49 protein-coding genes, 3 tRNA genes and 1 pseudogene (1 of these 53 cut by a window edge) are annotated in these 57,671 nt (G+C 40.5%); 37 read left to right on the top strand and 16 right to left on the bottom strand.

What is annotated here, in order from left to right:
• Positions 1-930, top strand: the 3' portion of a protein-coding gene (gene ilvD / locus BP861_RS11645; protein WP_292375707.1) for a dihydroxy-acid dehydratase. Its footprint begins 732 nt before the window's first position; the window shows 930 of its 1,662 coding nt (coding positions 733-1,662); its start codon lies off the left edge, out of view; it ends in the stop codon at positions 928-930.
• Positions 931-1,122: 192 nt separating this feature from the next.
• Positions 1,123-1,302 (top strand): hypothetical protein, encoded by a 180-nt coding sequence (locus BP861_RS11640; RefSeq protein WP_292375705.1) that lies wholly within the window; start codon positions 1,123-1,125, stop codon positions 1,300-1,302.
• Positions 1,303-1,362: 60 nt separating this feature from the next.
• Here BP861_RS11640 and mtrH read toward each other — a convergent pair whose 3' ends face one another.
• The 3 genes from mtrH to mtxX form a co-directional block, all read right to left on the bottom strand.
• Positions 1,363-2,295 carry a tetrahydromethanopterin S-methyltransferase subunit H gene (mtrH, locus tag BP861_RS11635; protein ID WP_292375703.1) on the bottom strand — a complete coding sequence of 311 codons (933 nt, stop codon included), beginning with the start codon at positions 2,293-2,295 and terminating at the stop codon, positions 1,363-1,365.
• An 83-nt stretch (positions 2,296-2,378) separates the two neighbouring features.
• A complete protein-coding gene (locus BP861_RS11630) occupies positions 2,379-2,972 on the bottom strand; it encodes a tetrahydromethanopterin S-methyltransferase subunit A (protein WP_292375701.1) in 594 nt (197 codons plus the stop codon).
• A complete protein-coding gene (mtxX, locus tag BP861_RS11625; RefSeq protein WP_292375700.1) occupies positions 2,969-3,826 on the bottom strand; it encodes a methanogenesis marker protein Mmp4/MtxX in 858 nt (285 codons plus the stop codon). Before mtxX ends, BP861_RS11630 begins: the two co-directional genes overlap by 4 nt.
• Positions 3,827-4,355: 529 nt before the next feature.
• On the opposite strand from mtxX, the gene BP861_RS11620 reads away from it, so the two are divergent.
• The 9 genes from BP861_RS11620 (at position 4,356) to BP861_RS11580 (ending at position 16,555) form a co-directional block, all read left to right on the top strand.
• Positions 4,356-6,332: a replication factor C large subunit gene (locus BP861_RS11620; protein WP_292375698.1), complete on the top strand. Its 1,977-nt coding sequence runs from the start codon at positions 4,356-4,358 to the stop codon at positions 6,330-6,332.
• A gap of 1,062 nt (positions 6,333-7,394) precedes the next feature.
• Positions 7,395-7,468, top strand: a tRNA-Val gene (locus tag BP861_RS11615).
• Positions 7,469-8,730: 1,262 nt separating this feature from the next.
• The gene (locus tag BP861_RS11610; RefSeq protein WP_230627482.1) at positions 8,731-8,907 is read left to right on the top strand and encodes a winged helix-turn-helix domain-containing protein; all 177 of its coding nucleotides are present in this window, start codon (positions 8,731-8,733) and stop codon (positions 8,905-8,907) included.
• A gap of 818 nt (positions 8,908-9,725) precedes the next feature.
• Complete coding sequence (locus BP861_RS11605) at positions 9,726-12,023, top strand: CDC48 family AAA ATPase (RefSeq protein WP_292375690.1); 2,298 nt, start codon at positions 9,726-9,728, stop codon at positions 12,021-12,023.
• Positions 12,024-12,295: 272 nt separating this feature from the next.
• Positions 12,296-12,856: a CBS domain-containing protein gene (locus tag BP861_RS11600; RefSeq protein ID WP_292375688.1), complete on the top strand. Its 561-nt coding sequence runs from the start codon at positions 12,296-12,298 to the stop codon at positions 12,854-12,856.
• Positions 12,857-13,202: 346 nt separating this feature from the next.
• Complete coding sequence (locus tag BP861_RS11595) at positions 13,203-14,354, top strand: pyridoxal-phosphate-dependent aminotransferase family protein (protein ID WP_292375685.1); 1,152 nt, start codon at positions 13,203-13,205, stop codon at positions 14,352-14,354.
• 100 nt (positions 14,355-14,454) lie between these two features.
• Positions 14,455-14,919 carry a riboflavin synthase gene (gene ribC / locus BP861_RS11590; RefSeq protein ID WP_292375683.1) on the top strand — a complete coding sequence of 155 codons (465 nt, stop codon included), beginning with the start codon at positions 14,455-14,457 and terminating at the stop codon, positions 14,917-14,919.
• A gap of 39 nt (positions 14,920-14,958) precedes the next feature.
• On the top strand, positions 14,959-15,363 hold the full coding sequence (gene ribH, locus BP861_RS11585; RefSeq protein WP_048108716.1) for a 6,7-dimethyl-8-ribityllumazine synthase: 405 nt from the start codon (positions 14,959-14,961) through the stop codon (positions 15,361-15,363).
• 49 nt (positions 15,364-15,412) lie between these two features.
• The gene (locus BP861_RS11580; protein WP_292375678.1) at positions 15,413-16,555 is read left to right on the top strand and encodes a pyridoxal phosphate-dependent aminotransferase; all 1,143 of its coding nucleotides are present in this window, start codon (positions 15,413-15,415) and stop codon (positions 16,553-16,555) included.
• Positions 16,556-16,639: 84 nt separating this feature from the next.
• Here BP861_RS11580 and BP861_RS11575 read toward each other — a convergent pair whose 3' ends face one another.
• Entirely contained in the window at positions 16,640-17,083 is a 444-nt protein-coding gene (locus BP861_RS11575; RefSeq protein WP_292376061.1) for an FAD synthase, read from the bottom strand.
• A 346-nt stretch (positions 17,084-17,429) separates the two neighbouring features.
• Here BP861_RS11575 and BP861_RS11570 point away from each other — a divergent pair, with 346 nt between their 5' ends.
• Complete coding sequence (locus BP861_RS11570) at positions 17,430-18,932, top strand: L-aspartate semialdehyde sulfurtransferase (RefSeq protein ID WP_292375676.1); 1,503 nt, start codon at positions 17,430-17,432, stop codon at positions 18,930-18,932.
• A 2-nt stretch (positions 18,933-18,934) separates the two neighbouring features.
• Complete coding sequence (locus BP861_RS11565; protein ID WP_292375674.1) at positions 18,935-19,321, top strand: 4Fe-4S binding protein; 387 nt, start codon at positions 18,935-18,937, stop codon at positions 19,319-19,321.
• Between the two features lie 365 nt (positions 19,322-19,686).
• Here the strand turns inward: BP861_RS11565 and BP861_RS11560 are convergent, their stop codons facing one another.
• A complete protein-coding gene (locus BP861_RS11560; protein ID WP_292375672.1) occupies positions 19,687-20,271 on the bottom strand; it encodes a hypothetical protein in 585 nt (194 codons plus the stop codon).
• A gap of 842 nt (positions 20,272-21,113) precedes the next feature.
• Here BP861_RS11560 and BP861_RS11555 point away from each other — a divergent pair.
• Entirely contained in the window at positions 21,114-21,920 is an 807-nt protein-coding gene (locus BP861_RS11555) for a DUF166 domain-containing protein (RefSeq protein WP_292375670.1), read from the top strand.
• 342 nt (positions 21,921-22,262) lie between these two features.
• Here BP861_RS11555 and BP861_RS11550 read toward each other — a convergent pair whose 3' ends face one another.
• Complete coding sequence (locus tag BP861_RS11550) at positions 22,263-22,670, bottom strand: Ig-like domain-containing protein (RefSeq protein ID WP_292375668.1); 408 nt, start codon at positions 22,668-22,670, stop codon at positions 22,263-22,265.
• Between the two features lie 823 nt (positions 22,671-23,493).
• Here BP861_RS11550 and BP861_RS11545 point away from each other — a divergent pair.
• Positions 23,494-23,856: an Mth938-like domain-containing protein gene (locus BP861_RS11545; protein WP_292375666.1), complete on the top strand. Its 363-nt coding sequence runs from the start codon at positions 23,494-23,496 to the stop codon at positions 23,854-23,856.
• A gap of 62 nt (positions 23,857-23,918) precedes the next feature.
• On the opposite strand, the gene BP861_RS11540 is transcribed toward BP861_RS11545, so the two are convergent.
• A complete protein-coding gene (locus BP861_RS11540; protein WP_292375664.1) occupies positions 23,919-24,830 on the bottom strand; it encodes a mechanosensitive ion channel family protein in 912 nt (303 codons plus the stop codon).
• Positions 24,831-25,146: 316 nt separating this feature from the next.
• On the opposite strand from BP861_RS11540, the gene BP861_RS11535 reads away from it, so the two are divergent.
• A complete protein-coding gene (locus tag BP861_RS11535; protein ID WP_292375662.1) occupies positions 25,147-26,445 on the top strand; it encodes a cell surface protein in 1,299 nt (432 codons plus the stop codon).
• A gap of 495 nt (positions 26,446-26,940) precedes the next feature.
• On the opposite strand, the gene BP861_RS11530 is transcribed toward BP861_RS11535, so the two are convergent.
• Positions 26,941-27,633 carry an AIM24 family protein gene (locus BP861_RS11530; protein ID WP_292375660.1) on the bottom strand — a complete coding sequence of 231 codons (693 nt, stop codon included), beginning with the start codon at positions 27,631-27,633 and terminating at the stop codon, positions 26,941-26,943.
• A gap of 302 nt (positions 27,634-27,935) precedes the next feature.
• Between BP861_RS11530 and alaXM the strand changes: the two genes are divergently transcribed.
• The 8 genes and pseudogenes from alaXM (at position 27,936) to BP861_RS11490 (ending at position 34,537) form a co-directional block, all read left to right on the top strand.
• Positions 27,936-28,667 carry an alanyl-tRNA editing protein AlaXM gene (gene alaXM, locus BP861_RS11525; RefSeq protein WP_292375658.1) on the top strand — a complete coding sequence of 244 codons (732 nt, stop codon included), beginning with the start codon at positions 27,936-27,938 and terminating at the stop codon, positions 28,665-28,667.
• A gap of 192 nt (positions 28,668-28,859) precedes the next feature.
• A pseudogene (locus BP861_RS11520) lies at positions 28,860-29,870 on the top strand (TIGR03557 family F420-dependent LLM class oxidoreductase).
• 208 nt (positions 29,871-30,078) lie between these two features.
• Positions 30,079-30,480, top strand: coding sequence for a VOC family protein (locus BP861_RS11515; RefSeq protein WP_292375657.1), 402 nt, complete (start codon positions 30,079-30,081; stop codon positions 30,478-30,480).
• 399 nt (positions 30,481-30,879) lie between these two features.
• Complete coding sequence (locus tag BP861_RS11510) at positions 30,880-31,557, top strand: diacylglycerol/polyprenol kinase family protein (RefSeq protein WP_292375655.1); 678 nt, start codon at positions 30,880-30,882, stop codon at positions 31,555-31,557.
• 1,220 nt (positions 31,558-32,777) lie between these two features.
• Entirely contained in the window at positions 32,778-32,966 is a 189-nt protein-coding gene (locus BP861_RS11505; protein WP_292375653.1) for a DUF2795 domain-containing protein, read from the top strand.
• A 54-nt stretch (positions 32,967-33,020) separates the two neighbouring features.
• On the top strand, positions 33,021-33,230 hold the full coding sequence (locus BP861_RS11500) for a DUF2795 domain-containing protein (RefSeq protein WP_292375652.1): 210 nt from the start codon (positions 33,021-33,023) through the stop codon (positions 33,228-33,230).
• 113 nt (positions 33,231-33,343) lie between these two features.
• The gene (locus tag BP861_RS11495; protein ID WP_292375650.1) at positions 33,344-33,490 is read left to right on the top strand and encodes a DUF2795 domain-containing protein; all 147 of its coding nucleotides are present in this window, start codon (positions 33,344-33,346) and stop codon (positions 33,488-33,490) included.
• A gap of 852 nt (positions 33,491-34,342) precedes the next feature.
• Positions 34,343-34,537 carry a CxxC-x17-CxxC domain-containing protein gene (locus BP861_RS11490; protein ID WP_292375648.1) on the top strand — a complete coding sequence of 65 codons (195 nt, stop codon included), beginning with the start codon at positions 34,343-34,345 and terminating at the stop codon, positions 34,535-34,537.
• A 123-nt stretch (positions 34,538-34,660) separates the two neighbouring features.
• Here the strand turns inward: BP861_RS11490 and BP861_RS11485 are convergent, their stop codons facing one another.
• The 4 genes from BP861_RS11485 to BP861_RS11470 all read right to left on the bottom strand — a co-directional run bounded on the left by BP861_RS11485 (position 34,661) and on the right by BP861_RS11470 (position 36,282).
• On the bottom strand, positions 34,661-35,014 hold the full coding sequence (locus BP861_RS11485) for a hypothetical protein (protein WP_292375647.1): 354 nt from the start codon (positions 35,012-35,014) through the stop codon (positions 34,661-34,663).
• A gap of 45 nt (positions 35,015-35,059) precedes the next feature.
• Entirely contained in the window at positions 35,060-35,620 is a 561-nt protein-coding gene (locus BP861_RS11480; protein ID WP_292375645.1) for a TIR domain-containing protein, read from the bottom strand.
• A 22-nt stretch (positions 35,621-35,642) separates the two neighbouring features.
• Positions 35,643-35,783: a hypothetical protein gene (locus BP861_RS11475; protein ID WP_292375643.1), complete on the bottom strand. Its 141-nt coding sequence runs from the start codon at positions 35,781-35,783 to the stop codon at positions 35,643-35,645.
• A 289-nt stretch (positions 35,784-36,072) separates the two neighbouring features.
• Complete coding sequence (locus BP861_RS11470) at positions 36,073-36,282, bottom strand: TOBE domain-containing protein (RefSeq protein ID WP_292375641.1); 210 nt, start codon at positions 36,280-36,282, stop codon at positions 36,073-36,075.
• A gap of 181 nt (positions 36,283-36,463) precedes the next feature.
• Here BP861_RS11470 and BP861_RS11465 point away from each other — a divergent pair, with 181 nt between their 5' ends.
• The 6 genes from BP861_RS11465 (at position 36,464) to BP861_RS11440 (ending at position 40,863) form a co-directional block, all read left to right on the top strand.
• Positions 36,464-36,691: a hypothetical protein gene (locus BP861_RS11465; protein WP_349681019.1), complete on the top strand. Its 228-nt coding sequence runs from the start codon at positions 36,464-36,466 to the stop codon at positions 36,689-36,691.
• A 134-nt stretch (positions 36,692-36,825) separates the two neighbouring features.
• Complete coding sequence (locus tag BP861_RS11460) at positions 36,826-37,083, top strand: hypothetical protein (protein WP_292375639.1); 258 nt, start codon at positions 36,826-36,828, stop codon at positions 37,081-37,083.
• 225 nt (positions 37,084-37,308) lie between these two features.
• Entirely contained in the window at positions 37,309-38,091 is a 783-nt protein-coding gene (locus BP861_RS11455; protein WP_292375637.1) for a sulfide-dependent adenosine diphosphate thiazole synthase, read from the top strand.
• A gap of 164 nt (positions 38,092-38,255) precedes the next feature.
• Positions 38,256-38,328, top strand: a tRNA-His gene (locus tag BP861_RS11450).
• A 340-nt stretch (positions 38,329-38,668) separates the two neighbouring features.
• Entirely contained in the window at positions 38,669-40,396 is a 1,728-nt protein-coding gene (locus tag BP861_RS11445) for a radical SAM protein (protein WP_292375635.1), read from the top strand.
• 266 nt (positions 40,397-40,662) lie between these two features.
• On the top strand, positions 40,663-40,863 hold the full coding sequence (locus BP861_RS11440) for a hypothetical protein (protein WP_292375633.1): 201 nt from the start codon (positions 40,663-40,665) through the stop codon (positions 40,861-40,863).
• A 65-nt stretch (positions 40,864-40,928) separates the two neighbouring features.
• Here the strand turns inward: BP861_RS11440 and mgtA are convergent, their stop codons facing one another.
• Positions 40,929-43,457 carry a magnesium-translocating P-type ATPase gene (mgtA, locus tag BP861_RS11435; protein WP_292375631.1) on the bottom strand — a complete coding sequence of 843 codons (2,529 nt, stop codon included), beginning with the start codon at positions 43,455-43,457 and terminating at the stop codon, positions 40,929-40,931.
• A 35-nt stretch (positions 43,458-43,492) separates the two neighbouring features.
• Positions 43,493-44,566 carry a hypothetical protein gene (locus BP861_RS11430; RefSeq protein ID WP_292375629.1) on the bottom strand — a complete coding sequence of 358 codons (1,074 nt, stop codon included), beginning with the start codon at positions 44,564-44,566 and terminating at the stop codon, positions 43,493-43,495.
• Positions 44,567-45,572: 1,006 nt separating this feature from the next.
• On the opposite strand from BP861_RS11430, the gene BP861_RS11425 reads away from it, so the two are divergent.
• From BP861_RS11425 to BP861_RS11410, 4 genes are all read left to right on the top strand, one after another.
• Positions 45,573-48,401, top strand: coding sequence for a hypothetical protein (locus BP861_RS11425; protein WP_292375627.1), 2,829 nt, complete (start codon positions 45,573-45,575; stop codon positions 48,399-48,401).
• 84 nt (positions 48,402-48,485) lie between these two features.
• Positions 48,486-49,253 carry a hypothetical protein gene (locus tag BP861_RS11420; RefSeq protein WP_292375625.1) on the top strand — a complete coding sequence of 256 codons (768 nt, stop codon included), beginning with the start codon at positions 48,486-48,488 and terminating at the stop codon, positions 49,251-49,253.
• Positions 49,254-49,368: 115 nt separating this feature from the next.
• Positions 49,369-50,136 carry a hypothetical protein gene (locus BP861_RS11415; RefSeq protein ID WP_292375622.1) on the top strand — a complete coding sequence of 256 codons (768 nt, stop codon included), beginning with the start codon at positions 49,369-49,371 and terminating at the stop codon, positions 50,134-50,136.
• A complete protein-coding gene (locus BP861_RS11410; RefSeq protein ID WP_292375621.1) occupies positions 50,133-51,260 on the top strand; it encodes a PGF-pre-PGF domain-containing protein in 1,128 nt (375 codons plus the stop codon). Before BP861_RS11415 ends, BP861_RS11410 begins: the two co-directional genes overlap by 4 nt.
• Positions 51,261-51,556: 296 nt before the next feature.
• On the opposite strand, the gene BP861_RS11405 is transcribed toward BP861_RS11410, so the two are convergent.
• Positions 51,557-51,628: transfer RNA gene (locus BP861_RS11405), tRNA-Gly, on the bottom strand.
• A 714-nt stretch (positions 51,629-52,342) separates the two neighbouring features.
• Here BP861_RS11405 and BP861_RS11400 point away from each other — a divergent pair.
• The 3 genes from BP861_RS11400 to BP861_RS11390 all read left to right on the top strand — a co-directional run bounded on the left by BP861_RS11400 (position 52,343) and on the right by BP861_RS11390 (position 54,788).
• The gene (locus BP861_RS11400) at positions 52,343-52,780 is read left to right on the top strand and encodes a hypothetical protein (RefSeq protein WP_292375619.1); all 438 of its coding nucleotides are present in this window, start codon (positions 52,343-52,345) and stop codon (positions 52,778-52,780) included.
• Positions 52,781-53,160: 380 nt separating this feature from the next.
• The gene (locus BP861_RS11395; protein WP_292375617.1) at positions 53,161-54,492 is read left to right on the top strand and encodes a single-stranded-DNA-specific exonuclease RecJ; all 1,332 of its coding nucleotides are present in this window, start codon (positions 53,161-53,163) and stop codon (positions 54,490-54,492) included.
• A gap of 41 nt (positions 54,493-54,533) precedes the next feature.
• Positions 54,534-54,788: a KEOPS complex subunit Pcc1 gene (locus BP861_RS11390; RefSeq protein ID WP_292375616.1), complete on the top strand. Its 255-nt coding sequence runs from the start codon at positions 54,534-54,536 to the stop codon at positions 54,786-54,788.
• 198 nt (positions 54,789-54,986) lie between these two features.
• Here the strand turns inward: BP861_RS11390 and BP861_RS11385 are convergent, their stop codons facing one another.
• A complete protein-coding gene (locus tag BP861_RS11385; RefSeq protein WP_292375614.1) occupies positions 54,987-57,167 on the bottom strand; it encodes a lectin like domain-containing protein in 2,181 nt (726 codons plus the stop codon).
• Positions 57,168-57,671 lie beyond the last annotated feature (504 nt).

Here is a 57,671-nt window from a genome sequence, read left to right as displayed (position 1 = left end):
CCGAGAAAGATTGTCAGTCTCAAATCCTTTGAAAATGCCATAATGGTAGATATGGCAATTGGGGGCAGTACAAACACAACTCTGCATCTTCCTGCCCTTGCCCACGAATTCGGGCTGAATCTCCCCCTTGAGAAATTTGACGAATTGAGCAGGACAACACCCCATCTGATTTCCCTGCGCCCTAGCGGCCCTAATTTCATGCTGCATTTTGATAGGGCAGGCGGAGTTCAGGCAATTATGCAGAGGCTGTCCTCCAAACTTCACTTGGATCAGCTTACAGTGAACGGCAAAACTATTGGGGAAAATCTCAAAGAATTTGATATTGTTAACCCGAAGCTCAATAAAGAGATTATTGCAACTCTCGAAGAGCCTATCCATACCGAAGGTGGAATTGCAGTCCTTAAAGGTAACCTTGCCCCTGATGGCTCGGTTGTGAAACAGGCAGCCGTTGATCCAAAAATGCGTGTTTATACAGGCCCTGCAAAAGTTTATGACTGTGAAGAGGACGCTATGGAAAGTATCCTTGCAGGCAATGTAAAACCTGGAGATATTGTAGTTATCCGCTATGAGGGCCCGAAAGGCGGCCCTGGTATGAGGGAAATGCTTGCAGCTACAGCCGCAATCGGAGGTATGGGCCTTCTAGAATCTGTTGCTCTGATAACTGACGGGCGCTTTTCCGGAGGCACCCGCGGGCCGTGTATAGGGCACGTTTCTCCCGAAGCCAGTGAAGGAGGGCCAATTGCCCTGGTAAAAGATGGGGATATGATAGAAATTAATATTCCTGAAAGAGCTCTAAATCTTAAGATCTCAGAAGAAGAGCTTAAGAAGCGGAAGGCAGTTTTCGTTCCTCCAAAAAAGGAAGTTACGGGTTACCTTGCCAGGTACCAGCGTGCCGTCCACTCTGCAAATACAGGCGGAATAGTAGACTGAGTCGTCAGTGTTTGCTTAAAAGCTTTGTTTTCGGAAGGTCTCTCATCCTTCCTATTTTTTACTTTTCTCCGGCCTTAAATCTGCTGTTCTTGAAGTTCTCGAAATTCTTTAAATTCTTTATTTTTAAAACTACTTGAAATTCCGAAGCATTTGTGAAGAGATTTTTGAATATCTTAAAGGGAGGTCTGAATTTTGGAAATAAGAGGCTTATGTGTGATTTGTGGGCTTCCAGCTAAACTCTATACCTGCCCTGTATGCGGAAAAACTGTATGTATCCAGTGTATGGATCCTAGAAAGCAAATTTGCATCAGGTGTGCCGGTGGCAGGACAGGCATTGCATTTAGCTCTGAAGATACACGGATATCTAAATGAAAAAAGGTTAAATGGATATCTGAGCCCTTCAGCCCTGTATTTGCCCTCTTGGTTAGTAAATTATACAAGCAGGTTTACAGGATGCCGGGAAGCAGACTCGATATCAAGGTCAGCTACAGCTTCAGAAATCATTATATCGCCCATGGCGGCCATAGGAAATACATATGGGGCATAATCGATAGGCCCATAGAGGATAAAATCTCCAGCTGCGGCCTGCTGCAAGCAGGTTGAACCTATATCACAGATTTTATAGAGGACAGGGTCTTTTTCTTTTTTCTGATTTAGCCAGTTCCAGGCCGAAGGTGCGTTGTGGATTCCCGAACCCGTGGGATATCCCCATTTTGCTTTTGCGGTAATTGTCATCCTGAGGGCCACGCCTGCTCCGTTTCCCATAGGGGTAATACTCGGATCTATAAGCTTGTTAACTATTCCACATCTATCTGCAATTGAAAGTAATCCATTTTCCATAAGGCCTGCCCCATTTTCCAGTAGTTCCATCCTGCCCTGCAGGGATGAGTCCGTTGCATTGAAGCCAAGGATAATCGAGCTATCAATATCGGAGAGAGCAAGAGCTTCAATTTCCGAAGCATTTATGCTCATGTTTATGGAATTATAGATTGCTTTGTCTGCAAGCCCGACCTCGCTGACATATTCTGCAGCATGGGAACGCACTCTTCCTTCTGGGGAGTCTATAAGAAAGGGAGCCTCTGAAATTTCTGTCACAAAGTCAATATAACGGGTAATGCTTTCAGGGGTAGTACCGAAAATATGAATTATATGCGGGTTTCCTGTTTCTTCCGCACTTGTTTCCTGCATATTTATCAGTCTTTCGGCAGCAGCCCTATCAAACAGGCCTCTTGCAGCATCTTTTACGATTTCATGCTTGTCATAAAATATAGTTCCTGCAAGCACGGTCGGGAGTTCTCCTGGCTGTCCGCCTATCTTCACTCCTGCGACGTTAACTATTTCCTGTTCTTTCTGAAATTTAAACATTTTTACACCATTAAAGTCTACAGGCTAATATTTTTTTTCAAAACATGGTAATATATGCTCGACGTAAGTCTCTTTACTGGAAATTAGAAATCCTTTGTCGGGCAGACAACTCCTGCAGCCGCGTCCATGATAAATTCTTCGGAGATTATTATATCACCTGAAAGAGAATCAGTGAACGTAGGCTGTCTTTTCTTCTGTGAAATGGCTACAAGAGGTTGATCCGGGTAAACTTCTCCTCGGTCCTTATATCTTCTCACAATTTCTGTTATCTTTTCAGGATCAGTCAGCCCTATCCTGTCAAGAATCACTATCTGCTGCTGGAAGCGTTTGACTGCTGCCTTGGATACATTTTCTATAAAAGGGATGGCTCCTTCAGAGCCAATAATTCTGCCCGTTTCGTCAATCCCATTTTCATGGATTGCAATTAGGGAATGGCCTGCTAGGTGTCCCCTCGATTCCATCCCGCAGACAAGAATATATCTTATATTGCAATTTGAGATGACGTTTACTATTATTTTTTCGACTCCCAAATTTTCGGTTTTTGAACTTCCCCAGAGTGCCACCTCAGGCGAGGGATTTATCTGGCTCGCAAGAGTTATTACTGCAATCCGGGACCTCGGATCTCCTACCATATAGTCGCCTTTTACTATCGGCCATCCCTCTGCAACAGTTTTCAAGGAATCACCTTTTGTCTTTCTTTATTCAGGTGAGACAGCGCACTTGCAAGCATTATTGCTTTAGTAAAATGTCCGCCTACCCTTGATGTATCTACAAAAACATAATCATCCATTAGCACCGGAGCTCCAAGCCCGTCACCCCCACCCAGGAAAGCAATTGTCCTAAAGATTAGGTTTCCGGAGATTCCATCAGGAGCAACGATAAAGTTGGATTCTTTTATGGCGTCTTCAATAAGAATTGTATAATGCTTGGCATTGATCCCAAGTTCAACAGCCCGATTTGTCACGAATTCTCCGTCTGCAAGAGTTCTGTCCACACGTTTGTTCCTTCCTACGTCTCCAATCCTGCCCCCCGACAGCACACCGACCTTAGGCTCTATCCCAAATCTCCTTATATGTTCGGCACCGAGCGTTATCATTCTTAGTTTGTCTGCAATGGTGTTTCCCTCGTCGATTCCTACAGGGGCGAGAAAGAAAGGTGTTCCATCAACCGTGAGGAGCAGAGCAAGTCGGCAGATTCTTCTCTTTCCTAGAGCCTCTTTGAGGTGGGCAAGGGCTCCCGACGCCTTTGCAGTGCCCCTGATTGCTGCATCGACTTTTCTTGAGATCATAAGTTCCGCAAGAGTCTTTTCGGGCTCATCCGTATCAATTACTTCAAGTTCCGTGCCGACTTTGTCTATTTCTTTCTTAATTCCCACCAGGACGACCTGTGCATATCCCAGTTCCTGGGCTTTCCAGGCACTCTCGAGCATTTTGGGGGTCGGATCCCTTATTCCCATAGCTACTCTGGCCCTGTTCGCCCTGGCCCTCACTTCGATAGCCTCAAGGAGGGCATGCATGCTATTCTTTTCCATATTCATCCTGACTGTTGTGTAAGATTTTAAGTAGTTCAAAGAAGTACAAACACGATCATTAATTAATTTTGTCCCCCAAGTTCCTTCCCCCGAGTTCCGTCTTGGGAGGACGGAGCCCTTTTCGCTACCCGAATTTCGCTTCGGGAGCACGAAGCCCTTTTCGCTTCGCTCAAGAGGGCTGAATTCTGAGCAAAAAAAGCTATATCTTTAATTTGCTCAGGAATGTAGTTGGATTGAGTTTTTGTACCCGGAATCGATTATAAACATGTTAGTGAGCTAATATTACAGAAGATATTTGCAGCCGGGAAGAAAGGAGATAAGAGTACAGTTTTTTGCCCGAGTTTGTTCTGGCTATTGGAAGTATCTTTTTTATGAGAGCAAAAAGACTTTAATACATCTCGAAGTGTAAATTTAATGTTGTTTTTAAAATCGGTAGCAGAGGATCTCAGGAATAAAGACTATTACATAGTGAAAAGGTTAAAATGTATAGAGTTAAGAATGAGTTCTTTTTTTATTGGTATGGTTTAAGATGACGTTGGCAATTGAATGGGCTGAGAAATACCGCCCCCAGACCCTGAAGGAGATCGTAGGGAACAAAAAGGCGGTACAGGATTTGCGAGCCTGGGCTGAGAAGTGGCTTTCAGGCATTCCCGAGAGAAGGGCAGTAATCCTTCATGGGTCTGCAGGTGTAGGGAAGACTTCCACTGCTCACGCTCTTGCCCGCGATCTGGGCTGGGAAGTAATCGAACTCAATGCAAGCGACCAGAGAACTGCAGGTGTTATCGAAAAGGTTGCGGGATCAGCAGCTTCAATGAATACCCTCTTTGGAGGAAAGCGCCTGATTATTCTGGACGAAGCGGACAATCTTCACGGGACTGCAGACAGGGGCGGAATGCGGGCTATTGCAGGAATTATTAAGAGCACGCTTCAACCCATCGTGCTGATTGCAAACGATATTTATGGCTTGACTCCTACTATCCGGAACCTCTGTCTGGAAATTAAGTTCGGATCTGTGCAGAGCCGCTCTATGATTCCTGCTTTAAAGAAGGTCTGCGAGAGCGAGGGAGTTGTATGCAGCCTGGATGCAGTCCAGCAAATCGCTGAAGGGGCGGGAGGCGATCTAAGAAGTGCAATTAACGACCTTCAGGCTGCAGCTACCGGAAGAGAAGTGCTGGGTGTTGAAGATCTCAGTACTTCAGGCAGGGATGTCAAGGAAAACATCTTCAAGGCAATGCAGAGAATTTTCAAGAGCACGGACTGTAAAAAGGCCCTTGAAGCTGCTCGCGGACTTGACGAAAGTCCTGAAGACCTTGTACACTGGATCGATGAAAACCTGCCTATCCAGTATGCCTCTAAAGATGGAGATATTGAGGATATAAGGACCGGCTTTGGTTATCTCTCAAGGGCTGATCTCTACCTTGGACGCGTAAAGAAACGCCAGAACTATGGGATGTGGAGATACGCCAGCATGTTGATGGTCTGCGGAGCTGCAATTTCAAAGACAAGGCCCTATCCTGGATTTATTAAGTACCAGCCACCGTCTCTTTGGAAGAAGATGGGGCAGATACGTTCTAAGCGCGACCTCAGGGATAATATCGCTTCTAAAGTTGGAGAACACAGCTTCGAGTCCATTCGATATTCAAGAAATAACCTGCTGGAGCTTTACTCTAGCATGTTAAAGGATGAAGAGTCTGCAATTGAAATTACTGCAGGTCTGGGTCTTGAACTCGAGGAATTGATATACCTCTCGGGAAGCACAAAAGCCAGTAAAAAACTACAGAAAATTTACGACAGGGCGCAGGAACTCCTCCTTGAAGGGAAAGAAGAATCCGATGGAACGGAGTTCTTCAGGGCTCCCGATTCCTCAGGCGATAGTAAGGAGCTTCCTTCTGACTTCGTGGTTACGACTCGTGAGGAAAAAGCTGGAAAATCTTCTGGGAAATCTTCTGAAAAGTCTGCAGTTCCAGATTCTCGGACCTCTCAGGGCGGGCAGAAGACCCTTAGCTTTGGCTTTGATATTTCGCCTGAGATTTCCCCAGAAATTACAGATTTGGGAGATAATAACACTTCTTTGGAAAATATTATTTCTGATACCCTTAAACCTTATACCTTTAAACCTGATGACCTTGCATCTGATAACCTTACCCCTGTTACCCTAAAACCTGATAGTTTTACTTCCGATACCCTTATACGGGAGCAGTATAGAGCAGGGACTGACGGAGTCGGATTCATACCTGATAGTCTCATGTCCAGTTCTCATAAAAACGATAATCTTAAGATTAAGGATTCTTTTTTCCTGCCTGAATCCTTTGAGAAGAGAGCTTTCTCTGGCTCTGAACCGATAGAAAGCAGCATCTCTCCTGAATTTTCAAAATCCATGAAATCTGTAAACCTTGAGCCTGCTATCAAAAAAGTTTCGGATACGTCTGAAAATTCTGAGGTAAAGGTTAGCGAAACTCCTAAAAAAGCCGAGTCGAAAACACAAAAAACACTTTTCGACTTCTAATTTCTAACCGTTTGTTTTATTTTTTGATTCATTTTCAATTTTTTCTCCTAATTTTCTCTCCTTGTTCAAAACTGATAAGAAGGAAGCTGGTGCAAAGTTAGAAACTGTTAAAATAATTTCATTAAAATGGCACAATCTTAAACAAGTCCGGGCAGATTAAGTAGACCTACAACTGCTATTTAATTATAAAAATTTTCAAACTTCAAAAATAGGTAAAAACAGGCAAAAAACAATTTGTGAGCGGGTTGGAGAGTTTGGGGAATAGTTGGGGGAAATAGTTGGGGGATATTGTTTTGGGGTTATACTATGGAAAAGAGACCCGCTCACTCGACATGAATATCTGTTCATCTTATAAATAGCTTTTCATTTCTATATGTTAGAATTTATAATTTCAGATTTATTTCCCTAACTGGAATTTTTCCTTTTTGATGTAAAATCGTAAATGTAAAATCGATAACTACTGGGTTAAGTTACACCTATATAAGCATTTCTATTTTTTACAAGTATAGGATGAGCGGGTTGGGGAGTATGAATTGGGGTGTTGGGGGGTTGGGGTTATCTTACAAAATAGAGACCCGCTCACAAACTAAATCATGCTAATCTACTATAAGTATATTTTGCTTGGCGTCTTTATATTCCCTGAATTTCTTCGAGCTCGACTATATGTGGAAAAATTAATATTTCAAAAGCAAAGGATCATTCTATTTAATCGTTTATTTTTTATATATAAAGATATTTGATATTTTGATAGATTGAATGTTATTTCCTGGTTGAAACGTGACCACCTACATAAATAAACGTCGATCAGAGTCTCTCCCATTATTTGTAATAAAAATCACTTGGTATAGTAAGAGTTTATCATTTATTGTAAAGCAGTTTCATTTACTATTGACAGCAATCTCATTAGTATAGTAAGAGATTTATTTGGTGAGTAAGAGTCTAATTTAACACATTAATTGGTTTTCAGGTCATCCCTGAAGTTCTCTTCTAACAAAAGAGTTATATATAACTTATGACATTTTGGTCTTGCACTTAGAGCGATTCTGTAAATGTAAGCAAAATGGGCTCGTGGTCTAGTCGGTTATGACATCGCCTTTACACGGCGGGGATCCTGAGTTCGAATCTCAGCGGGCCCACTCATTTTAACATCCTTGTTTTCTGATTCTAAGAACGTATTGACCTTATTTTCCTAATGCTTCAAGTATTTCTTCAAGGTCAGATTTTATCTCTGGTTGTACAACGCTAATTTTTCCATCAAACTCTTCATCAAGGGAAATTACATACAAAGGCTTATCATTGTATTCTGTTTTGAAATATGAGCAGTTTATTCAACATGATCCAATCTGGATTGAGGCAACCGTATTAAATTATATGATATTTTTGTTTTTGCTTGCAATTTTGTGAGTTTTGATTTCCCTAAAAATTTTATTTTATCTCCACCATGTCAAAAAACAGCTGTTAACTTTTATACAACTTTTTATTCTTCTTTTATCTAGGTTAAACGATGGAAAATTACTCAAAATAATATACGCTTTAAATCATATCAACGTTTTAAAATTATTTATTTCAGAAATTTCAAGACTTTATTGGATTAGTACTAAATGACAAGCAAGTAGATTATTTTTGCTTCTAAACTTTTTCTCTTGAGTTGCCGCACATGTGCCTGTTGCTAAACTTCTTCTTTGGCTCAAGAGTATGTCTCCCTCAAAATCTCATAAAACCTTTTAAAATATCGTGGTCCTAGTGATTTCACGTAAAAAGATTTCAGCATTGAGAAATCTGCAATACTCTCATTTTCTATATTTACACGCATGGAGAATTATATGCTTTTTTTGGGAAAGAGCAGATAGAATTGATATATCAGGGGTCCATCACTATAAAGAAAACGAATATTACACCAAACAAACCTTTTCATTCCAATATTTCCAGTAATTTCCATATATGCTTCATTAAATGTCATAAATAATTTATTTTCATAAGCTTCTTAGATTCTGAACAGTTTAGTCCTATATATTTACTTTTGCTCATCTTTTTGGTTTTTTTTATACGCTTTAGAGACATATTCTTCTTTAACTCTAACTTCTGTTTCAAAAAAACTTAATTGAGAGCTATTTCCTATTTTTTCTGTGGGAATTTCCCTTTTTCTCTAGCTGCAAGCGGAATTTGTACATCAAATTCTTTTTTCTTTATAACTTGATATTATATATAGCACTGATATTGTTATATAGAAAGGAAAACGATAAAGACTTAGAATCTTTGTTACCTACAAAAAGATATGCTTTAATATTTTTAGAGCGTAATTTCTTGCAAAGATTATTTTGAAATCTATAGTGGGGGAGGAGTCAGTATTAAGAGAAGGAGCAGAACTGATATTGCAGTAGATATTTTAAGAGTAGCAATGAACGGGGCGAAGAAAACTCATATTGTATATGAAGTTAATTTGAATTTCAACATTGCCCAGAAATACCTTGAAATGTTGAAAGAAAAAGAGCTTATCAGACATGAAAATGGACTTTTCATCACTACTGACAAAGGAAAAGTCTTTCAGGAAATGGCTAAGGAACTCAAACTCTAAATGATTCTCATCTCTTTTTAATTTTTATTTACTTTTTCCATCTTTCTCTTTTTTCCAGTTTCACTACGTTTTAAATCGAATTTTCCGCTTCCATTCTTTTTTGAGTTATTCCATTACAATCTCAGCTGGGAATCCGGCGAAGAAAAGCGCTATGGATAAGCCAGTAATAGTATTTCTAAATTAGAATACGCCCCCATATATATAAACGTAGTTTGGAAACATACTATGGAGATAAAAGCATTTTTTTGAAGCTCATACTTAAGAAGTCGCCTCAGGTATCAAATACTCAAGCACCTGTTGACGGGTCAGCGGTCATTTAAAGAGCCTGATGTTGAGGGTCAGATGAGACTGATTAAAGAGTATAACGTAGCTTTCAGTTTTTCCTCAGATAAAGGAGAGGGAGATGAAGATTCTCCTGAAAAGATAAAAGTCTGTAATACCCTGTTATAATGACTTCCATTTTGTATGAGGTACTTTTATCCATCGCGAAGATGGCAGCAATCGAGAGTCACTATAGGACTCATATGGACGGATATTTAATCTGGCAGATCCCCTATAAAATGGGAGTTGCATGGCTTATCAATTAGATAACTGAGAGGCTGCGAGGATATTCTATATGGAACATAACCTGGAAAATCTTCCAAAACTATTCAAGGAGGCTCCAATCCGTATAAACTTAAAAGACTTGCTGAAGAGGCAAAGAAGGCAGGCGAATGAGGTTGATCAACCTGAATGCCGCTGATTTTATTTTTGCAAGAATTTCCTGACACTTTTAATGATTGAAACATTTTTACTGATTGGGATAGGGGGGGTATTATTTGACTGATAGGGATAAAACAACGATAAAATTGAAAGTTGCAGAAGCCGATCAACGGGACGTTGGAAAAGGCATTGTCCGGATAGATGAAAGCTTCAGGGAAAAGATGGGACTCAAACCCTTCGATGTTGTGGAAATCAAAGGAGGAAAATCGACTTCAGCCCTGATAGGACGTCCATATCCTAGCGATTCGGGACTTGATATTATACGTATGGATGGGCTTATCCGCATTAATGCAAAAATCGGTCTAGGGGAATATGTGGATATTCGCAAAGCCGACTGGAAAGAAGCAAAAAGCGTGACTTTTGCGCCTGTGGTCAAGGGCATGCAGATCTACGCTCCCAGTGAAACCCTTAAAGCCGTATTCATGAACCGCACGGTTTCAAAGGGAGACTTTATTTCAACCACAAGCTTAAGAAAATCTAGGGAAAGGGAGACTTTCGGTAAGGGAGTTATGTTTGAGGATTTCTTCCAAGATTTTTTCGGCCAGGGCTTTGGTCCATCTTTTGGGCTTGGGGAAATAAAACTTCAGGTAGTTTCTACTTCTCCGTCGGGAATAGTAAAGATTACAGACTTAACACAGGTTGAGCTTTTGCCTGAAGCGACCGAAGTAACTCCTGAGCAGAATATTCCTACTGTTATGTATGAAGACCTAGGTGGGCTAAAAGAAGCCATCGGGAAAGTTCGGGAAATGATAGAGTTGCCTTTGAAGCACCCTGAGCTTTTTGACAGGCTTGGAATCGATGCTCCAAAAGGAGTACTGCTCCACGGCCCTCCAGGTACGGGCAAGACAATGCTTGCAAAAGCAGTTGCAAACGAGTCCGATGCCTACTTCATTTCTATCAATGGCCCGGAAATTATGTCCAAATATTACGGGGAGTCTGAAAGGGCAATAAGGGAAATTTTCGAGGATGCAGAAAAGAATGCTCCTGCAATTATTTTCCTGGATGAAATCGATTCCATCGCCCCTAAGCGGGCTGAAGTAACCGGGGAAGTCGAAAGGAGAGTAGTTGCTCAGCTTCTCTCCCTTATGGACGGGCTTAAGGCTCGTAAGAATGTAATTGTCATAGGGTCAACTAACCGTCCTGAAGCCCTGGACGTAGCACTCCGCCGCCCTGGTAGGTTTGATCGAGAAATTGAACTCAGAGTCCCGGATACGGATGGAAGGTTAGAAATTTTCCAGATTCATACTAGGGGAATGCCTCTTGCTGAAGACGTGAATCTTATGGATTTTGCTCAAATAACATACGGGTTCGTAGGAGCTGATATTGCTGCCCTGTGCAGGGAAGCGGCTATGAGCGCTCTAAGGCGGGTTTTGCCGAAAATCAATCTCAATGAACCTGAAATTCCGGCTGAAATTCTGGATTCCCTCCAAGTAATAAGAGAAGATTTTGAGAATGCTCTTAAAGATGTCCAGCCATCGGCAATAAGGGAAATCTTGATTGAGGTTCCTACTGTCAGTTGGGACGACGTAGGAGGCTTAGAAGAAGTAAAAAGTCTCCTCAAAGAGGCAGTAGAATGGCCTCTTAAAAATCCGGAATCTTACAGAGATATAGGAGTTGAAGCTCCTAAAGGTGTTCTTCTATATGGTCCTCCCGGTACGGGAAAGACTCTTCTTGCAAAGGCAATAGCCCACGAATCAGATGCTAATTTTATCACAGCCAAGGGAAGTGATCTGCTTTCCAAATGGTATGGGGAATCCGAGAAAAGGATTGCTGAGGTATTTACACGGGCAAGGCAAGTTGCTCCTTCAATCATTTTTCTGGACGAACTTGATTCGCTTGCGCCCATTCGCGTTGCTTCTACAGGTGAGCCTCAGGTTACGGCAAGAATTCTCAATCAGCTTCTCTCCGAGATGGATGGGCTTGAAGAACTCAGGGCTGTAGTAGTAATTGGCGCAACAAATCGTCCTGATGTCATTGATCCTGCTCTTATCCGACCAGGTCGTTTTGATGAACTGATTCTTGTTCCGATCCCTGACGAGGGAGCTCGCAGGGAGATCTTCAAGGTTCATACTGAAAAAATGGCGCTTGCAGAGGATGTTGATCTCGAAAAGCTCGTTTCAATGACCGATCAGTATACTGGTGCAGATATTGCAGCCGTATGCAAAAAGGCAGGAAGGCTTGCTCTGCGTGAGGATCTTCACGCAAAAAATGTCATGCAGAAGCACTTCCTTAGAGCAATAGCAGAAACTGGGCCTTCGGTTACTTCGGATACGATGAAGTATTACGAGGCTATAAGAGGCGAGCTCAGGACAAGGAAATCTAAGGAGATAGAGAATCCTTCTTACTTTGAGTAAAAATGTTAAAAAAAAGTTTTACCTTATTTTTATTTTTTCCTTTTTTCCTTTTTTACTAACTTATTTTTCTCACAGTCTAATTATTTTTAACATTATGTTTTTATTAATCGATCTTTAAAGTCGACAATTTTTTAAATTTCTCTCTTTTTATTCACTTATATCTTAGAGTTTTCCGAAAATGATGGTCGGGATTTAATATCCACTTATATTTAAACTTTACAAATTATGTTAACCAATGATATTAAATATCATAATTACTATCGGTAATATATATGCAGCTTCCAACACCCGAAGATCTTAAAAAAAGAAGAAATGAACTCGGGCTTACCCAGAGCGATCTGGCTAAAAGGGCCGGTGTAAGCCAGCCCCTTATAGCTCGTATAGAATCAGGAGATGTAGATCCCAGGCTTTCAACTGTCAGGAAAATCTTTGATGCTTTTGAGGAAGTTGAAAAGGAACAGCAGATTATTATAATAGATCTGATGCATTCCCCTGTAATCCATGTTTCTCCGGACGATTCCGTGGAAGCAGCAGTAAATCTGATGCAGACTCACGGTTTCTCACAGGTTCCTGTGCTTGACGGGGGAATTCCGGTTGGAAGCGTTTCAGAGGACATGATAGTGAAATTGATGGCCGAAAGTAAGAAAAAATCAATTTCCCAATTGAGAGTTTCCGAAATAATGGGGGAGTCCTTCCCGGCGGTATCTCCAGGCATTTCTATCTCAGTTGTTTCACATATACTAGAAGGAAATCCTGCTGTGCTAGTAATGGAAAAAGGATCAGTTATCGGCGTCGTGACAAAACATGACGTAATGACGCTTCTCCAGGGTTAATAATTGAAATCTGTTCTCCTTATAGGGCGGTATTCGGGATCAGAGCTTGGAAAGCACATCAATTATATACTAGGATTCAATTAAACCTGATCTCTAATTTGGATTTAATGCTTAACTCCTCCAAACTATATTAATTTAATAAATCCGTTGAAATCCCCTAATCTAAAAATTTCCAATATAAAATATAAGATACACTGCATGCCTTTCGGGCACACCGTATCAAAATGATATTACTCTGAATTATTTAAGATCTGCAGATATTTAATACTGCATAATAACACAACCCCATTAAACAAATAAAAAACAAAAATCAATTAAATCTTTGAAAATGTGGAGCATAATACATATGGATCTGGAAGATACTCTTCTCATGATGCCTGGTCCCGTACCTGTTGCACCCAGAGTCCTTAGAGCTATGTCGAAACCGATGATCAACCACCGGAGTCCGGAATTTGCTGGTATTTACACCGATTGCAGGGAAATTCTCTCCAATGTTTTCCAGACAAAGAATGATATTTTCTTGCTGAGTGGTTCTGGAACGGCAGGAATGGAAGCTGCTGTCGGGTCTCTGGCTGGAAGCGAGGACAAAGTTATAGCCATAGAAAACGGAAAGTTTGGAGAGCGCTTTAAAGATATTGCAGCTCTATATTCGGAAGTAGTTCCTGTTGTGTTTGATTGGGGTCTTCCGATTGACCTTGAAGTTGTCAAGGAAAAACTCGAGGAAGGGGCAAAAGCCATCACTCTCGTCCACAACGAGACCTCTGCAGGTATTCTTAACCCGGCTGCAGAAATTGGTAAACTTGCCAAAAAGCATGATGCTCTCTTTATTATGGACGGCGTGACCTCCCTTGGAGGAGACGATGTAAAGGTCGATGAATGGGGAATTGACATTGCAGTTGTAGGTTCACAGAAGTGCCTTGCAGCTCCTCCTGGACTTTCAATCGTTTCCGTAAGTGAAAAGGCTTTTGAGGCTATGAAAGGAGTAACAAAAAAGCCTTACTATAACGACCTTCTGGCATATAAGAAGAGTGGAGATAAACCCAGACCCGAAACGCCTTATACGCCTGCGATTCCTCTGTTCTACGCCCTTCAGGAAGCTTTGCACATTGTAAAAGAGGAAGGAATGGAGGCAAGGATTAAGAGGCACAGGACTCTTTCCGAAGCCGTAAGAGCAGCAGTTGCCGAGCTGAATATCGAGATGTTCCCGCAGCTTAATGAGTACAGCCATTATTCCAATACGGTCTCTGCTATGAAAGCTCCAGCAGGCATTGATGGCGAGGACATAAAGAGCGATATGAAGAAGCGGGGTGTAATCATTGCAGGCGGACAGGAACGTCTTAAAGGCAAGATTTTCAGAATAGGTAGCATGGGAAATGTCACTGCAAGGGATGTGCTTTCAACCATCCAGCAGCTGGAAATCGTACTAAATAAGCGTGGTTACATTGACAGCCTGGGAGCAGGTACAGAAGCTGCAGCCAGGGTTATTGACAGGGCCTGAACAGGATAAAAACTATAGATATACATTCTGTATATCTACCAGCCTTTTTCAGGAAAACCCGGAAAAAAGATTTTAATCTTGAAATTCCGATCGGATTCACATGCCCACAATAGGAATTGCAGATACCACATTCGCACGCTATAATATGGGGCGTGCGGCAATTGACGAGATACAGAAAAATGTATCTGTAAAAATTAAAAGAGTAACCGTGCCCGGGATAAAGGACCTTCCGGTTGCAGCCAAGAAACTTATTGAAGAAGAAGGATGCGATATCGTTATGGCCCTTGGTATGCCCGGAGCTAAAGAACAGGATAAGATATGTGCTCATGAAGCTTCCCAGGGCCTTATTATGGCCCAGCTCATGACCAATACCCATATTATCGAGGTCTTTGTCCATGAAAATGAAGGAAAGGATGAGAAAGAACTTGCTTTCCTTATGGACAGAAGAACCCGAGAACACGCTTTAAATGTAATAAAGCTGCTCTTCAAACCTGAAAAGTTAATTCGAGAAGCCGGCACCGGTCAAAGGCAAGGCTTTGAAGATGCAGGCCCATTAAGAACGTGAAGCAATTTATGTAAAAACAAAGACTGGAGACCTTATCAGATGACTATCAGCCTAGGATTTGTTGTAGCTGAATTTAACAGGGATCTGACCTATCAGATGGAACTGCTTGGAAGGGAACACGCGGAGTTCCTGGGGGCAACAGTGAAAGAGACCATTCTTGTCCCAGGGGTTTTTGACATGCCCCTTGCGATCAAGAAGCTTTGCCAGAGGGACGATATCGATGCCGTAGTTACTATAGGATCTGTAATCGAAGGCGAGACTGACCATGACCAGGTGGTTATGCAGCATGCTGCAAGGAAGATCATGGATCTTTCTCTTGAGTTTAATAAGCCTGTAACTCTCGGTATTCCTGGCCCAGGCATGACCCGTATGGCGGCTCATGAACGTGTGGACTATGCAAAGCGTGCCGTTGAAGCTGCAGTAAAGCTGGTGCGGCGGTTATGAATTTATGATCTCTATAAACTAGCAAATGTAATAAACCAGGACCATCCCTATGTCATCCGCAAGGCTCAAGCGTGTAGAAGAATCTGCAACGATAAGGATCTCCAATATTGCGACCAGAATGATTAAAGAGGGTACAGACGTAATCAATTTCAGCCTTGGTGAACCTGATTTCAATACCCCTAAAAATATCTGCGATGCTGCGGCAAAGGCTATGTATGAGGGAAAAACCCACTACGCCCCCTCTGGAGGTATCCCTGAACTAAGGGCAGCCATTGCCGAAAAATTCAGGACGGAAAACAACCTCGATGTAACTGAGACAGGTGTGCTTGTTACCCCCGGAGCAAAACAGGGAATTTTTGAGATAATGATGAGCGTTCTTAATGATGGGGATCAGGCTCTTCTGTTTAATCCTTCATGGGTAACTTATGACGCATGCATACGTTTTGCAGGGGCGGAAACGGTCTGGGTTCCGACAGTCCCTGAAAAAGGTTTCATTCCGGACAATTTTGAGGAATATATAACTGATAAAACCAAGCTCATAGTTGTAAATAGTCCAGGAAACCCAACAGGTGGAGTCTTCGGGAAAAAAACTTTGCAATGTATTGCCGACCTTGCAATTGACCATGACCTCGTAGTAGTCTCAGATGAGATATATGAGAAAATTATCTATGACAGGGAGCATATCAGCATTGGCAGCTTTGACGGAATGCAGGAAAGAACTGTCACAGTAAATGGTTTTTCCAAGGCATATGCCATGACAGGTTGGAGACTCGGCTACCTCACTGCACCTCCTGAAATTCTCAAACTCCTGCTTAAAATTCAGTCTCATTCGGTAAGCAGTGCGACTACGTTTGTTCAGTACGGTGGGCTTGAAGCTCTTCAAGGGCCTCAGGATAGTGTTAAAGCAATGGTTGATCGTTTTAAGGTACGTCGCGATGTTCTTATCGACGGCCTGAATAAAATGGGGCTTGAATGTAAAAAGCCAGATGGAGCTTTTTATGCTTTTGCTAATGTCAGCGAGTATGGAAATGGAACTCAGGTGGCAGAAAGGCTCCTGAAAGAAGCTCAGGTAGCAGTTACGCCTGGAATCGCCTTTGGTTCGTCAGGCGAGGATTTCATCAGGATTTCCTATGCAACATCAATTGACAGAATCAGGGAAGCTCTTGAAAGACTTGAAAAAGTATTTTTATAAATCAGATTCTGTGAATATCTCCTGAAAAAGGTATGAGTAACGAATAACAGGTATTAATCGAATCGAGGAACGGTGTGGGCAGGTTTACCCATACCGTTTAAGCACCTCTTTTATGATTGAACCTGTACTGCAAAGTGGGCATTCTTTTGAAAGTGGAATCCTGACCACATTTGCAGAAAGCCCTCTTTTTGCAAGTTCTTTTTCCAGAAGCTCGGCGTCAAAGCGCTGGTCGTAACCCAAAGCAATTATATCCGGCCTGATCTGCTTCAGGGGTTCAAACATATCTTTTTCGCTGCCAAGAAGCGCTTTATTTACTATCCCGAGTGCATTTACCATCTCCAGCCTCTGCTCCTCTGGCACAACTGGTTTTGGTTTGTGATTTATATTTGAGTCTCTGGCAACAATAACGAAAAGCTCATCTCCCAGAGCTCGGGCCTGGGTCAGAAAATAAATATGTCCGGGATGGAGAATGTCAAAAGTCCCGGTAGCAAGTATACGTGTCAACAGATCACCTGGCCTCGGGTATATCCTGTAAGCATAAGAAACTTACTGAGATTAACCCTGCCTTCAATCTGAAGAGCCCCTGGATATTCAAACTGTGTACCACAAGTACTATTATTATCTATTCATAATGAGACTATATAATAAAAGAATGAAAGAATTTTTTCAATTATCACAAGTAATATATGGTCCGCAAATGTGAATATTATTTATTGAACTTAGGGTATAAACCTGAAAATTTGAAGATAAATCCTATTCAGGTACAGCTTTTCAAGTCTTCTGAGAGGGCTGTTGCCTTTGGCATTATCATAAGTAATATATAATTCTTGCAAATATTACCATCTAGATAATCTGTAAAAAGAGGAAAACCCCAATGATAAAAAAATCGATTCATGAGATTAATAAAAAAATTGAAGATGGAAGCGTCAATGTAGTGACGGCGGAGGAAATGGTCACAATTGTTGAGGAACTTGGCGCTGAAGGGGCTGCAAAAGAAGTGGATGTGGTTACGACAGGCACATTCGGAGCTATGTGCTCATCCGGCTTAATGCTTAACCTGGGGCATTCCGAGCCTCCTATTAAAATTCAGAAAATCTGGTTCAACAATGTAGAAGCATACAGCGGACTGGCAGCTGTAGATGCTTACCTGGGGGCTGCCCAGATCTCAGATACAAGGGGAATCCAGTATGGTGGGGCTCATGTTATTGAGGATCTCCTCAGGGGGAAAGAGATCGATGTTCATGCGACTTCATATGGGACGGACTGTTATCCAAGGAAAGTGCTTGATACGATAATTACCCTTGAAGACCTCAATGAAGCCGTTCTTCTTAACCCAAGAAACGCCTACCAGAAATACGCAGCAGCAACCAACAGTTCCAAAAGGATTCTGAATACCTATATGGGTGAGCTTCTGCCCAATTTCGGAAATGTAACCTATTCAGGGGCAGGGGTTCTATCTCCTCTATCAAATGACCCTAATTATGAAACCATAGGCATGGGAACAAGAATTTTCATGGGAGGCGCTCAGGGCTATGTTATAGGGAACGGAACTCAACATTCTCCTTCTTCTGGTTTTGGAACTCTGATGCTCAAAGGTAACTTGAAGGAGATGAATCCTGATTACTTGAGAGCTGCTTCTTTTACCGGATACGGAGCTACTCTTTACATGGGAATTGGAATCCCCATCCCTATTCTTAACGAAAAACTTGCTGCTGCAACTGCAGTCCGGGATGAGGATATTGTAACCACTATTCAGGATTATGCTGTGGGAAGCCGGGACAAGCCAGTTATCAGAAATGTGAATTATGCCGAACTCAGATCAGGCTCGGTGCAGATTGACGAAAAAGACGTGCCCACGTCCTCTCTTTCCAGTTTCAAGAACGCGAGAAAGATCGCAAATGAATTAAAAGAATGGGTTAAGCGCGGGAAATTCTTTGTCAGCATGCCAGTGGAAAGACTGTCTGTTGAAGGGGCTGCCAAACCCATGAAAGAGACGCAGGTTGTACCTCTTGTAAAAGATGTAATGTCCAGTTTTATTGTGACCATCAAAAGAGATCAAACTGTCCAGGACGCTGCAAAGAAAATCTGGGAGAACTCTTTTAACCATCTGGCTGTGACCTCCGACACTGGTGAACTAGTAGGGATCCTAACTGCCTGGGATATCTCAAAGGCCGTTGCAGAGAATTGTTTTGATTCGGTAGAGAGCGTTATGACGAAAAAGGTGCTGACCTGCGCTCCTAACGAGCCTGTGGACCTTGCAGCTAGAAGGCTGGATCGTTATGGAGTATCTGCGATGCCGGTTATCGATGCTCAGAGGCGGGTTATCGGAATAATAACAAGTGACAACATCAGCAAACTTCTTGCAAGGAGGTACTGAGCGTGAAAATCAAGATCACTATTCCTACCGAGAGAATCCACAACCCTATCATTTCCGAGTCCATAGTCGAAACCGGAATCCTGATTAATATAATGGTTGCAAATATCGACTCAACCTATGGGGAACTAATAGCGGATGTGAATGATCTCAAGTTCGATAAAATCAAACATGCCCTGGAATCGAGAGGAGCTATAGTTTCTATACTGGACAGACCTATTCACAGAGATGAGGAAGAATGTATCGAATGCGGAGCCTGTATTTCAGTCTGCCCTATGAATGTGTATTCTTTTGACAACGCCTGGAATGTACTAGTAGATGAAAAGAAATGTATTCAGTGCGGCGTGTGCATTAAGATGTGCCCGCATGGGGCCTTGAAACTGGGAGAATGAATAGAGAAAGAAGATTAAGAGCAATAAAGTCAATCTTAATCTTATATTTATTAAACTTTCTTTTTATTTTTCAAGGAAAGAAAAAGATCTGTTTAATATGGAGACAAATTAACAACTAATTTAAGTTGTTCTAATTATCTTTTCAAAGTTTTCCATTCTTATTTTGGCTTATACTAGTTTTTTACTGATCCGGTTCTAAGATCAAGTGAGGAACTAAACCTAATAAAAACCTAAAAATCACTTGATCTTGGAATGGACTCCTTTCAGTTCGACAGTCTAGATTCTGTTTACAATGCTCTGTAACATATGCAATATCTTTTCTCGTTGTCATCCCGAGTTACTATGTTTGCGTTCTCTGAATTCGACTAATTATTTACTGCGTTCCCTGATTCTTGTCCGTTATTAATTGTATTTCCAGAGTTTTGTCCTTTGTTAATTGTATTTCCAGAATCTTGTCCGAGGTTAACTGTATTTCCTGAGTTTTTTCCATTATTTATTGTATTCCCAGAATCTTGTCCTTTATTTATTGTATTTCCTGAATACTTTCCATTATTATATGTATACCCTGAATTTGATCCATTATTGAATGTATACCCTGGATTTGACCTATTATTAAATGTATTCCCTGAATTTGACCTGTTATCAGATGTGTTTCCTGAGTTCTGTCCGTTATTAGAGCTGCTTCTGGAACTGTGCCTGTTGTTAATAGAAATTCTTGAATTCAAATTGTTTTTAGGAGTATTTCCTGAATTTAACCCATTGATCATACTATTTGCGGTATTTAATACATTATTATCGACGTTACCTATGTTTGGCCCATTGTTAAAGGTCACATTTTTAAAAGTTACATTATTAAAGGTGTTCTCTGAGTTTGGACCATTATTAAAGATGACATTGTTAAAGACGACATTGTTAAAGGTGTTCCCCTGATCCTCAACTATGTTAGGCATAGTTGATATTTTCTGATCTGAATTACTGTCATTCGATATGTTACTATTGTCATTTCCTGTATTGCTCTCAGCTGCTGCAGCCGTCACGAATACTAAAAAAAGATCACCACGAAAGGATACCGCGTCCTTTTCACTCTGTTAAATATTTGCTTCCCCATTTGCCCATACTCCCCAATTTTTTCTCCACTAAATATAATCTTTAGATTGTTGTATTCCCAATCCATATTCTATAAATATACAAATATTTGTATGCCTATATATAAACCGAATAAATTTTCTAAAATAACTTATTATTATAAGTAATCCAATTAGAAAATAAAAATATATGTATGATTCAAATTAATATTGATATTGTATTAATTACAGAGATAATTTATGAGAACTAAAACTAGATTATCTTAATTAACAGTTTATTTAATTATAATCCAATAATGTACTAACTCATCGTCATCCTTGCTTCTAAGCCTATTTACGCGTATAGCAACTTGTAAAAATGACATCCACTTATAAAGCAGAATTTTTCGCCTCTATCCTTAGAAGTTTGCAATCTAAAGACATGAATCAAGGTTTCGTTCTGAATACCGATTTCTATTTCGAAACTCTCTTTATTTATACATTGAAACAAATAATTACAATGTATCTAGAAAACCGGATAGGCATTAAAGGAGAGTGTTGCCAGAACTGGGCATCAGCCTTTTCTCAAGCAACTTCTCAAATATTTCTGCGTTCATCTCCTTTCTCTGTTTTTCTTTGTGGGGACAAAGTAATCCGGAATTTTATATTTCAAACGAATGAGAATATCACAAAAGGAACTTGTACAGTCTTTAAAATAGGGGTAAATTATGAAGATCCTTGTACTCTACTCAGGCGAACTTGGGAAAAAAGTCATCCAGAACTTGATCAATCCGGGAAATTTCTGTGTGTCCTGTGGAGAACTTTGCAATCACTGCAGGCAGGCCAGGAAGTCATATGCAAACCTGATCGTAGGAATTCATGAATTTCCTCAAGACCTGCCCACATTTATAGAACAGCCCGAACAGTACATGCCTCAAAAATTTCCGGAATGCGATCTAATACTTGCTATTGGCATTCATCCCGACCTTCTTATAGCCCTCCCAGATGTTGTAAAGAAAACGAAGGCAAAAGCCGTGATAGCGCCTGCTGAAGACTCAAAGAAAACTCCTGCAGGTGTCCTTGAACAGCTTAGAAAAGAGCTTGAAGCTATTGGAGTTGAGTTTGAGGGGCCAAAGCCATTCTGTGCCCTTGAAAAAACCGGAAAGCCAATTATAGACGCGTTCGTTGACCTTGGTTTCGGGAAGCCTGTGCTCAGAATAGAAATGAGCCCTGATGGAAAGATGTTTATCGGAGCAGGCGTCCTCAGAGATGCCCCTTGCGGTTCCACTTGGTTTGTGGCAAAAAAGCTCGGCTGGACTGACACTCCTGAATATAAAGAGACCATCTCAGGTGCTCATCATTCTTATCCCTGTACCGCTAGCATGGACAAAGACCCTCAACTTGGGGACACCATCCTTCACAAGGCCGGATACATTATCAGGGAAGCAGTTGAAGATGGAATGGAATGTGCAAAAAAGGAGAAAGCCCGATTGTCTGCAGTATGCGGGGAGGAAATCTCAAGTTCTAGTCTCTAAAGGTAAGTTTTCGTTTCCAAAAAGTTTTCAAGAAATATATTCTAAATAAAAACCGGAATTTTTTATCTGGTTCCAACAAGAAAATAAGTGTTATCTATCATGTTTCGATAGATTTAAGCCTGAATTCGATGATTTACAAATCTCAGTAAGCAAGCCTCTTGAAGAAAGCTGTTACAATCTGAGCCAAATTTCATCTATTAATGAATTGAACTGTTTCCTTAATATTCAACTAAAAGCATTAAGGGATTATGGGGTTAAATCCCTGAAGTTAATACTTCTTATTCCCTTTAATGCGTTTAGTTACAATAAGTGCACCTACTGGAGAAGTGCTTGAAAGTACTTTTAGCAGGTGGAACATTTCAGTTTCAATGTAATGGGGGCGCAATCGGTTTTTCCATCCTTACCTTTTACACAGTATGTGAAAGTGTCAGTGCAAGAACATTTTTGAGAACAACATTTGGCTGGTGCTTTGTAGCAGATTTTGCCATTACTCTTCACAGTCACTTTGCCACCCAGTTTGGTAGTAAAAGTTCCTGTCTTTGTAACTTTAAGGTTGCATCCTTTGTCATTGCTCAGCACGTTAAAGCAATAAACAGTATTTGGACATTTTTTAAGTTTAATAGAATACGTATCTTTTACTGCATCTGTTTTTGTTTTACAATTGCTGTTACAGGCGGCTGCTCCTGTCATTGACAGGACAAAAAATACTAACGTGAAAACACATATTGTTTTGAACATAATTTTTCGCATTATTTATCCTCCGTATTTTTATCTTATTCAGTTTTTATTTTATCTTGCCAGTTCCCATTTAATCCTAGAGTACTCGCAATCGAAATGAACTGGGAAATATTAACATATAAACATACTTTTTTTTCTAATCTTATATAAAAATCAAAAAACGAATTTAAAACTTGATAAAGCTTTATCTTAAAACTTGAAACGTCATAACACTGTTAATCACTATAACTGTATTAGATATCTGCTAGATTAAAAATATAAGACACTTGACGAGTTTATGCCCTATGATGTCTTATGATAGATGTCTATGTGAAAGAATATCAATTCATAAAAATTCTTTTCTGTAATAATTAAATATTAAGATCTTTTACTCTTCTAGAAGGACGGATTTGTCATATTTTAGGAAAAGAAAGTCCTTTCTTTGTACATACAATGTTTAACTTTTATCTTCGGGATTTTTCAAGTTCCAAGATCCCACACTTTTTTGCCTTCACAAAATAGTACATACAGGATTACATTTTCGTTAATCTGCTCACTTGTTTTATCTGCTCACTCGCTTGAACGAAAAATCAATAGAATAAACCTTTAACTGCTTAAAACATAATTTGATTATAATGCCTATTGTGCTTGATTTCATCCTTCAAATGCCATAGGTCTTAAGTCTATTTTCATCAGGTCAACCTGACAAGAGTAGGGAGTATATGAATGTTTATATTCGGATCTGCCTATAGCTTGAAACTCGTGTATTTAGGGCATATCTATTAATTATATGAAGTACGTGCAATAATTATAAAATAAAAAATCTTGTTTTCAATCTCAGTTTAAGAGGTGAACTATGAAGCCAAAGATTGATTCTACGAGTTTTGGTTCGATTACTGTAGGTGGAGAGGTCTTTAAATATGACATCCTTATTCGACTCACTGGGCAAGTCGAAAAAAGAGAGAAAGGGCTGTCAAAGGAACTGTATGGAACTTCTCATAAAATCTCGCTTGAGGAAGCAAAGTACATTTATGAGGAAGGAACAGAAAAAATTATTATAGGAACCGGGCAGACAGGTTTTGTGAAACTGTCTGAGGAAGCAGAAAATTTTTTTACAGAAAAGAAGTGTGGTATAGAACTTTTTCCAACTCCATGGGCAATTGAACGCTGGAATGAACTTGAAGGCAGAATCACTGCAATGTTCCATGTGACATGTTAATAAAGAGGAGACAAGGCAGTCGGACAGTAAAGGCAGGTAATTCAAAAAACAGATTGGTTTATTTAATATAATCCTTCCACATCGCGCCCTTCTTCAAGTACCATTTCTTCTTCCTGTATCATCATATCCTGTTCTATAGTTCGTTTCCCACTTTCTTTTAGCTTAATTTCTTTTATATTTATATCCATCTGCGGGAACGGAATTTCAATCCCTTCTTTCGTATAGGCATCAAATATTCCTGCAATAAGGTCATTCTTTACTGTTCCTATTTCTCCTGTTTTTGCCCAGGCCCTGAGCTGCAAATTTATCGATGAATTTGCAAGTTCAGTGGTTACAACTGCGGGCTCGGGTTCCTGAAGGATAAGAGGGTGTGTTTTCATTAGATTCAGTGCTATCCCTGTAGCTTTTTCTAGGCTTGAGGAGTAACTTATCCCTATATCAACAGAAACTCTTCTTGTAGGCATGCGTGTCATATTAACAATAGAACTGCCCCATACAAGCTTATTCGGGATTGTTATGAGCTGGTTGTCAGGTGTCAAAAGTTCGGTTGACATGATCCCTACGGATTTTACTTTTCCGGTCTGTCCATTTACGGTTACAGTTTCTCCCATATCGATTGGTCTGATAGATGCAACACATACTCCAGCAGTCAGGTTTGTAAAGGTATCCTGCAGTCCAAGGCCAAGAACAATGCCTATTGCTGCAGAAACTCCTACTATATAACTATCCACGTCGAAATTTAGACTCTTCAAGAAAATAAGAATAACAATTACATACAGGAGAATGCTTAAAAAGTGAGTGAGAAATTGAATGGTAAGATCTGGAATCTTTGTTTTATGCATTCCTCTCCTGAAAATATGAATAATATACTTTGATAATGCTAATCCCATGATAAGCACTATAATTGCAAAAATCAGCCTTAATACAGTTATCTCGGTATATGGAATTACCTGCTTCATTATCTCATAACTCATTTTTAGCCTCCTCGCTTTTTGGCCAATGTGCGGAGAAGATCAAAAACGATTCTATGCCACTGTCCGGTAGAACTTGTAAAGAGTAAACTTATAAAGAGTAAACTTATAAAGTAAAGACAGGATTATACTGATATGCTGTCAGTATAAAATACATTTAATTTCTTTTATATGTATCTCTAAAAACTACATTTCTTTTATTCTGTCTTTTTAGTGCGAAAGTCTTTTACAGAATAAATCTTTCAATAACAAGTTTCAAAAATATATATGATATAAAAAATAAGTTAAATAGTTTTATCACATTTAGGGAAGGTCAAGGTTGAAATGGATTAAAAAACTCTTTGGAAAAAAAGAAGACTCCCGCGAGGAAACTGGTTTCAAGGAGATTAATTTTGAAGACCTGCCCGCGTGGCTAGATATCAGGTCTCAAAAAATATCTTCCCAGGTAGAAAAAGACGTACCTGACCTTTTGAAAGAACTTGAAGTTTCGCTTCTGGCACTCAAGGAAAGTAACTCAAGGCTTTCAGAGGCTAAGGTCGAGGGAGATTTTGATATCAGGATTGTAAAGCGAGCGAAGAGCAACAGAGAAAATGTGACAAAACAGGTCACAATGTTGATAGATAAAATCAGGGTTCAGGAAGACAGGGATTTCAGGACTCTGGAAAGCTTTTACGGGGCAGCTACGCAGAGCCTAGATACCTGCCTGGAGCATATGAACCGAAGCTTCAGGTATACCAGAGGCGTTTTTCCAGAAGAATCAAAAGAGGTTAGTGAAAGTCTTGCCAGCCTGGGGAAGGCTTTTAATGAGCTCGGAGAGGTAATTCTGGGAAATAAAAAGGAAATGGACGCTGTAGAAGCAGCTTACTCGGATGCTAATAGAATAGAGGAGCTTTTTGCCTCAATAGCAGCCGAAGAGCTGGAACTCGAATCCAAAAACCAAAGAATCCAAACATTGAATTCTGAATCTTTAGGAGTTAGCCAGGCTCTTGAAGATTTCAGAAAAGGAGCTGCCTGGCAGAGGTTACAGAACCTGCAGTCAGAATTTACTGTTGCCAGGGAAAAACTCAAGAAAGCCGAGACTGGCTTGAATTTTCTTGTGCTCCCGCTTTCAGGTCATCTCTCAAGGATTAAGAAACTTCATGAAAGCAGCAGGTATACCTTAAAACTTGAAGTAAAGAAAGAGCTTGAGATTTGTCTTGAAGATCCCGTGCATGTAAATCCTTCTTTTTTCTCTGAACTTCAAAAGATATTCGAGGATAATTCCCTGGATATGCAGGCCCAGAAAAAAGAAAAAGCCCTTTTACAGGTCAAAACTGCAATCTCGAGTTTTCCCGAGAGGAATAAAGAGTATCTTGAAGCTCTGCAGCAATTTGAGGCAAAGAAAGCTGAAATCGAAAGTTTGGATACCGGAAAATTTGTTGAACTTGAACATAAGGAAGCTGAGCTCCTGAGCAGGACTCGCTCGCTTGAAGAGGATATTGAAGATTCTAAAAAGAAACTTGCCGCTTTAAGAGAAGAACTGGAACACCAAAAGGAAAAATTCCTTGCCAGTCTCAGTTTAATCGACAGCAATTTGCATGTGAACTTCCCGAGTCCCGTCTCGGGAGGACGGCCCTAATCGTGCCTCGGGAGCACGAAGCCCTTTTCGCTTCGCTCAAGAGGGCTGAATTATGGGTTAGAAAAAGTGATTTTCAACTCGCTCAGGGGCTTATTTATACAAAATTTCTTTTTTGATCACCAGGTGGATGTGATTATAACTTTTTTAAAAAAGGCTTGACCGAAAATGGTGCAATAAAAACCTTACCCTGAACCCTATCGGCATGATCACAAGCCTTTTTTAAAATGTTTTAGCAAAAAACACTGCTAAATCTAAAACGTCATGACAGCGTGATCAACCGGCGCAACGGTTGCGGGTCAATGGTTGCGGGTCAATGGTTGTAAAGAAGGCTGAATTATAATGAAGATAGTTAGCACATGGGAGAAATTAAAGTGGAGATACTGAGCCCACAGGGACAATTTTACGAATTATAACTTTCCCATAGCTGTTATCCTGGTTCCATATTGTTGGATAGTAATTGGGTAAATGCAGATATTTACATCCAAAACTGCGTTTTCAGGCCTGCGTCTGGAAATAAACTTCCTCGTAAGGCTGGACCACTACAAATCCCTCTCCTTTGAAAGCCATCTGGAATGACTCCCCGCTGCTTCTTCCAACCAGGGTTTTTAGGGAAATGTCAGTTTTTATCTCAGGTTCCAGGTTTCCTGACCAGGCGACTGTAGCATTGGGGTCAGTAAAGACCGGGTGACCTGGGCTTACCCGGAGAGTTAGGGGGTCCTGGTGAGTTGTAATGGCGGCCATACCGGTTCCTTCCAGTTTAATGTTGAAAAGCCCTCCTGCCATCATTCCTGAAACATTTTTCATCATCTTTATTTTCCAGTTTAGCGAGGTCTCAAAGGCAAGTAGATCGTTGCCATTTACAAAAAGGGAATCGTTATCAAGTTTCAGGACTGATACCTTCTTTCCTTCATCTGCAAGGTAGAGTTTTCCTTTGCCTTCGGCTTTTGTGAGGCTGACTCCCTCACCTGTAAGCGCCTTCTTCACAAAGGTGCCGATTCCGTGTTCGAAGACTCCTTCCCTCGTAAAAACTATATCTCCTGTGTACGCGACCATTGAACCTCTTTTTGTCCAGACCATTCCTTCAAGGTTAACCTCAAGAAGGCGTTCGCGTTCCAGCTCAAAAATTCCCTGATCCAGATCCTTTTCTTCTGTATTTTGAATGAAATCCTCTATTGAATAGCGTCCCAAACTATCATCTCTTTTTATGTTTTATTCTCTTATTTAATTGTTCAATTGTCTATACAGTTATAAAGCATTTCTCTCAATCTGCATTATCAAGTTGAAAAACCCGAGTTCCGTCTCGGGAGGACGGGTCCGTTTCGCTCACTCCGTTCGCTCAAGCGGACTTTCTGCAGTTATGGAAAATAAGATTAGCGATGTCTGGATTTTGCTCAAAAGTGTATAATTTATGTACTCTGACAGTTTTTATCTGCTTTACTAATCTCCTTTAATTATCTCCTTTAATAAAGTTTAAGAAAAGAGGTTTGACAATGACAGAGGCGCTTTACTTCCTTGATTGTTACCTGAAAGAGTTCGAAGCAACTGTCGAAAAAGTTACAAATGATCAATTTGTGGTTCTTGACCGTACTGCCTTTTATCCCGAAAGCGGGGGCCAGCCCAGCGATACCGGAAAATTAGTTCGTGAATCTGATGGGGCTGAATTTGGTGTCCTGTATGTGGGTAAGTTCAATGGAGATATCAGTCATGAGATAGCTGGTGAAAATGTTTCTAACGGGTTAAAAGCAGGGGATAAAGTAAAAGGATTCATTGATTGGGATCGTCGTTACAGGCATATGCGTATGCATACGGCGACTCACGTAATCGCAAACGTAATCGAAAAGGAAGCCGGGGCTCAGATAACCGGAAACCAGCTTGGTCTTGATCAGAGCAGGGTGGATTTCAGCCTTGAAGTCTTTGACAGGGATAAATTTGCCGAATATGAGAAAATTGCCAATGACCTTATAGCCCGGAAAAACCCTGTTAATCTCTACCTTGTAGGTCGAAATGAAGCCGAAGAAAAGCTCTCCCGATTGACCACATTGGCAAAAGGCTTTTCTGATGATATAAAAGAAGTCCGCATGGTTGAAATAGAAGGTGTCACGATTGAAGCCTGCGGGGGAACTCATGTTAAAAATACTGAGGAAATAAAAGGCATAAAAATCACAAAGCTTCAGAATAAAGGGAAAAGTAACAGGAGAATGTACTTTACACTTGTAGATTAAGATCTGAATCTAACCTGAATCTAATTTAGCTTTTCTTTCTTTTTATTTTTTCGCCGTTTCTCTTTTTCTTCCAGATTTCAGGTCTCAAGAAGATAGTATTCTATCAGCAGGATACATTGGACTGGAATTCGAATTTTTGAGTCTGAATACGATTATCTAATATCGTTTATAATTTTAATTATAAATTGATCAATGGGGGTTAGATTGCTTAAATTAGGATATAAAATTGCACCTGAACAGTTTCCTCCATCGGAGTTGCTGCAACAGGTCATAACGGCTGAAAAGGCGGGCTTTGAAAGTATTGATGCCAGTGATCATTTTCATCCATGGAGTGAAAGCGGACAGGCATGTTTTGTCTGGAGTTGGCTTGGAGCAGCGTCGGTGAGTACTCAAAGTATAGAACTGGGAACGGGTCTGACTTGCCCTATTCTGCGTTATAACCCTGCTGTTATCGCTCAGGCTGCTGCAACCGTATCTTCGCTTGCAGGAGGCCGGACTTATCTTGCAGTCGGAACGGGGGAAGCTTTAAACGAGTATCCCGTAACTCTTGAATGGCCGCAATATGACGAGCGTCAGATACGAATGATAGAGGCAATCGGACTTATCCGTGAACTCTGGACCGGGTAGAAAGTCAGCTTTGATGGGTGCTATTACCGGACAAAAAATGCCAAACTTTATACGCTGCCTAAAAACAATATTCCTATTTATATCTCCTCACTCGTACCCGAAAGTGCCTACGTTGCAGGCTATTATGGGGATGGTCTTCTAACTGTTGGGGGAGAGTCGGATATGCAGAAATATGAGCAGATTCTTTCCGAGTTTGAAAAAGGAGCCAGGGATTCAGGTAAGAGCCCGGAAAACCTACCAAAGGCAATAGAGCTTTTTGTTGACTATGGTACAGATCCTAAAGAATCTATTGATAATTTCATGAAGTACTGGGCTGGAGCGCTTATACCTGCTCTTTTTGTGAATAAGATATACACTCCGGAGATGTCTGCTCAGAATGGAAAAGTTGTGGGCCCAGACGTGATACGAAATCATGCTTGTATTTCTGAAAATCCTGAGGATCACATTCATTTTGTAAAGAAATATATGGATTTGGGTTTCACACACATTTATTTCCATTCGGCAGCCTCGGACCAGATATCTTTCCTCAAAGCCTACGGAAAAGATGTTTTACCGGCGTTAAATAAAATGGGATAAATTTATTTTTATTTTCTGATCTTTACTTTTCATATACCCTTTTACATAAATGTCATTTATTTCCTCTTCTATTATTATATGATTATTCGAGACAATATGTCATATATCCAAATTAAAATCAAAAGTTTATTCTGGAAATCCTCATTAAAATTAACACGTTTGAATATTCTTCAAAGATTTGTAACTTTTGTTTATTTGAGGTGTGTATATGATCGAAGATATGACACATGTTATGATATTCGTCAAAGACTATAATGAGGCGCTTGACTTTTATACGAATAAACTTGGCTTTGTAAAAGTTACAGATGTTATCCCGACACCAGGATGGCGCTTTTTGTCTGTTGCCCCAAAAGGCCAGGGTACCGAAATAATTCTCCATATGCCCAATGCCGCAATCGAAGGCGAGGCCGAAGCAAAGATGGAGACTGAACTCATAGGTAAAACCCCAGCCTTGATGTTTAAAGTCGATGATTGCAAGAAGACATGCGATGAGCTAAGATCAAAGGGAGTAATGATCATTGAAGAGCCTTTCTCGGCTCCTTACGGTATCCAGGCGCTCATAGTAGACCTGTATGGAAATCCACTGTGGCTCATAGAACATCCCAAGTGAAAAAGTCATATCCAAATTAGGTTATTTTTTCTGTCTCGCCTGTTGCATCCGGGTAACCCACTTATCTTTGCACTTAAGTTATTCCTACGAGCCTCCGCAGGCGTTTTACCTTCAAGGGCTTCTCTACTACAAAAATAAACATCCTTTCTATTTCAAAAATGTAGGCTTTTTTGAAAATGAATTCTCGATAATTTAACCCAATGATGTTATTTTCTGTCTAATAATAATCCTGTAAACTTATCTATATCTATTTATATATTTCAAGAAATATTACCCTTATTAAACAGAATTTCAGAGAATAAGGCTTAGGTTTCGAGTTTTTTGGATCTTTTTGGATCTTTTAACCCTGTTAGTTGTTTGGGAGTAAATACCTGTCTAAGGTTACTAAAAAGTGATTTTATGGCAAATAAATATGCTCAGCATTTAAAGTGCAATTACCTTGACAGAAGAGCTGCTCTTAGAGGTGAAGTTGAGCGTCAGTTAATACACCTGTTTACAGGTATAACTCTAATTCTTTTAATTGATGCAGCAGGCGATATGGCTCTACCTCTCTTGCTTCTTTTCCTTATTTTTTATGTGACAGTTTCAATAGCCATTATCCTCGATAAGCTTCCACTTCCATTATCCATTTTTCTGTGCAGATGGGGAAGGCCTTCGAAACAGACTATACCGCTTAAAGGAACTATCCTACTCCTTTGTGGAGTAATCTTCTCTTTTATATTATTCCCTGAAGAAATTATGTATGCTTCAATTGTAGTAGTCACATTCGGAGATTCGGTAGCAACCGCATTAGGGGTTCTGGTAGGCAAACATAAGCTTCCATACTCGAGAGAAAAAACTATAGAAGGAACAGTCTCAGGGATAGTAGCAGCCTTTTTAGTATCTTTACTTTTTGTGACCCCTGTTCAGGCTTTTGTTGGGGCTACAGGTGGGATGCTGCTGGAAAGCGTTATAGGTTTGCAGACAATCCGGGAATCTAACTCACAAACTGTCTTCAAGTTCTTTTTTAATGATAATTTTTTAATTCCTTTATTCTCAGGTTTACTTATGTTTATTGTAGGTTTATTCAGCAACTGAAGACTTTTCAGTAGCAGACAAATGTTTTATCTGGTACTTTTATATCAAGTGAATAAACCTCTGGTCGTATCATTATGCGGTTGATGTTTTCATGATTAATTTTCCAGTGCTAGAAATGCCTTATATATCGTGTATCAAGCAGCTATTAACCTTACTGAATTACAAAAAGGTATGATACGCCACTAATAGTATTTTGGAAATAACATCAACTAACTAATAGTGCATGACCAAGCCTCTATATCTTGGCAGTATTATTGAAAGATCTGCGTTCAGACAGATTCAGCGTTAGTTTTATATTATACAATTAGACTCTGAAATACATCCCAATTTATTTTCGTTTCATAACTCTGATCTTAGATAGCTTTCAAGAAGTTTTTCTAGATATGTGGTGAATTTATTTCCTGACGGAGTAGCTTTTCAGTATCGGTAGCTCCTTTGAAGGGATTTTTTTCTTCAATTCACCTGTTTTAAACCAAGCCCTCTATGAGGGCATAACTTTCAATAGATGCTAACCAAAAACCTTAGTTTGCAGACATGTTCAGTCTTTAATCCTAATTAAAATAAATAAGCTGCTAGATCTAAATAGTCATCTTCTACCAAACGTTTGAGTTGAATTCTTTTTTATATTATATTTTACATAATACTCAATGGTGGGTGGGCAACTAATTGGGAAAGGCAATAGCTACCTGAATCCAGGGAGGTGAACTTATATAAAGGAGTCTACGTCAGGTTGGAGTTCATAACTGGTGGGGAGGTTATCCTACGAGAGAGACGACCTTGTAAAGTTTGCCAAAGGTAAGCAGGCAAGCAATGACGTTCTGGACCTTCTGAGGGGATACCTGAAATAGAGTATAACACCCTGATGACGTTCCCGGAGAAATCAAACGCCTGGAAAGCGAACGCCATCAAACCACCAAAACCAAATGAGTACTGATTTGCCGAACAGGGATTTTAGGATAGATGCAATCTAGGTCCAGATAGTACAGAAAGTATGAGATAGTACAGAAAGTATGAGTTACCCATTCAAAAGGTAAACTCTCGAACATTATACAGTCGATATGGCTGAATACAACTGAGAGTTCGGTAATTGAGATTTGGTAACTGAGTGTTTAAAGAAGGCTTTTTAGAGAGTCTGTAGATTGCCGGAAAGTGTATCGTACTGACCATGTCAGAAAGGAACCAAGAAAACACATAGAACATATAAACCATGGGGGAAATTTATGCAAACAAGTCCAATTGAAGTTCAAAAAGCTCTGAAGGATATCGATTATCCTGTAAAAAAGCAGGATCTAATTGCACACGCCAAAAAACATAATGCCAGTAATGAAGTAATGCAGGTCCTTGAAAGTCTTCCAGACAAGGAGTACACCAACGCTGCCGATGTCAGCAAGGAATTCTCTGGAAAGTAAAATCATAAAGTAAAGAATTCGAGAGCAAATAAAAATAATATGGGGGGTAAACTTATGAGAACAAGTATGGCTGATGTTGAACATGCACTGAAAGGTATTGATTTTCCTAAAAGCAAGAATGAAATTGTTAGTTATGCTCAGCAACAAAATGCTAATAACGAAATAATTTCTGACTTGCAGCAACTTCCAGATAGGACATATAACAACGCTGCCGATGTTGCTCAGGAGTTTAGCGGAAAGCGCTTTAGTGGAGAATCAAAATAAGTAATAAGATAATGAAAAAGCTGAAGACATTGACAGCAATTTAAACTTATTGGAGTAAAGGGGGAAATTTTATTCACACAAGCCCTATTGAAGTTCAGAAAGCTCTAAAGAACATGGATTATCCTGCAAAGAAGGAAGATCTTGTTAAGCATGCCAAGGACCGTCACGCTAGCGATGAAGTAATGCAGGACATTAATGAGCTTCCGGACAAGGATTATACAAACGCTGCCGATGTCAGCAAAGAGTTTAAAGGAGACTAAGCTGAACAAAAAGGGGATTTAGGCAACCAGTCCAATTGAAGTTCAAAAAGCTCTGAAGATATCGATTATCCTGTAAAAAAGCAGGGCTTTATTAAGCACGTTAAAATGCATAAGCTATCAGTGAGGTAATTGAGGCTCTCGAAGATCTTCCGAAAAGGAGTAACATAAATGTTTCAGATGTCAGTAAAGAGTTTGAAGGAAAACAACCATACTTTAGAGCCAGCAAAGCAATAAATGGGGAGCAAGTAAATGAGCTCCCCCTTGATCCAAATAAAAAAGGAGGCTGATGTACCTCCTTTCTTTCTCCTGAATTTAATCTCTGATCAGTGTCTCCGGGCAATTTCTGTGGCAGTCGCAGTGCTAAAAATTTAGCAAAGATGATACGCTAATGTAAGTATTTATAAGCTACCACAAAGTAAGCCAAATCAAAAAACTTTTGTGAAAAACAGACTAATGCGAAATAGAGTAATACTACAAATTTTTATTCGATCTTCTTCTTATTACTATTACTACTATTACTATTACTATTAATTACTATTTCTTCTGGAAACCCTACATTATTAACCGTATCCAATGGAACAAATATTGATAATGTCAGGAAAACTCCATAAACAATCGAAATTAATTAATCGAAATCAATTGCGAAGCTCCAGTTCAAAAGACAAGAAATTGTTAAAGCTTAATAAAGCCTAATGCAGTAAAAATAAATATCATCATACCAGATATTAACTATTCAATTAGTTCATCGAGATCCCCAGACAATAACATGTCCATAAATGAGGTTCTTTTTGAATTATTTGATAAATCTCTTTGCATGGATTTTTACTAAAAATTAGATGGGGGAAAATCATAATGGAAAGAAGAAATTTCCAGAGTAAGGATCGGGGTTCCAGCAGGGAACGCGGCTACGGTAGAGGGCCACAAACGATGTACAAGGCAAAGTGCTCAGATTGTGGCGAAGAAACAGAGGTGCCTTTCAAACCGGATCCTGACAGGCCGGTCTACTGTAGGGAGTGTTACGCAAAGCGCAAACCTAAAAGGTATTAATATATTCGGCATCAAGCCTTGCTGTTTCATTCTAATTGATAATCTTTTACTGATTTGCTGAGGTTATTATTCTTACCTTAACTCATCTCCTTTCTATTTTTTCTTATTTTTTATTAAAGAGCTTTATTCCTGTTCCTGTATCTCTAGTTGTCTTTCAAATTGCGTTATGTCCAGCAAAACTTGAAAGAGTGAGTTCCTTCCTATATCCTTTACATCAATTTCTACGGGTTGAGCTAACGTATCCTTAACGGTTCTCCAGTCGTCTCTAAAGACATCAACAATCTCCCATGGGCCTGTAGAGCTATCTTTAACCCTATCACGGGCAAGTTGCAGAAGCAGGTGTTTTTTTTCAGTCAAAGTGAGATTTTCTATTCCTTTGACTTCTAACTCACTTACAGTAGCTTCACCCATTTTGGATCGAACTACCATTGGCTCTCCTGGCTCATCTTTTATTTCGTTTGTTACTTTTCTTTCCATCAATTCAACCCCTTCTCTGTTTTCAGCCCGGCTGCTTATCGATAATCAGAGCACAGCTGTGAAGGTTCTTGGATCCAGATGAATATTTTTCTGGCAATAACTGCATCTTGTCTCAAGATTTGTCCCTGCAAGAATAGCTCTCTCTACTTCTTCCTGAGGTGAGATGTACTGCGTCATTTCCTCTCCGCAATAAGGGCACTTTATCTTCAGCCAGTCAAGCCTGGTCATTTCTCTAAGATTCTGTATTAATTTTCCCAGAGCATCCTCATAAGCCTCAGGAGAAAAGACAATTGGCTGAAGGTGGTGTATCAGGATTGGTAATTCAACTCCTGCTTCTACCAGCGGAATTATAAGCTGGTCGGCTCCGACTGCAAGGCCAATCTCCTGATTTACTTCCGGAGACCCTGCACCTTTCTGCGTGAGGATCGGGATAAAACAATCTGACTGACGAATGCCAAAACTTATTCTTTCACCCAGGGAAAGGATTCGAGCTTTCCTGTACAGGGCTGAGAAACTTTCCAGCTCCACGGCCCAAAGAGTTCTGGCAAGTTCCTGAGCAAGTGGCTCGTCCTGCTCGCAGTGGGCTATGTAAATTTTTGAGATCATAGATGGTGTTTTTAACCTGCAGTTATTCTATTTTTTTTGGTTTCTTGTCGTGCTCAATTTCCGGCTCTGGATGAGGTATCGGCTCAGGTGGAGGAACTGGTTCAGGCTCAGGTTCAGGTATCGGTTCAGGCTGGAAAGATGGTTCTTTGTCTTCTCGTGGCAAAAATGACCCCTCCTTTACTGAATAATTACGATTTTCACGGTAATCTCAGAATAATCTGGATTTTCAATGATTATTTTGCTTCTTAGCGATTATTTAACTTCTTGAAAACGATTTGGCTTTTCAGATTTACCTTGTTATGGATTTTAACTGCTAGAATTGTTCTGTCTGAAATAAGTTTTAAGTTTTTAAGAATCTGATCTTAAGTAGTAACGACCGTTAATCTGAGATAGTGACATGTTTTAGTTATTTAACGAATGCTTATGGTTCTGCCTTGCTGAAACCTGATTGGTCAGTCAGAAGCTAGCATCACGCTTGTAGATTTAATTACTGCGTATACCCCACTCCCTTCTTTCAAATCCATATTTTCGGCCGAGTTTTTTGTGATTATGGAAGTAATTTCCATACCACATGGAAGTTCAACAACTACTTCGGAGTTAACTGATCCGTGCACTATTCTTTTCACCCTGCCTTTCAGCACATTGCGTGCGCTTATTTTCACTCTTATTCCCCAAATGCAGGTATTTATCTTGTTATCAATAAGGTTAGCCTTGTAAATTATAGAAGCATAGGAATCTGGTTTTCTGAACTCAAATCAGATATTATAAATTTTAATTTATATGTCTCATTCCTGTTTCCGATAACTGTAAATCAAATCGAAGTTTTAAGTCTGACCTTCGATCTTGCCAATGACGCTTCTTGCATGTGGGCCTGGGTCTATGGATAGTAAATACCTGTCGTTTTTAAGCGATGTGAATTCAGCAACCTTTGAGAATGAACAGCTTATCCTCTATTCTGAAGACGCAGATAAGAGGATGTTCTTTAAGAATGGGGCCGGGCTGAACAGAATGTTTGGCCGAAAACTCTTATTCGAGAGCTTCATTGCCAGTTATATGGCTCTCCATTATTGAGCTTCATCTCCAATTGTATAGTTCTCTATCATTGATTTTTTCTTTTCCTCAATAGGAACTAATATTAAATGAAAATAATAAAATAATTTATATAAAAACAAAAGATTATACCATATAAATGGTTATTTAACAGGATGTCTCTGGTTGATGACGTAAAACTATCAACAATGGCTGCAGCCTGCACATTAGTACTTATAATTGTACCAGAAAATATAATTCACAGTCAACTTGATTTTGCGTCGAAATATTCTCCTATATGGATTTTTATATTTTACCTATTCTTGAAAAATGAAACAAAAAATAATATTTTACCCTGGTACTTTTTAATGATTTATGCAACTGCTGGAATTCTGATCCTTGAAGCAGTAAATCCCTTCAATAGTACGACATAACTACCAAGGATGCCATTATTGATTATCGTATTTATCCGAAAAGTTATCTATTAACCGTTTCTTGCTTATTCTTTACACCGAGTCCAACAACTTTAAAAGCAATGTCTCTTATGAACATGTGAACTTTAATGTCGAAAGATCAGGGTTTACAATTCCCTGGTTTACTTCCGAAATTCGGGTTGATTTTCCAGGCTTTTAAACTTAGAAGCTTTGTGAGAGATTGAAATGGAACTTGACGAAGTTATAATCACACGGGCAATTTTTGATGAGTATTCTAAAACCTTCCTTGACTACACGGAAATTGATGTGGCACTCATAGGAGGAGGGCCTGCAAACCTGGTGGCTGCAAAATATCTTGCAGAGGCAGGAGCAAAGGTCGCTATTTACGAACAGAAGCTGTCGCTCGGGGGAGGTATGTGGGCTGGAGGCATGATGTTCCCGCGCATAGTTGTTCAAGAAGAGGCCTGCCGCATCCTTGATGATTTCGGGATAAGGTATAAAGAGTACCAACCCGGGTACTATGTGGCAAATTCCGTAGAGTCCGTCGGGAAGCTGATTGCAGGGGCAACTTCAGCCGGGGCTGAGGTTTTCAACCTTGTGAGCTTTGAGGATGTCATGATCAGGGAAAACGATAGAGTTACCGGGATCGTCATCAACTGGGGTCCTGTCACAGCACAGCATTTGCATGTTGATCCTCTTATGATCCGCACAAAACTCGTAATTGACGGGACAGGGCATGATGCGGTTGTATGCAATACGATTCTCAAAAAGATTCCCAATGCAAAGATCGGAGAACTCGGAAAGCTCGGAGAAAAACCAATGTGGTCAGAGGTTGGCGAGCGCCTGGCTGTTGATGCAACCCAGGAAATCTACCCTGGCCTGATCGTTGCGGGCATGGCTGCAAATGCCGCAACCTGCGCCCCTAGAATGGGTCCAGTCTTCGGAGGCATGCTTCTCTCGGGAGAAAAGGCTGCAAAACTTGCTCTTGAAAAGCTTAAAGAACTCTGATTCCTATCCAGAAAGGACTTTTAGCCAAATTTTTCCCATTCCAAGAGCCGGAAAACAGAAGCTCTTCTTTTACTTAGGAGGGGCTCCTGCTATTTCCGGCAAAAACTTTATATAAAAAAACTCCTTCTATAGGTTGCTTCAATCTGAAGTACCAGACCCCTGTGGCCGGGGTAGGGTAGAGGTCCATCCTGTGGCCCTGTGGAGGCTACGACCCGAGTTCGATTCTCGGTCCCGGCCCTAATTATTTTTATATCTTTTTCTTACCTTTTAACTAGCATTTTTGATGCTGTGTATATATTTTCTTTACTCCTCACTTACTCCTCTTGCATAGATGCCCTTCATTATTTTTAACATCCATTTTTATGGACTAATCATCTAGATAACTTAAGATCTATAACTGTACTAGTAGAAAAAGATAGGGACGGGTGCGAAATCTCGATATTACTTGCAATTTATCCGTAATTTACCTGCAATTTATCTAGAATTTACCTACAATTACCCAACAGTTTATCTAAAATCTACCTGAATTTACCTGTAATTTATATCTAACTGTAGTATACTTTCGATTATCAAGCAAATGGAAACAAGAATTGACATGAAAGCACTTATTATAGATGGCTATGTGGATGAACCTGCCTGTCTTGGGGTTCCTCCTTACTTTTCTCCCTACCCACGTTATATAGCAGGCGCTCTCAGAGAACGCGGACTCTCCGAAAAGGATATTCATTACCTGACCATTGACACTCTGCGCGAAAACCCTCCCGGAGCAAGGGAATTTATAGGAAAAACAGACCTTGTTATCATTATAGCAGGCATGACCGTGCCAGGTAAATATCTTCGGGCTTCTCCAATCACACTAGGGGAAATTGAGACAATCTTCCGGACTGCACACGGGGTAAAAGTAATAGGCGGTCCTATCAGGCTCGGCTTCAGCAGCGAAGGTGGAAGGGCTGCAAAAGGTACTGAAGGCGGAATAAACCTTGAAAGCGCCGTGCTTGCCAGAATGGATCTCGAAGCTTTTGTTTATGATCTTTTTAAGGATGACATTGCCGGAAATTCTCCTGTAAAGCTCAGAAATCCCGAGGTTGTAGAGCACCGCTTCAGAACCACCGCCGAAATCGGACGCTGGGGGCCCAAAGGGGCTTTTTTGATCAGGCAGCACCCTGATTATCCTTACTGCATGTGCGAGCTTGAGACATACAGAGGTTGCGGCAGACAGGTTCACTGCTCCTTTTGTACAGAACCTTTTTACGGGTCTTCCGATTATCGCCCAATAGAAGATGTAATTTCCGAGACATCCTCCCTTTACTCCCACGGAGCCCGCTATTTCAGGATTGGTAGGCAGCCTGATCTTTTTTCCTATCGCGGCAAGGATACTGGAGGGCCTGTCCCCAAGCCCAATCCAGAGGCCATTGAAAGGCTATACAGAGGAATCCGAAACTCAGCTCCAGAGCTGTCTGTGCTTCATATGGACAATGCAAACCCGATTACTCTCGCAACTTATCCTGAAGAGTCTGAGCAGATCCTGAAGACAATAATTAAGTATCATACCGCAGGAGACGTGGCGGCTTTTGGAATGGAGAGTGCTGACAGGGCAGTAATTGAGGCTAATTCCCTGAAAGCAACTCCTGAAGAGGTCTTTGAGGCGATTAAACTTGTGAACAGGCTTGGGGCTGTTCGAGGAGCAAACGGGCTTCCTGAAATCCTTCCGGGCATCAATTTCGTGCATGGGCTGATGGGCGAATCCAAGAAAACCTTCCAGCTTAACTATGACTTCCTTCAGCATGTGCTCGATTCGGGATTGCTCCTGCGCAGGATCAATGTTCGTCAGGTCATGGCTTTTCCGGGAACCCCAATGTATGGGAGAGACGAAGCCACAAGGAAGCACAAGAAACTTTTTTTGGATTATAAGGAACGGGTAAGGAAGAATATTGATCTGCCAATGTTGCGGCGTGTTGTACCTGAAGGTACTGTACTCAGGAATGTAATGTGTGAAGTTCACGAAAAAGGAATTACTTTTGGTCGGCAGCTTGGTTCGTATCCTCTGCTTGTTGGAATTCCTGCTTCTCTTACTTTGAGGAAATTTACTGACATTACGGTCACAGGGCATGGAATGCGTTCGATTACCGGCATACCTTACCCTCTGCCTATCAACAACGCTTCTCCCAATCTAATCAGGGAACTTCCTGGACTTGGCAGGAAAGCTGCTGATTCAATAATCACCGGAACTCCCTATACAGATAGAGAAGATTTTCTCAAGCGTGTAAGTGAAGGGGATAAGTTGCTCCAGTTTATTGAGATCTAATACTTTTTAAATTTCAGTTTTTCAGTTTCGATATCTTGGCCCAATTACGAGATTCATAGAGTCGGATTCATGCTGTCTGATGCCAGAAATTGATGATTAGCAGCCTTTAAACTTTTCTGGCTCAGAATTTACTGTAGTCTCAGGCGGCTGTTTAAAGGGCTCTTCTATATTCATAATTTTTTGATAGATCCCTCTTTCTTTTACACAAACACCTATTTATCCAATCGAGAATTATTTTTACTTGGGGATTTTTGGAGGGAATTTTGTTGAGCAAGAGCACGGAGAATTTATATAGGGCAAAGATTGCTTTTCAACTCAGTTTCATTGTCTGGGTCATGCTTGTGATTCTCATTTTCTATGCTACGTTTGAGGCAACGACCAAAATGTACGGCACTTTTTTTCTGCTGCTTGTAGTTGTTATATTCACTCCTTTTCTGCCGGATGGGGCAGGTTATGAGGAAGGGTAAGCCAAAATAAATGCAAGGTGAGTCTGGACTTCTTCTATCAGTACAACTGTTAGTAAAGGTAACTTTCAAAATTTTACTTTTCTATAAAAAATTCTCTTTATTGCCTCAGCCATAAATATGTAAAGTCCTATTATGGCTCCAACAATTAATATAACCTTCAAAGGCAGAGGTTTGAAGCCAAAGAGTGCTGCAAAAGGAGTTAGCGGGAAGCAAAGAGTAAGGACTAAAATGAGCATAGTGGCCATCAGTAGATATTTTCCAGGTTTGCTTTTGAAGAAAGGTTTTCTACTCCTGATTACCAGGACTATCATTGATGCCGAAATAACAGATTCTATAAACCAGCCGGTTCTGAATTGTTCTATCATACCCGGTAGTAGGAGAATCAGAATACCGAATGTCAGGTAGTCGAAAACCGAACTGGTAAAGCCAAATACCATCATAAACTTACGGATGAAATTTATATTCCAGCGATGCGGCTCTTCAATCAGTTCTTTATCAACGGTATCAGTGGCTATTGTCATTTCTGGAAAATCAGTCAATAAATTAGTTAGCAAGATCTGTGTGGGCAGCAGGGGAAGAAAAGGAAGGAAAAGGGATGCTCCTGCCATGCTGAACATATTCCCAAAGTTGGCGCTGGTAGCCATGAAGACATACTTCAGGGTATTGGCAAAGGTTTTTCGTCCGCCTTTAACACCTTCTACAAGGGCATCCAGGCTCTTTTCCATCAGCACAATATCTGCAGCTTCTTTTGCGACATCTGCGGCACTGTCGACTGAAATTCCTACATCGGCTGCATGAAGAGCCGATGCATCATTTATACCATCTCCCATATACCCAACAACATTTCCTCTCTTCTTAAGTGCAAGAATAATATGCTCTTTCTGATTTGGCTCTACTTCAGCAAAGATGTCAATATCATTTACTTTTCTTACAAGGGCCTCACTTGTCATTTGATAAATTTCGCTTCCGGTTAGAATTCTTGAGGCTTTAAATCCTACTTCCTTACTAATACTGGCAGCCACAAGTTTGTTATCTCCGGTAATAATTTTCAGGGAAATTCCAAGTTGTTCCATGTTTTCTATCGTTTTTGCAATGTCTGGCTTCAGCGGGTCAAAAAACAAGAGAAATCCGAGAAAGGTCATTCCATCTTCCTGCTCTTTTTCGATTTTAGTCTGCTTGTCCATGTCCCTGTATGCAACTCCAAGTGTTCGAAACTCTTTTTCGCTGAACTCCTTGTATTGCTGCTCGATTTTGTCCTTGACCTCTGAAATTTTCACAGTTTTTCCAGGCTCTATTTCTGCTAAGGTGCAGACCTCAAGAATACTCGAGAGGGCACCTTTAGTGATCATCAGGCTATTATCGTTTTTTGAGACAAGAACGCTTAATCGCTTACGCATAAAATCATAAGGGACCTCGTCCAGCCTTTTATATTCTCCCACATTGAATTTATTATGTGCCAGGATTGCCCGGTCGATAGGGTTTTTAAAACCTTTCTGGTGATAGGCATTGAGACTGGCGTAAAGAAGGATTTTTTCACTCTGGCCTCCTTTCACATCTTGGATAGAATGAAGTTGAAGTTCTCCTTCGGTCAGAGTGCCAGTCTTGTCGGAACACAGTAAATTCATGCTGCCGAGATTCTCAATAGAGGCCAGCCTCTTGACAATGACTTTATTTTGCGCCATCTCTCTTGCGCCGTGAGAAAGGTTAACACTTATAATTGCAGGTAGAAGTTGCGGTGTGAGTCCGACTGCAAGCGCAAGAGAGAAAAGGAAAGAATCCAGAATCGGGCGCTGAAAATAAACATTGATTGCAAAGATGGATATAACCATCAGCATGGTAACTTCCAGCAGGAAATGGCCGAACTTTGCAATACCTCTTTCAAACTCCGTTTCTGGAGCACTGGTTTTTAACTCTTCCGATATTTTCCCGAACTCAGTTTTTTTTCCTGTAGCTACTGCAAGTGCTTTTCCACTTCCGCTTTCCACACTGGTTCCCATCCAGAGTGAGTTTGTACGCTGTGCAAGAGGGGTTTCTGCGTTCAGGGTTTTTGTTGATTTTTCTACCGGGTAAGTCTCTCCGGTGAGGGTAGCTTCATTGACAAAAAGTCCCTTTGATTCCAGAATCAGGCAATCTGCAGGAACTATATCGCCTGCACCAAAGATTATTACGTCTCCAGGTACTATTTGTTCTATAGGAATTTCCTTTCCTTTACCATCCCTTAATACTGTTGCCTTCACCTCGACTGCACTGAGCAATTTTTCAAAGGCATCTGCAGCTCCTTTCTCCTGCCAGAATCCAAGTAAACTGCTAATCAGGATGATGGTTACAATAATTACAGTATCTGTAGTATCACCAAGAAAGAAAGATAGTCCTGCTGCAAAAAGTAAAATAAGAATAATCGGACTCTTAAATTGGGAAAGTAAGATTGTAAGGGTATCTGAACTTTTTTTTGGTTTAAGGAGATTGGCACCATATTTTTTAAGGCGTTCATTACTTTCTGAGCTACTAAGACCTTCAGCTGTTGTTTGAAGCCTCTGTATCATTTCCGGCACAGGAACGCTCCAAAATTCAGAATTACTCTGTTCTTCCGTCAACAGACTCTCTCCTTCTTGCCTGTCTATCTTTTTTCTCAAGCCTCCGTAACCCTCAGGAGTGTAGTAAGTTCTTCCCCTTCCCTTCCAATGGTTGAAAGTTCTCTCAAAATTTCCGACTTCTCAAGATATTTCTCTGTCCTCATCCCTTCTGGTTCTTCGATCTTGATGGTAATTTCCCCTTCAGTATATCCTTTTTCAAGGCATTCCGTTACCAGTTTTCCGTATATTGAAGCAATCAGTTTCAGGCAATCAAAAACCCTGTTTTCTTCAATGACGTTTTTTCCGTCAAGCATGATACGCCTGAGACTCTTCGATCCCATGAATTCAGTGAAAAACCCCCTTAACTTTATTATGAAAGCATTGACTGAATCGCTATTTAAGGCGGCATTCAGTTCTTCGTCTCGCGTTATTTCATAATCCCTGTGCATAATAAGGAAGGCTTTCTCATCCGAAGAAATTATGAACCTGTTTTCCGCATCTTTGTCTTCGAGCACAGCTCTAAGGTTGTTTCCCTCATATTCGATATTCGTGATATGGAAATCAGATACATCGAGTCTCTTTACTTTTTTCTCTCTGGATAAGATTCCACTCTTTGACCATAGCGGCAAAGTTAGGTTTTGCAGGTCTTTTACCTTCAGGGTGTCCTGTGTAAACATGAGTTCAAATTCATACTGCAGGTTGTCAATAAAACTAATCTCTTTTCCCCTCAGCTTTTTATCCTCTATGAATGCATAATATGCATTTTGAGCTCCATAAATACTGTCTTCAAAAAAAAGACTAAGGGTTGAGAGTATCCTTGTGTCAAGTTGCTGCAGTTCCATGAGATCCAATTTATTCTCCTTGTCGAGATCTGAAAGTTTTTCGTTTTTCTTTGTCAGCGCCACGCTTGAGGACGCCTCAAGTGTTCTTTCTTTGACCTCAAGAATTTCAGCTGCATCTACTCCGGCCGCGCGGGTTTCAATACAATCTCTTATTTCCTTCTCAAATAGGTCTATTTCTTGAATCTTTTTTTCGAAGATTGCACGCCTTTCTTGATTTTCATTTTTTATCACGATAGCTGATTTTTCCAGAGGTATGACTTCTTTTGAAATCGCCATGAAATTCTGCATATCTTGAATAAAGTCTCTCTGAACTGGAAACTCAGTAGAATTCTGGAATGTATATCGAATTTTAAGCCCCCCATTCCTTCCGCATAAAAAATGTTTTTATTAAATTATGTTTTTTCAACATTTTAAGTTTATCAGCTTAGGTTTTGAAAATGGTAATGTGGTTTTCTTTCAAGAGTTTCTTAATCTCAAGATTTTAAATATCTCATAAATCTTTTTCAAAACAAAACCTTTTACTCTTTAAATCTTCTACTTTTAGGATCTAATATCTTTTATTTTTCTACTATGCCTTAAATAGATCTAGATTTCTCAACTCCAATAATCCAAACAACTTTTATCAAAATATACCACATTCTTTTTTAGTACAGAATAAATAAATTTATTCTATACTGTCAGAAAGATTTATATCAGTTATAGTGCAATCTTAGCTATATTATCATTCTAAGATAATATACAGAGATGTGTACTCTGCATTAAATCAAACGCTTACAGTCGGTGGAAATTTAGCTCACAACAAATCTCCACCTTTTGATAATAGGTACATATCTCACGCTCAGGGCTGTTTAGTCAGCACTGACACAAAACGGATTATCAACCTCCCTGAGCAGCAAAAACCAGTGAGGTTAATACTTGCCGCATCAGGATTAATGTTACCCCACTTCTACCAAACACGATTTCGGAGAAGCGTTGGGTTTCTTGTCAACCGAACAGATAAGATCAATATCAATCTAATTATATAGAGGGGGTTGGGTTGAAAAATAGGGGTAAATTATAATCTACAGTTGTCAAACAGTGTTAATTTATTTTCCAACTGGGGCTCATAACCTTCTGATATATTCATACTGTTTGTCAGAATTATTTTGATAGCTGGGATCTGCTATATCTTCCAACTATATAATATTATTAACAAAGATTTATTCGATATCTAAACTGGAAGAATATTGGATATTTGCGGAATCTAGGTGTAAATATGAAACAAAGATTGATACTATTTAGTGCACTGCTAATTATGTCCCTTTTACTAGGGGTAGCAAGTGCAGCTGAAGAAGATACAGACATTAATGTCACATACAGTAAAACCAATGTTATACCGGGAGATGTTGTAACCATCACCGCTGATTTCAATACATCTGTTGATCACGCCAACATATCGATTACTAACGATATGAGTTCATCTAATGAGTCGATGGATTCACTGGATACTGATGATAATTCCTTTATTTTTAACTATACTGTTCCAGTGGAGATAATAAGTGACCCTATGGATGTAGACATATCTGCATTTGATGTAAACGACACTCTGCTGCTGAATGGCGAACCTGCAAAAGACATTGACGCACTTGCGTTTAATGTTAGTGGTGACTATTTAAGCATTGATATCGCACTCAACAGAACTGGTACTTTTAGGCCAGGAGACGTTGTAAATATCATAGCCAATTTCAGTAGGCCTGTAGATCATGCCAATATATCAATTGGCACTGGCTTACCCGGAGTTAGTAATGTAAAATTAGTAGGCGCTGATTCAGTGACTGATGTTCCGATGGATAAAGTAGATGGTGACACCTTTGCTTATAACTATCCGATTCCAGCGGATGCAAATGGTCCGTTGGATATAGGCGTATCTGGCTTTGACGATTTGGGTAATCTGCTAGGCGATGGATCTTTCCCTGGTGAAATTGGAGTTGGTGATCCATACATAACGGTAATTAGCCCTAACTCCGAGTTTGCCAACGAAAAATGTGTCAAATTCAATTTCACTGCATACGATTCTGGATACGGTCAAACTGGAGGTGAAGTTACTTACACATTCTATCTTGATGGTATCGCAAAGAATAACGGGGTTATAACCTCTGGCTCATATAAAAAACTTGAGTTTGAGCTGGCTGACGGTTCTCACACATGGGAAGTTAAAACCAGGGATAATTACGGAAGCGTACACACGACCGGCTCTCGTGTTTTGTACGTGGACACTAAATGTCCCAGTGTAAAACTTGTTTCTCCTCTAGACTGCTCCAAAGAGGTAATAAATGACGCCACTGAGTTCAACTTCACCTGTGAGGATGCTTTAGCTGCTCAATATACTAACCTTGGCCTGACATATACACTGTACATAGATGGACAAGTTGCTAAGCGTTACGGAGGTTACGGAAATAATATTACTGGAACTGCAAGTTCCGGAGTGCCTGTGACCGAGGAAGTTCAACTTACTGATGGTGCTCACAACTGGTCGGTTTCAGTTCAGGATGGAGCCGGAAACAGCGCTAATAGTGAAGTCAGGAAATTCTATGTAGACCTTAACGGGCTTACAGTGAACATCGATACTCCTGATGGAGGATACGTTTCTGCTAACCCGACGTTCAACTTCACTGTTACAGGAAATACAGGAGATAACGGAGGATCATGGCCACCTTTCGGGATCGGGAATGAATCCGAGATACAAGGAGCAGGACTACCTTTTACCTATAAACTTCTCGTTGACGGTAAAGAAATAGCGGCAAGTTGCAACTGCGACTGCGACTGTAAAGGAGGATATAGCGGTCACGAAGGAGAAAATGGCTGCGTGAAATGTACTGAAGGAAAGTGCGACGGGAGTTGCTTCGTCGTCGGTAAAGGCATCTATTCCATAAAAGCTTCGGTACCAGATGGAATTAACAAAAACTGGACAGTAGCTGTCACCGACAGTACAACCGGCAAAACCTACCAGCCTTCTGTGAAGTATTTCTCCGTTGACAGTGTTGCCCCGGCTTGTGTAGCAAACCTGAAAGTTGAAGATACGCCGGGTGAAACTAACTGGACTGACCTGAACAATTCTCCTGGATTATACGTTAGCTGGAATGCAAGCACCGATAAAGATCTTGATTCTAAGCCTTACGGCGTCTTCATTAGCACCTCTAAGCCAAGCTGTATTGAGGATATGGAACAAGTAACCTCTACGTCCGATACGAGTTTGACCATTAAGGACTACGTCGGAAAGCCCCTTATTTATGGCAAGGACTACTGGGTAGCTGTAATTGCTCGCGATAACGCTTCCAACTACGACAAATCCTTTTCCATGTGTGGTCCGGTTCGGACATACGAAGACATGAATATCACGCTTGATGATGGATGGAACCTGAAATCCGTGCCGAAGAGACTCGCTGCTTCATACGACTGTTCGGAATCGGTCTTTGGTGAAGACAGCACAGTTCTCTACTGGGATGGCTCATGTTGGCAATTCCCTGAAACTATCGAGCCATGCAAGGGTTACTGGGTTTATACCAATGAGTCTTGCACGTACAACGTCAAACTTAAGGGAATGTCTTCTGACAGCGGTAAACCTGATGTGCCCGCTTCTCTAACTCTCTGTCCCGGATGGCACATGATAGGACACACCTCTGCATATGCTGCACCTTGGAACATGACTCTGGCTTCTCTCAGTGATAGTGGCAAGGTCTTCAATGGTCTTATCAATATAAACAGTTACAAGTTCTCCAACCTCATAACCTATGGCGGTAATGAAGGTTGGGGTGGCATAATTCCTGAGATGACAGATAGCATGAGCACTGGAGAGCTCCAGTACATGTATGGTACTGATTCTTTGCCAGTTGGAGCACTTCAGTCTGACAGCTATATGGTTCCTGGACAGGGCTACTGGATCTTCATCAAGAATGAAGGTACCTATGCATCCATCGAAAACGTGTACAACATGGATATACTCAAGAATGGTAACGGTGGAACGGACAACGGCGGTTTTCCGGATAACTTTGATCCAAATGATCCGTCTACTTGGCCGGAAGGCTTTGATCTGAATGATCCGTCTACTTGGCCGGAGGGTTTTGATCCGTCTGCACAGGGCTAATTCCCAGAACAACTGACTTTTCAGCCTTTTCAGGCTGAATGGTTCTTTTTCTTTTTGTTGTTCACATATAATTGGAGGTCTACGATGAATAAAATATTGAAAAATGGCCTTTTAGGAATATCCATAACACTGCTGTTTTTCCTGGCCTTTTCCCAGGGATGTATGGCAACAGCGGATGTTCCTCCATCCCCCCCGATGCTTCCGATGACAGTAACAGGGATTGTTCTTATTGACGGCACGCCTGCTCCTGATGGGACTATTGTTGCAGCTTATCTTAACGGAACAGAGTTTCTCGCAAATACTTCCTCTGGAAATTACTATCTTTTGATTTCTGGAGCTGCCGCAGATAAAGGAAAACTGGTTACTTTTAAGGTAGATGGAAAGGATGCCACAAGCAGTGTTGCCTGGGAATCCGGAGTTATAGTTACTCTCGAGCTACCTGATGGTAAGGCAATCTATTCCGAAACTAATGAAGATAATTCAAATAGCAATTCAAATAGTAATTCAAATAGTAATTCAAAGAGTAGCACAGTTAGTAGCACAAATAGTAATTCAAATTTAAAAACAAGTTCAAAATCTTTGACAGATAATAAAGAACAGGGAGTTTCCGTAGAGAATTCCAAAGCCGATACTGTTGAAAGTTCAGTCCTTGAGCCGAATATGACGGCTTTGAAAAATTCAAGGGAGAATTCCGAAGATAAAGAGGCAGTAGAGTCAGAGGTGGCAGAACCTTCCAAAAGTTCTCCTAAACCAGAAAGTGCTCCAGGTTTCCTTATTGCCTATGCGGTTGCAGGCATACTTCTGCTTGCTTTCGGATCCAATTTCGGGAGGGGATCTAGAAGGAATCCCTGAAGGACTTTTTGAAAAAAAGTCTGCATGATTAACGGTAAAATTTCAAGGTGACATGATGACGATCAAGGACAAACATTTAAAAGTTTTATCATGCCTGGTTATTCTACTACTGGGCATGTTATTTGTTCCGGCCGCATCTGCCAGCAGTTCTTCTTCAGATATTCCTCCTATCCCCAGTGCGTTTAAAGGAAATCTGAAAGGAGATGCTGAACACGCGGGTCCCGGACTCGTAATCTCTGCATATATAGATTCAAAGCTTGTTGGCTCGAACACTCTTACAGAAGTTGGAGAGTACAAGTTAGCAGTTAACGGTACCGAGCAAGATAACGGAAAAGCGATAACCTTCAAGCTGGGAGGTGTTGCATCTGAGCCTGTTTCCGTGACCTATAAACACGGAGATGCGCCAGTTAAACTCGACCTGACATTCAATGGAGACTTTATACCCCCTACTATAGAAACTTTATCTGCATTCCCTACATACATCCTTAATGATGGAAAGGATTTCTCGACTGTCAAGGCAAAGGTTGTAGACGACTCTGGAATCAAATCAGTTACTCTCGACCTTTCCCCCATATCTCAGGGCGTGGTTTCATTAAAGTCAGAGGGTGGAGATCTATATACCTATGATATAACCAGTACTGAAGCAGGTGAGTTCAAATTCCAATTCACGGCTGCGAATCCCTCAGGAAACAGTGTTGTGGATAAAGACAGAATTTCTATCACTGTACTGAAAGAAAATCAACTCGCAACAACGTTTGGGGGCTCTGACGGGATCTTCTCTCCTGAGGAAATTGCGAATCTTGTAAAGGATAATAACGTATCCAGCGGGGTTAAATATGCAGTTCTGGGTACATACTTTGCTGATGGGTGGGATCGGATATGAAACGGAATGGATTTAAATTTGTTATTATACTGCTCCTGGCCCTGACCCTATATACTGCCCCGGCTTCTGCAGGTAGTGCACAAAGGACTTTACCTAATTCGGTAAGTCCCAATCAGGAGTTCCAGGTAGCAGTCAATGTAGCTGACTATGGAGCTGCTGGACAGGTAATTGAAAAGCTTCCTGCCGGCTTCACATTTGTTAGTTCTACCCTACCGGAAAGAGCTGTAACTAAAAATGGCAGTGAAGTTTCCTTCCTGCTCATGACTGAAAGGAGTTTTAGCTACACTATGAAAGCTCCGGCAACAACCGGTACATACAAAATTGTAGGAATTTTAAGAGATATTAACAAAACTGAGTTCTCTGTCAGTCCTGCCGACTGTTCAATTACTGTGAGTCAATCTTCCAACGGTGGCTCAGGTGACGGAGACGACGATTCAGGCCATTCGGGTGGCGGAGGCGGTTCAGGTGGCGGAGGCGGTGTTTCAGCCGAGCCTCAGAGCAATGTTGAAGTCAAAGAACTATCCAAGAAAACGGTCACCTCTGGAGAACGTGTAAAATTCGAGTTCCCACAGGGTGTAACCTGCATAAGGTATGTGGAGTTTGATGCCAAAAAGAGTATGGGAAAAGTCACTACTATTGTCGAAATGCTGAAAGGCCAGTCCAAGCTGGTTTCGGGCATGCCAGAAGGCTCTATTTATAAGAACGTGAACATCTGGGTAGGTTCAGGAGGAATCGCAAATTCTGAAAACATCGCAAACGCAGTTGTCGGCTTCAGAGCCGAAAAGTCCTGGCTTGAGAAATGCGGAGCTGATGAATCGTCTGTAGCTCTCTGGAACTACAATAAAGCTTGGAGCAAACTTGAAACTAAAAAAGTTGGTGAAGACAGCACCTATGTCTTCTTCGAATCCAAAACTCCGGGTTTCGGACCATTCACAATCGTAGTACCCGGTGAGAGCATAAAAGTCAAATCTCCCGATTCGACAACCTCCACTCCTAAAAACAATTCCAAATCGAATCCTGCAGATGATGCAGAAAAACCTGACAAGAGCTTTATCCCGGGTTTTGAGTCTGCAGTGACCATTGGAATCCTTGGAGCTGTGTACCAGATTATGAGAAGAAAGTAAAAAAGTACTAAATTTCAAAATAAATTTTAGTTTAAAGCAGCATTCAAAGCTGCTTATATTCCTTTTTTAACTCTGTTCTCCAGTATTCTCCTGTTTTCTCAGATGCTGCTCTTTGGAAAACAGTAATTTTACCCGTTGTCATATTCTTACTTAAAAAGGGTTGTGACCACGCCGTCACGCTTATTTTGATAATATATTTGCTCTTTTGAGCGGCAGTAAAATGGTTTTCAGGGTGCCGAAAAACACAACTCTGCTGCCGAAAAGGGCCCCGTCCTCCCGAGACGGGACTCGGGAAATACATCAGCCGGGATTCGAACCCGGGTTCGAGCGTTGGCAACGCCCGGTGATAACCGCTACACTACTGATGTTCGAAGCTTACAGGATTCTCTTCCGTTTTATATTATATATTTTCTAGCTAATTAAGTTGACTCTAATTAAGTTGACCCCTGATAGATTTTCGGGGAATGTGTTTTACAACATTTTATGTCTAGAGACATGTATACTTATTCTTCGTTTTCTTAAAACTATCTTTTACTAAAAATTAAATTAGCTGTGGGAAAGAGTGTAAAAGAAGAAAACTTTGGTTAGCTCTAAAAAGATACATACCTTTTGTTTATATTCAATAACAGGAAGTCTCCTTGAAAAAACCACCTTGTTAGTAGGTACATAAAAGTACAAACAAATTTCAATGAATTAAAAATAGGCTGTTCATCATTAGCGGTTGATGTTTTCATTATTGATTCTTCAGTGCTAGAAATGCCTTATGTTTCGTGTATCAAGCAGTTACTAACATTACTGAATTGCAAAAATGGTATGATACGCCACTAAAAATGTTTTGGAAATAACATCAACTAACTAATAGTAAATGACCATTCGATTTTGGCTATATCCGAAAGTAGTTGATGTTTTCTGTTGAAATTGCATTTCTTGATTACAAACCACAAAGTGGGGCACAGATGAGTGTAGATGGATTATCCACATGCATATGTGTTTATCTGTAGTTTCAGTTAAAATGTAGGTTTTCTACGGAGCCATAATACTATAAGTTTTTATGTCATGAATGCAAGAGGTTAAATAGTAATATGAAAGACAGCTTCAAACAAAAATCATCTATTCCTAATAAATATTTAATTTTGATTGCAGGTCTCGTTTGGATGTTTGCTGGAACAATGGTAATAGAGACTGGACTACCATATTTTATAAATCAAGGGAGATATGCTTTTAGTGTTTTTTTAGCCGCTTCAGTATTTTCAGTATTTTATTTTCTCATTTTCTCTAAATTAGTTGAAAAGCACACGACTCGAATAAGTAAAGATAATAGAAAGAAAATGTTTGTTATGGAATTTTTTGATAAAAAGTCATACCTGATTATGGTGGTAATGGTATTAGGTGGAATTACTATTCGGAAATTTAGTCTTTTGCCAGATTTTGACATAGGATTCTTTTATGTTGGGATTGGTTTGGCATTGTTCTCGTGTGGCATGAAGTTTGTATATAAATTTAAGAATTCGTCTTTGTGATTAAATAACCTTGAAGAGTTATCTATATGGCCTGTCTCAGTCTATATATGTCGATTACAAGCATTCTTACAAAATCTAATGTAACTTGAAATTAGAGTCTTAAATTCGGTGTTCCCTATTTAATCATTTGGCATTTTTGAGACTCCTGTAGTTTTACAACATTGTTAATTTCCATTTCTTATTAGTAATTCTACACTTTTGTGCGGTGTTCTCTTTTCCAAAACTCCCATATTTCATGTAAAAACTCTTCTGTTATTGAATGTGCAAAGTTTTATATTATCAAGCCAGTATAGACTGGCATCCTTCATGCTCTGGCAGCATGTGCTAATTTGATCTTTCAATTCAATCTTTTGATTTATTGAATTTTTGAGTGATGGATTTTGAGCGAGCTTGAGAAACTAATAAATCTTGCAAAAAACGCAGCCGAAAAAATCCGGAAACACAGCTTTGTGCGTGTAGTCTCACATAATGATGCTGACGGGCTGACCTCAGCCGGGATAATGGCACAGGCCCTGCTGCGGGAAGGCATTTGTTTCCAGCTTTCGATAGCTGGAAGACTGGATGAAGCTGTGATTGAAGATGTGAACAAGAGCGTCTCTAGGGATGAACTTGTTATTTTCTGCGATATGGGCAGTGGGCAACCTGAACTTATAGATAAGGTTGCAGCCGATGTTATAGTGCTTGATCACCACCAGCCTGTAGGGCAATCTCCGGCAAAAGCAGTTGTAAACGCCCATCTGGTTGGAATCGATGGGGCAACTGACATCTCGGCTTCTGGCACCTGTTACCTGGTAGCTAGAGAACTATCAGCCAATAACGTTGACCTCTCAGGACTGGCCCTTGCAGGCGCAGTCGGAGACAAGCAGCTCTTTCACACGGCTAATGCCTTCATCCTGGAAGAAGCCTTAAAAGCAGGGATTGTGTCTATCCGAAAGGGACTCAAAGTGGGTGATGGAGATCTTGTAGACGTATTTTCATACAGTACCGAACCTTTCCTGGATATAACTGGTTATCCTGAAAAAGTTACAGAATTTTTGAACCAGCTAGGGCTTTCAGGAAAGATTGAAAACCTATCTGAGGAGGAAGTCTCAAGGCTTGCCAATGCTGTCGCCCTAAAACTTGTCAGGCAAGCAAGCCCGGAAGCTATTGAAGCTGTTATAGGAGAAGTTTTACTGCTAAACCAGGAGCTTGTAAGAAACGCTTACGATTTTATCTCTATTCTTAACACATGCGGAAAGCAGAAAATCTATGGGCTAGCTATTTCTCTCTGTCTCAAAGATCATGAGATTGTCAATGAAGCTCTCTCTTTTAAAAAAGAGCATGAGCAGAAGCTCACATTGGATGTCAGGGAAAATGTAGAAAGAATTCGCAAAGGTGAGAATCTATGGTACGTTATTACCGTTGATGCCCTTTCTACAGGGAGCCTTGCAAGCACGGTTGTCCGATACATTCATCCCGAACTTCCATTTATTTGCATAAATGAATCCGAAGGTATCCTTAAAGTCTCTGCAAGAGGCACTCGTGAACTTGTCTCAAAGGGCCTTGATCTTGCTTTTGCCCTGAGGGAAGCTGCAGGTGCAGTTGGTGGAAGAGGAGGCGGGCACAGTGTAGCTTCTGGGGCTGCAATCCCTCTTGGAAGTGCAGAGGAATTCCTGAGTATTGCAGATCGAATCATAGGTGACCAGCTCCAAAAGGACGGAACAAGAAATTAAAAGTGATAAAAATAAAAAGTTGGAAAAAAGATGGAATCTCTATGAAAATCACAGGTAAAATTGAATTTCCAGATCCCGACTCAAGAAGAAACGCTGTGAAAATCCTGCAAGCTCTTTCTCCAGATAACCTTAGAAGCATGGAAAGTGAAATCAGTAATGATAGAGTTGCTGTCCAGTTTCATTCTGAGAAAATAGGCTCTCTTCTTGCAACGGTTGATGATTTTCTCATGAATGTTAAAATTGGGGAAGGGATCGAAGAGGCTTTGGAAAAAGAAGATAAAGTACAGGAAAGTTAAATTTACCTACAAACTTTCTTTTTTCCCTTTATTTTCCCTTTATTTTTCCTTCTTTTTTCTTCTTTTTTATTTTCTTTGATTTTACCTATTTTTCTATTATTGAGTTTCTTCCTTTCTCTTTTCCTTTTTTTTCTCTTGTTTTTCCGTTTATTTTTGCTTTGTTTCTCTATTTACCTTCTATTTTTATCTCGGGAGTCATCATTCCCCTGAACCTTCCCGCCAAAGCTGTATTAGTTCTTTTAGCCTCTCATCCGTGAGTTCTGCTCCTGTTTCCGGGATTTGTAACCTATTGCAATATATATGGATAGCTTCCTGTAGCTCTTCAATGCTTATGTTTTCTCCCTCTTGAGAAGTAGGGCTATCCCAGGGGTTCCAGGTATGAACTGTCCAGTTCCAGCTCTGTATAACTTTTTCGTCTCCGATTCTGGCAATTGCTTTGACATTATAAGAGCCTGGTGAGCGGATAACCTCCGTGTATGAACTATTCTTAACGCGGAATTTGAAGCCCCTGCTTTCCTCATTCAGATACCAGCTTATATTGCAGGGATAGTTTGTACTGACACTAAACTCCTGCTTTTCTCCTTCATAGGTTATAACATTCCCTCTAGGGTTGACAGAATTAATTGAAAGGGGAGACACTTTTATATAACCATGTTTTGTCTCTGTGTCAGATCCTTTATTGTTAGTGATAGTTAGAGAAACGGTATAAGTCCCATAAGACCCGTAGGTGTAGGTCGGATTCTGGGCTATTGAGTCAATTCTTCCGTCGCCGTCGAAATCCCATTTCCAGGAAAAGGCATTGCTGGAGAGGTCTGTGAACTGGACTGTAAGAGGATACACTCCTGATGTAATATTTGAAGAAAAGTCAGCTTCAGGAAGCTCATTACTTGTTGTAAAAGCTTTAATGCAAAGGTTTGCTTCCGAATTACTTGATATATCTTCCCACCTGACCCCATTAGGACTCACATAACTTTCTCCGGGATTGGCCTGGGCCTTGCTGCTATAACGGGCTATAGGCTCCTCAACTGCAAGAGGACCTAAAGCCGAGGGATTTGTGAATTTTATAACTATTGAAAATCTCTCTCCGGCATGTACTGGCACTGCCGAATTAAGTACATGTGTATGGTATCCTGGTAATGAGTATCGGCCACTTTCCTTTACAAAGTATCGCTGTCCTGAATTCACAGGCCCAGAAACGGGGTTTTTGTAGACATACAACTCATAAGCCGTATTAAGGTCTGTAGTGTAGAATCCTATGGCTTTAAGGGTTTCGTTCCTTTCCGAGGAGAAAACATTGCCTCCCCAGGCAACCAGGCTTCCTTCATATTGTTTTGATACTATCCATCCCAGAGGGTCATACTGGTAGACATGGTCGTAATTATCCTGACTTTCAGCTGTGAATGCGGCGTTTTCGTTGTATCCGAGTTTTGTGTCATAGTAGGAAATATAGCAGTACCCATCATCTCCCCAGGTATCACCCCAGCTATTTTTCACTATAAAAGCCCCGTTTCCGGGAGGAACCTGCGTAAAAGAATTCCTGTCAAAAGAATCATCCCATCCCACAATGGTTACGGCATGATTGACAGCTAGGTTCCCTGTATATCGATAAGCATAATTTCTTTGCTGATAATATCCAGGATTCCAGTACATTGTGGAGTACACAGCTCCATAGTTAAGAATTGCTTTCTTGAGAATTTCGTTACCCAGGGGTTCTGTCTTTTTAGGCAGGAAAAGTGCCTCTTGCACATGTTTCTGTACGGAAAGTCCTGTAGGTGAATAGGAAGAGGAATCACTATAAGGATCTTCGGATTCATTCACAGGTCCGCTCCAGCGGGAAAGATACGCTGTTGATATGAACGCATTGCCACCGTCTTCTGCAGTAAGATCAAAACCCTGAAAATAGCTTTTTGAGATAAGATTTTTCATATTGTTTTCAGAAAAATCATAGTTTTTTCCTTCTTTTCCCAGGATATAAGATTCAAGAGACGCAATACTTGAAAAAGCCCAGCAGCTTCCATCTTTTCCCTGGTTCTTTGCGGCTGTTACTTTTCCCTCTTTGCGCAGGTCATAAACAGCAGGAATGTCTGAACCTGAGGCTCCAAGCAAAGGTCTTCCTTCAGAGCTTGCGAGTCCCGACAGGTCTACAGGCGAGGGCTTATATCCTGTGCCTAAAAGCTGTCCGTAACTACTCACAAAAGAAAAAGTTTCAATTGATCCAGGCTGCTGGTCTTCCAGAAAGTCAGGGTTCATCGGGGCCGTTTCAATCATGGGTTCAGCCATGGATTCAGCGGAAAATGTGCAGTTCTGTACTATTTCAGGGTCTTCGGCACTTCCTGCAGCAAAACCCGGGCTTCCCGGCAGGCACAAAATCAAAACCATAAAAATAAGCAGAAAAGATTTTAATTTTTTAAGTAGGGAGAATTTTGTTCTTTTCAAGATCTTTGGCCTCGGCGAGATCGTCTCCTGGCGAGCCTGTATATGCTTTTTTGGAGCTTGCCGGGATGTAAATCTTTATCATTGGATATAATTCTTTATCATTATTTTATAACTGAATTATAGGACTATTTATGAAATTTGTCTATAAGTCTTTTTCCAACATATTATAATTTTTTACCTCAAAACCAAACTTTTTCTCCTATGAGCGATTTAAAAACACTAAATTTGAACCAAAGATTTACAAAATAAACTCTAAATTTTTTTAATACGATAAATTACTGAATATAAAAAAGGTTGTAAGTAGTACTAAAAATTTTAATTTCACTATCTTACTCCCATTTCAGTTAATTGATTTTTATAAACTATTGTGTTGAGGCTGTTTTCCAATAGAAAGAAACATTACTATTGTCCTTCCATAATTTAATAGGGGTATATTTTAGGGGTATA

The organism is Methanosarcina sp. UBA411 (assembly GCF_002495725.1).
In the GTDB taxonomy this organism is placed as follows: Archaea; Halobacteriota; Methanosarcinia; order Methanosarcinales; family Methanosarcinaceae; genus Methanosarcina.
The sequence above is the reverse complement of the archived record's forward strand: the minus strand, read 5'-3'. Positions and strand labels throughout refer to the sequence as shown.

Bases quoted from the DNA above. Each gene is read 5' to 3' on its own strand.
- mtrH (WP_292375703.1), bottom strand. From the start codon at position 2,295: ATGTTTAAATTTCAGAAAGAACAGGAAATAGTTAACGTCGCAGGAGTG.
- mtxX (WP_292375700.1), bottom strand. From the start codon at position 3,826: ATGGAAAAGAATAGCATGCATGCCCTCCTTGAGGCTATCGAAGTGAGG.
- BP861_RS11620 (WP_292375698.1), top strand. From the start codon at position 4,356: ATGACGTTGGCAATTGAATGGGCTGAGAAATACCGCCCCCAGACCCTG.
- BP861_RS11610 (WP_230627482.1), top strand. From the start codon at position 8,731: ATGAACGGGGCGAAGAAAACTCATATTGTATATGAAGTTAATTTGAAT.
- BP861_RS11600 (WP_292375688.1), top strand. From the start codon at position 12,296: ATGCAGCTTCCAACACCCGAAGATCTTAAAAAAAGAAGAAATGAACTC.
- BP861_RS11595 (WP_292375685.1), top strand. From the start codon at position 13,203: ATGGATCTGGAAGATACTCTTCTCATGATGCCTGGTCCCGTACCTGTT.
- ribC (WP_292375683.1), top strand. From the start codon at position 14,455: ATGCCCACAATAGGAATTGCAGATACCACATTCGCACGCTATAATATG.
- ribH (WP_048108716.1), top strand. From the start codon at position 14,959: ATGACTATCAGCCTAGGATTTGTTGTAGCTGAATTTAACAGGGATCTG.
- BP861_RS11580 (WP_292375678.1), top strand. From the start codon at position 15,413: ATGTCATCCGCAAGGCTCAAGCGTGTAGAAGAATCTGCAACGATAAGG.
- BP861_RS11570 (WP_292375676.1), top strand. From the start codon at position 17,430: ATGATAAAAAAATCGATTCATGAGATTAATAAAAAAATTGAAGATGGA.
- BP861_RS11560 (WP_292375672.1), bottom strand. From the start codon at position 20,271: ATGCCTAACATAGTTGAGGATCAGGGGAACACCTTTAACAATGTCGTC.
- BP861_RS11555 (WP_292375670.1), top strand. From the start codon at position 21,114: ATGAAGATCCTTGTACTCTACTCAGGCGAACTTGGGAAAAAAGTCATC.
- BP861_RS11550 (WP_292375668.1), bottom strand. From the start codon at position 22,670: ATGCGAAAAATTATGTTCAAAACAATATGTGTTTTCACGTTAGTATTT.
- BP861_RS11545 (WP_292375666.1), top strand. From the start codon at position 23,494: ATGAAGCCAAAGATTGATTCTACGAGTTTTGGTTCGATTACTGTAGGT.
- BP861_RS11540 (WP_292375664.1), bottom strand. From the start codon at position 24,830: ATGAGTTATGAGATAATGAAGCAGGTAATTCCATATACCGAGATAACT.
- alaXM (WP_292375658.1), top strand. From the start codon at position 27,936: ATGACAGAGGCGCTTTACTTCCTTGATTGTTACCTGAAAGAGTTCGAA.
- BP861_RS11515 (WP_292375657.1), top strand. From the start codon at position 30,079: ATGATCGAAGATATGACACATGTTATGATATTCGTCAAAGACTATAAT.
- BP861_RS11510 (WP_292375655.1), top strand. From the start codon at position 30,880: ATGGCAAATAAATATGCTCAGCATTTAAAGTGCAATTACCTTGACAGA.
- BP861_RS11505 (WP_292375653.1), top strand. From the start codon at position 32,778: ATGCAAACAAGTCCAATTGAAGTTCAAAAAGCTCTGAAGGATATCGAT.
- BP861_RS11500 (WP_292375652.1), top strand. From the start codon at position 33,021: ATGAGAACAAGTATGGCTGATGTTGAACATGCACTGAAAGGTATTGAT.
- BP861_RS11495 (WP_292375650.1), top strand. From the start codon at position 33,344: ATGGATTATCCTGCAAAGAAGGAAGATCTTGTTAAGCATGCCAAGGAC.
- BP861_RS11490 (WP_292375648.1), top strand. From the start codon at position 34,343: ATGGAAAGAAGAAATTTCCAGAGTAAGGATCGGGGTTCCAGCAGGGAA.
- BP861_RS11485 (WP_292375647.1), bottom strand. From the start codon at position 35,014: ATGGAAAGAAAAGTAACAAACGAAATAAAAGATGAGCCAGGAGAGCCA.
- BP861_RS11480 (WP_292375645.1), bottom strand. From the start codon at position 35,620: ATGATCTCAAAAATTTACATAGCCCACTGCGAGCAGGACGAGCCACTT.
- BP861_RS11460 (WP_292375639.1), top strand. From the start codon at position 36,826: ATGTCTCTGGTTGATGACGTAAAACTATCAACAATGGCTGCAGCCTGC.
- BP861_RS11455 (WP_292375637.1), top strand. From the start codon at position 37,309: ATGGAACTTGACGAAGTTATAATCACACGGGCAATTTTTGATGAGTAT.
- BP861_RS11445 (WP_292375635.1), top strand. From the start codon at position 38,669: ATGGAAACAAGAATTGACATGAAAGCACTTATTATAGATGGCTATGTG.
- BP861_RS11430 (WP_292375629.1), bottom strand. From the start codon at position 44,566: ATGCAGAATTTCATGGCGATTTCAAAAGAAGTCATACCTCTGGAAAAA.
- BP861_RS11425 (WP_292375627.1), top strand. From the start codon at position 45,573: ATGTCCCTTTTACTAGGGGTAGCAAGTGCAGCTGAAGAAGATACAGAC.
- BP861_RS11420 (WP_292375625.1), top strand. From the start codon at position 48,486: ATGAATAAAATATTGAAAAATGGCCTTTTAGGAATATCCATAACACTG.
- BP861_RS11415 (WP_292375622.1), top strand. From the start codon at position 49,369: ATGTTATTTGTTCCGGCCGCATCTGCCAGCAGTTCTTCTTCAGATATT.
- BP861_RS11410 (WP_292375621.1), top strand. From the start codon at position 50,133: ATGAAACGGAATGGATTTAAATTTGTTATTATACTGCTCCTGGCCCTG.
- BP861_RS11400 (WP_292375619.1), top strand. From the start codon at position 52,343: ATGAAAGACAGCTTCAAACAAAAATCATCTATTCCTAATAAATATTTA.
- BP861_RS11390 (WP_292375616.1), top strand. From the start codon at position 54,534: ATGAAAATCACAGGTAAAATTGAATTTCCAGATCCCGACTCAAGAAGA.
- BP861_RS11385 (WP_292375614.1), bottom strand. From the start codon at position 57,167: ATGGTTTTGATTTTGTGCCTGCCGGGAAGCCCGGGTTTTGCTGCAGGA.